Source organism: Azospirillum sp. UENF 111221 (assembly GCF_058780625.1).
This window is the reverse complement of sequence record NZ_JBSNCH010000002.1, coordinates 57,672-112,329: the sequence shown is the minus strand read 5'-3', so window position 1 is coordinate 112,329 and position 54,658 is coordinate 57,672. Positions and strand designations below refer to the sequence as shown.

General features: G+C 67.7%; 57 protein-coding genes and 1 pseudogene (2 of these 58 only partly in view). 34 read left to right on the top strand and 24 right to left on the bottom strand.

Features of this window, described 5'->3' with window-relative positions; translation table 11 throughout:
• On the bottom strand, window positions 1-537 hold the 5' portion of the coding sequence (locus ACWPN3_RS05025; protein ID WP_492243752.1) for a GNAT family N-acetyltransferase. 342 nt of this gene lie to the left of the window's left edge; only the first 537 of its 879 coding nucleotides appear in the window; its start codon is at window positions 535-537; its stop codon lies off the left edge, out of view.
• A gap of 578 nt (window positions 538-1,115) precedes the next feature.
• Between ACWPN3_RS05025 and ACWPN3_RS05020 the strand changes: the two genes are divergently transcribed.
• Both ACWPN3_RS05020 and ACWPN3_RS05015 read left to right on the top strand, forming a co-directional pair.
• Window positions 1,116-2,405 carry an O-antigen ligase family protein gene (locus tag ACWPN3_RS05020; protein ID WP_492243753.1) on the top strand — a complete coding sequence of 430 codons (1,290 nt, stop codon included), beginning with the start codon at window positions 1,116-1,118 and terminating at the stop codon, window positions 2,403-2,405.
• Window positions 2,402-3,340 carry a glycosyltransferase family 9 protein gene (locus ACWPN3_RS05015; RefSeq protein ID WP_109448751.1) on the top strand — a complete coding sequence of 313 codons (939 nt, stop codon included), beginning with the start codon at window positions 2,402-2,404 and terminating at the stop codon, window positions 3,338-3,340. The genes ACWPN3_RS05020 and ACWPN3_RS05015 overlap by 4 nt, the downstream gene beginning before the upstream one ends.
• Before the next feature lie 13 nt (window positions 3,341-3,353).
• Here the strand turns inward: ACWPN3_RS05015 and ACWPN3_RS05010 are convergent, their stop codons facing one another.
• Window positions 3,354-4,973, bottom strand: coding sequence for a hypothetical protein (locus ACWPN3_RS05010; RefSeq protein WP_492243754.1), 1,620 nt, complete (start codon window positions 4,971-4,973; stop codon window positions 3,354-3,356).
• Between the two features lie 243 nt (window positions 4,974-5,216).
• Here ACWPN3_RS05010 and ACWPN3_RS05005 point away from each other — a divergent pair, with 243 nt between their 5' ends.
• Together ACWPN3_RS05005 and ACWPN3_RS05000 are read left to right on the top strand one after the other, a co-directional pair.
• Entirely contained in the window at window positions 5,217-5,720 is a 504-nt protein-coding gene (locus ACWPN3_RS05005; protein ID WP_199237646.1) for a DUF2934 domain-containing protein, read from the top strand.
• 80 nt (window positions 5,721-5,800) lie between these two features.
• Entirely contained in the window at window positions 5,801-6,145 is a 345-nt protein-coding gene (locus ACWPN3_RS05000; RefSeq protein WP_109448755.1) for a four-helix bundle copper-binding protein, read from the top strand.
• Between the two features lie 14 nt (window positions 6,146-6,159).
• On the opposite strand, the gene ACWPN3_RS04995 is transcribed toward ACWPN3_RS05000, so the two are convergent.
• From ACWPN3_RS04995 to ACWPN3_RS04985, 3 genes are read right to left on the bottom strand one after another with little or no spacing between them, the layout of a single operon-like run.
• Entirely contained in the window at window positions 6,160-7,704 is a 1,545-nt protein-coding gene (locus ACWPN3_RS04995; RefSeq protein ID WP_109448758.1) for a DHA2 family efflux MFS transporter permease subunit, read from the bottom strand.
• Between the two features lie 33 nt (window positions 7,705-7,737).
• Complete coding sequence (locus ACWPN3_RS04990; protein WP_492243755.1) at window positions 7,738-8,862, bottom strand: HlyD family secretion protein; 1,125 nt, start codon at window positions 8,860-8,862, stop codon at window positions 7,738-7,740.
• 33 nt (window positions 8,863-8,895) lie between these two features.
• Window positions 8,896-9,321, bottom strand: coding sequence for a MarR family winged helix-turn-helix transcriptional regulator (locus ACWPN3_RS04985; protein ID WP_492243756.1), 426 nt, complete (start codon window positions 9,319-9,321; stop codon window positions 8,896-8,898).
• A 305-nt stretch (window positions 9,322-9,626) separates the two neighbouring features.
• Here ACWPN3_RS04985 and ilvD point away from each other — a divergent pair, with 305 nt between their 5' ends.
• Both ilvD and ACWPN3_RS04975 read left to right on the top strand, forming a co-directional pair.
• On the top strand, window positions 9,627-11,492 hold the full coding sequence (gene ilvD / locus ACWPN3_RS04980; protein ID WP_492243757.1) for a dihydroxy-acid dehydratase: 1,866 nt from the start codon (window positions 9,627-9,629) through the stop codon (window positions 11,490-11,492).
• 237 nt (window positions 11,493-11,729) lie between these two features.
• Window positions 11,730-14,807, top strand: a complete 3,078-nt coding sequence (locus tag ACWPN3_RS04975; protein ID WP_492243758.1) for an ATP-binding protein — start codon at window positions 11,730-11,732, stop codon at window positions 14,805-14,807.
• Window positions 14,808-14,846: 39 nt separating this feature from the next.
• Here the strand turns inward: ACWPN3_RS04975 and ACWPN3_RS04970 are convergent, their stop codons facing one another.
• Window positions 14,847-15,134, bottom strand: coding sequence for a ribbon-helix-helix domain-containing protein (locus ACWPN3_RS04970; protein WP_492243759.1), 288 nt, complete (start codon window positions 15,132-15,134; stop codon window positions 14,847-14,849).
• A 156-nt stretch (window positions 15,135-15,290) separates the two neighbouring features.
• Between ACWPN3_RS04970 and ACWPN3_RS04965 the strand changes: the two genes are divergently transcribed.
• The 5 genes from ACWPN3_RS04965 to ACWPN3_RS04945 all read left to right on the top strand — a co-directional run bounded on the left by ACWPN3_RS04965 (window position 15,291) and on the right by ACWPN3_RS04945 (window position 18,902).
• The gene (locus ACWPN3_RS04965) at window positions 15,291-15,488 is read left to right on the top strand and encodes a hypothetical protein (RefSeq protein WP_109048258.1); all 198 of its coding nucleotides are present in this window, start codon (window positions 15,291-15,293) and stop codon (window positions 15,486-15,488) included.
• Between the two features lie 117 nt (window positions 15,489-15,605).
• Window positions 15,606-16,877: a YcaO-like family protein gene (locus ACWPN3_RS04960; RefSeq protein ID WP_492243760.1), complete on the top strand. Its 1,272-nt coding sequence runs from the start codon at window positions 15,606-15,608 to the stop codon at window positions 16,875-16,877.
• Window positions 16,874-17,626 (top strand): TfuA-like protein, encoded by a 753-nt coding sequence (locus tag ACWPN3_RS04955; protein WP_109448771.1) that lies wholly within the window; start codon window positions 16,874-16,876, stop codon window positions 17,624-17,626. The genes ACWPN3_RS04960 and ACWPN3_RS04955 overlap by 4 nt, the downstream gene beginning before the upstream one ends.
• 77 nt (window positions 17,627-17,703) lie before the next feature.
• The gene (locus ACWPN3_RS04950; RefSeq protein ID WP_109448773.1) at window positions 17,704-18,414 is read left to right on the top strand and encodes a Crp/Fnr family transcriptional regulator; all 711 of its coding nucleotides are present in this window, start codon (window positions 17,704-17,706) and stop codon (window positions 18,412-18,414) included.
• Window positions 18,415-18,521: 107 nt separating this feature from the next.
• A complete protein-coding gene (locus ACWPN3_RS04945; protein WP_109448775.1) occupies window positions 18,522-18,902 on the top strand; it encodes a ribbon-helix-helix domain-containing protein in 381 nt (126 codons plus the stop codon).
• Between the two features lie 108 nt (window positions 18,903-19,010).
• Here ACWPN3_RS04945 and ACWPN3_RS04940 read toward each other — a convergent pair whose 3' ends face one another.
• The 5 genes from ACWPN3_RS04940 to ACWPN3_RS04920 form a co-directional block, all read right to left on the bottom strand.
• Complete coding sequence (locus tag ACWPN3_RS04940) at window positions 19,011-19,799, bottom strand: 3-hydroxybutyrate dehydrogenase (RefSeq protein WP_109448777.1); 789 nt, start codon at window positions 19,797-19,799, stop codon at window positions 19,011-19,013.
• 6 nt (window positions 19,800-19,805) lie between these two features.
• Window positions 19,806-20,459, bottom strand: a complete 654-nt coding sequence (locus ACWPN3_RS04935; protein ID WP_098735836.1) for a 3-oxoacid CoA-transferase subunit B — start codon at window positions 20,457-20,459, stop codon at window positions 19,806-19,808.
• 17 nt (window positions 20,460-20,476) lie between these two features.
• Window positions 20,477-21,136: a CoA transferase subunit A gene (locus ACWPN3_RS04930; RefSeq protein ID WP_492243761.1), complete on the bottom strand. Its 660-nt coding sequence runs from the start codon at window positions 21,134-21,136 to the stop codon at window positions 20,477-20,479.
• Between the two features lie 2 nt (window positions 21,137-21,138).
• Complete coding sequence (locus tag ACWPN3_RS04925; RefSeq protein WP_109448782.1) at window positions 21,139-22,530, bottom strand: GntP family permease; 1,392 nt, start codon at window positions 22,528-22,530, stop codon at window positions 21,139-21,141.
• A 64-nt stretch (window positions 22,531-22,594) separates the two neighbouring features.
• On the bottom strand, window positions 22,595-23,029 hold the full coding sequence (locus tag ACWPN3_RS04920) for an SRPBCC family protein (RefSeq protein ID WP_492261151.1): 435 nt from the start codon (window positions 23,027-23,029) through the stop codon (window positions 22,595-22,597).
• A 354-nt stretch (window positions 23,030-23,383) separates the two neighbouring features.
• Between ACWPN3_RS04920 and ACWPN3_RS04915 the strand changes: the two genes are divergently transcribed.
• Entirely contained in the window at window positions 23,384-23,584 is a 201-nt protein-coding gene (locus ACWPN3_RS04915) for a heavy-metal-associated domain-containing protein (RefSeq protein WP_109448786.1), read from the top strand.
• Window positions 23,585-23,679: 95 nt separating this feature from the next.
• On the opposite strand, the gene hemP is transcribed toward ACWPN3_RS04915, so the two are convergent.
• The 5 genes from hemP to ftsE form a co-directional block, all read right to left on the bottom strand.
• The gene (hemP, locus tag ACWPN3_RS04910) at window positions 23,680-23,844 is read right to left on the bottom strand and encodes a hemin uptake protein HemP (protein WP_098735831.1); all 165 of its coding nucleotides are present in this window, start codon (window positions 23,842-23,844) and stop codon (window positions 23,680-23,682) included.
• 136 nt (window positions 23,845-23,980) lie between these two features.
• A complete protein-coding gene (locus tag ACWPN3_RS04905) occupies window positions 23,981-24,622 on the bottom strand; it encodes a YdcF family protein (protein WP_492244003.1) in 642 nt (213 codons plus the stop codon).
• A gap of 64 nt (window positions 24,623-24,686) precedes the next feature.
• Window positions 24,687-25,220 (bottom strand): cell division protein FtsX, encoded by a 534-nt coding sequence (locus ACWPN3_RS04900; protein WP_492243763.1) that lies wholly within the window; start codon window positions 25,218-25,220, stop codon window positions 24,687-24,689.
• Complete coding sequence (locus ACWPN3_RS04895; protein ID WP_492243764.1) at window positions 25,208-25,579, bottom strand: hypothetical protein; 372 nt, start codon at window positions 25,577-25,579, stop codon at window positions 25,208-25,210. Before ACWPN3_RS04895 ends, ACWPN3_RS04900 begins: the two co-directional genes overlap by 13 nt.
• A gap of 4 nt (window positions 25,580-25,583) precedes the next feature.
• Window positions 25,584-26,333, bottom strand: a complete 750-nt coding sequence (ftsE, locus tag ACWPN3_RS04890) for a cell division ATP-binding protein FtsE (RefSeq protein ID WP_109448790.1) — start codon at window positions 26,331-26,333, stop codon at window positions 25,584-25,586.
• 189 nt (window positions 26,334-26,522) lie between these two features.
• Here ftsE and ACWPN3_RS04885 point away from each other — a divergent pair, with 189 nt between their 5' ends.
• From ACWPN3_RS04885 to ACWPN3_RS04865, 5 genes are all read left to right on the top strand, one after another.
• Window positions 26,523-27,305 (top strand): lysophospholipid acyltransferase family protein, encoded by a 783-nt coding sequence (locus tag ACWPN3_RS04885; RefSeq protein ID WP_109448792.1) that lies wholly within the window; start codon window positions 26,523-26,525, stop codon window positions 27,303-27,305.
• Between the two features lie 126 nt (window positions 27,306-27,431).
• Complete coding sequence (locus ACWPN3_RS04880) at window positions 27,432-28,688, top strand: hypothetical protein (protein WP_492261150.1); 1,257 nt, start codon at window positions 27,432-27,434, stop codon at window positions 28,686-28,688.
• On the top strand, window positions 28,655-29,314 hold the full coding sequence (locus tag ACWPN3_RS04875) for a DUF2491 family protein (RefSeq protein WP_492261149.1): 660 nt from the start codon (window positions 28,655-28,657) through the stop codon (window positions 29,312-29,314). The genes ACWPN3_RS04880 and ACWPN3_RS04875 overlap by 34 nt, the downstream gene beginning before the upstream one ends.
• Window positions 29,315-29,342: 28 nt before the next feature.
• Complete coding sequence (locus tag ACWPN3_RS04870) at window positions 29,343-29,768, top strand: DUF350 domain-containing protein (RefSeq protein ID WP_109448796.1); 426 nt, start codon at window positions 29,343-29,345, stop codon at window positions 29,766-29,768.
• A 160-nt stretch (window positions 29,769-29,928) separates the two neighbouring features.
• A complete protein-coding gene (locus ACWPN3_RS04865) occupies window positions 29,929-30,699 on the top strand; it encodes a hypothetical protein (RefSeq protein ID WP_492243767.1) in 771 nt (256 codons plus the stop codon).
• 183 nt (window positions 30,700-30,882) lie between these two features.
• Here the strand turns inward: ACWPN3_RS04865 and ACWPN3_RS04860 are convergent, their stop codons facing one another.
• Entirely contained in the window at window positions 30,883-31,584 is a 702-nt protein-coding gene (locus ACWPN3_RS04860) for a hypothetical protein (protein WP_492243768.1), read from the bottom strand.
• A 467-nt stretch (window positions 31,585-32,051) separates the two neighbouring features.
• Here ACWPN3_RS04860 and ACWPN3_RS04855 point away from each other — a divergent pair, with 467 nt between their 5' ends.
• From ACWPN3_RS04855 to ACWPN3_RS04840, 4 genes are all read left to right on the top strand, one after another.
• On the top strand, window positions 32,052-32,285 hold the full coding sequence (locus ACWPN3_RS04855) for a hypothetical protein (RefSeq protein ID WP_109096885.1): 234 nt from the start codon (window positions 32,052-32,054) through the stop codon (window positions 32,283-32,285).
• Between the two features lie 772 nt (window positions 32,286-33,057).
• Window positions 33,058-33,303 carry a hypothetical protein gene (locus tag ACWPN3_RS04850; protein WP_109096884.1) on the top strand — a complete coding sequence of 82 codons (246 nt, stop codon included), beginning with the start codon at window positions 33,058-33,060 and terminating at the stop codon, window positions 33,301-33,303.
• Between the two features lie 242 nt (window positions 33,304-33,545).
• Entirely contained in the window at window positions 33,546-34,313 is a 768-nt protein-coding gene (locus ACWPN3_RS04845) for an IS5 family transposase (RefSeq protein WP_492243769.1), read from the top strand.
• A gap of 339 nt (window positions 34,314-34,652) precedes the next feature.
• Entirely contained in the window at window positions 34,653-36,089 is a 1,437-nt protein-coding gene (locus ACWPN3_RS04840; RefSeq protein WP_492243770.1) for a methyl-accepting chemotaxis protein, read from the top strand.
• A gap of 24 nt (window positions 36,090-36,113) precedes the next feature.
• On the opposite strand, the gene ACWPN3_RS04835 is transcribed toward ACWPN3_RS04840, so the two are convergent.
• A complete protein-coding gene (locus ACWPN3_RS04835) occupies window positions 36,114-37,526 on the bottom strand; it encodes a replication initiation protein (protein ID WP_109449286.1) in 1,413 nt (470 codons plus the stop codon).
• 722 nt (window positions 37,527-38,248) lie between these two features.
• Window positions 38,249-39,001, bottom strand: a complete 753-nt coding sequence (locus ACWPN3_RS04830) for a sulfite exporter TauE/SafE family protein (protein ID WP_109490618.1) — start codon at window positions 38,999-39,001, stop codon at window positions 38,249-38,251.
• A 128-nt stretch (window positions 39,002-39,129) separates the two neighbouring features.
• Here ACWPN3_RS04830 and ACWPN3_RS04825 point away from each other — a divergent pair, with 128 nt between their 5' ends.
• The 4 genes and pseudogenes from ACWPN3_RS04825 to ACWPN3_RS04810 all read left to right on the top strand — a co-directional run bounded on the left by ACWPN3_RS04825 (window position 39,130) and on the right by ACWPN3_RS04810 (window position 42,367).
• A complete protein-coding gene (locus ACWPN3_RS04825) occupies window positions 39,130-40,017 on the top strand; it encodes a LysR substrate-binding domain-containing protein (protein ID WP_492243771.1) in 888 nt (295 codons plus the stop codon).
• Between the two features lie 108 nt (window positions 40,018-40,125).
• Window positions 40,126-41,376 (top strand): MFS transporter, encoded by a 1,251-nt coding sequence (locus ACWPN3_RS04820; protein WP_492243772.1) that lies wholly within the window; start codon window positions 40,126-40,128, stop codon window positions 41,374-41,376.
• A gap of 36 nt (window positions 41,377-41,412) precedes the next feature.
• Window positions 41,413-41,688 (top strand): annotated as a pseudogene (locus tag ACWPN3_RS04815) (aldo/keto reductase); the annotation flags it as partial.
• 58 nt (window positions 41,689-41,746) lie between these two features.
• Window positions 41,747-42,367 carry an aldo/keto reductase gene (locus ACWPN3_RS04810; protein ID WP_492261148.1) on the top strand — a complete coding sequence of 207 codons (621 nt, stop codon included), beginning with the start codon at window positions 41,747-41,749 and terminating at the stop codon, window positions 42,365-42,367.
• Window positions 42,368-42,389: 22 nt separating this feature from the next.
• On the opposite strand, the gene ACWPN3_RS04805 is transcribed toward ACWPN3_RS04810, so the two are convergent.
• Both ACWPN3_RS04805 and ACWPN3_RS04800 read right to left on the bottom strand, forming a co-directional pair.
• Window positions 42,390-43,769 (bottom strand): chloride channel protein, encoded by a 1,380-nt coding sequence (locus ACWPN3_RS04805; RefSeq protein WP_492243774.1) that lies wholly within the window; start codon window positions 43,767-43,769, stop codon window positions 42,390-42,392.
• A gap of 150 nt (window positions 43,770-43,919) precedes the next feature.
• On the bottom strand, window positions 43,920-44,114 hold the full coding sequence (locus ACWPN3_RS04800; RefSeq protein WP_109449296.1) for a hypothetical protein: 195 nt from the start codon (window positions 44,112-44,114) through the stop codon (window positions 43,920-43,922).
• 523 nt (window positions 44,115-44,637) lie between these two features.
• Between ACWPN3_RS04800 and ACWPN3_RS04795 the strand changes: the two genes are divergently transcribed.
• Window positions 44,638-45,395, top strand: a protein-coding gene (locus ACWPN3_RS04795; RefSeq protein WP_492241372.1) for an IS5 family transposase whose coding sequence is annotated in 2 segments (ribosomal slippage) — window positions 44,638-44,962 and window positions 44,962-45,395 — 759 coding nt in all. Because the reading frame shifts where the segments join, the coding sequence is not laid out codon by codon here.
• A gap of 28 nt (window positions 45,396-45,423) precedes the next feature.
• On the opposite strand, the gene ACWPN3_RS04790 is transcribed toward ACWPN3_RS04795, so the two are convergent.
• Together ACWPN3_RS04790 and ACWPN3_RS04785 are read right to left on the bottom strand one after the other, a co-directional pair.
• Window positions 45,424-45,966: a D-glycero-alpha-D-manno-heptose-1,7-bisphosphate 7-phosphatase gene (locus ACWPN3_RS04790; protein ID WP_492243510.1), complete on the bottom strand. Its 543-nt coding sequence runs from the start codon at window positions 45,964-45,966 to the stop codon at window positions 45,424-45,426.
• A 153-nt stretch (window positions 45,967-46,119) separates the two neighbouring features.
• A complete protein-coding gene (locus ACWPN3_RS04785) occupies window positions 46,120-46,608 on the bottom strand; it encodes a response regulator transcription factor (RefSeq protein ID WP_109095254.1) in 489 nt (162 codons plus the stop codon).
• A gap of 192 nt (window positions 46,609-46,800) precedes the next feature.
• On the opposite strand from ACWPN3_RS04785, the gene ACWPN3_RS04780 reads away from it, so the two are divergent.
• Window positions 46,801-48,006, top strand: a complete 1,206-nt coding sequence (locus ACWPN3_RS04780) for a helix-turn-helix transcriptional regulator (protein WP_492243511.1) — start codon at window positions 46,801-46,803, stop codon at window positions 48,004-48,006.
• Window positions 48,007-48,296: 290 nt separating this feature from the next.
• Here the strand turns inward: ACWPN3_RS04780 and aqpZ are convergent, their stop codons facing one another.
• Window positions 48,297-49,037 (bottom strand): aquaporin Z, encoded by a 741-nt coding sequence (gene aqpZ, locus ACWPN3_RS04775; RefSeq protein WP_109095256.1) that lies wholly within the window; start codon window positions 49,035-49,037, stop codon window positions 48,297-48,299.
• Window positions 49,038-49,403: 366 nt separating this feature from the next.
• Here aqpZ and ACWPN3_RS04770 point away from each other — a divergent pair, with 366 nt between their 5' ends.
• The 7 genes from ACWPN3_RS04770 to ACWPN3_RS04740 all read left to right on the top strand — a co-directional run.
• Window positions 49,404-51,101 (top strand): sensor domain-containing diguanylate cyclase, encoded by a 1,698-nt coding sequence (locus ACWPN3_RS04770; RefSeq protein ID WP_492243512.1) that lies wholly within the window; start codon window positions 49,404-49,406, stop codon window positions 51,099-51,101.
• Window positions 51,102-51,392: 291 nt separating this feature from the next.
• Window positions 51,393-51,767 carry a minor capsid protein gene (locus ACWPN3_RS04765; protein WP_109095257.1) on the top strand — a complete coding sequence of 125 codons (375 nt, stop codon included), beginning with the start codon at window positions 51,393-51,395 and terminating at the stop codon, window positions 51,765-51,767.
• Window positions 51,768-51,783: 16 nt separating this feature from the next.
• On the top strand, window positions 51,784-52,305 hold the full coding sequence (locus ACWPN3_RS04760) for a hypothetical protein (RefSeq protein WP_109095258.1): 522 nt from the start codon (window positions 51,784-51,786) through the stop codon (window positions 52,303-52,305).
• Window positions 52,306-52,389: 84 nt separating this feature from the next.
• Window positions 52,390-52,746 (top strand): hypothetical protein, encoded by a 357-nt coding sequence (locus tag ACWPN3_RS04755; protein ID WP_492243513.1) that lies wholly within the window; start codon window positions 52,390-52,392, stop codon window positions 52,744-52,746.
• 59 nt (window positions 52,747-52,805) lie between these two features.
• Complete coding sequence (locus ACWPN3_RS04750) at window positions 52,806-53,066, top strand: hypothetical protein (protein ID WP_492243514.1); 261 nt, start codon at window positions 52,806-52,808, stop codon at window positions 53,064-53,066.
• Window positions 53,067-53,081: 15 nt separating this feature from the next.
• Entirely contained in the window at window positions 53,082-54,398 is a 1,317-nt protein-coding gene (locus ACWPN3_RS04745) for a hypothetical protein (RefSeq protein ID WP_492261147.1), read from the top strand.
• Between the two features lie 3 nt (window positions 54,399-54,401).
• Window positions 54,402-54,658, top strand: the 5' portion of a protein-coding gene (locus ACWPN3_RS04740) for a phage tail protein (RefSeq protein ID WP_492243516.1). The gene runs 133 nt beyond the window's last position; 257 of the gene's 390 nt are visible here — the first part of the coding sequence; it begins with the start codon at window positions 54,402-54,404; the stop codon falls past the right edge of the window.

Here is a 54,658-nt window from a genome sequence, read left to right as displayed (position 1 = left end):
AACCCAGTTGGCGAGGAAGCCGGGGCGGGGCGCCGGGAACAGCGCGGCATCCAACGCCGTCAACCGGTCGAAGGGCACCGTCCGGGCGTCCACCAGCCTCGTCCCGCCGCCCCCATCCCCCGGCAGAACGCCGCCGAAACGGATGTTGCGGTGGGACAGGGCGAAGCCGGATTTGCGGTAATTGTCCTGTTGGGCGACGACGCCGTCGAGCCCGACGGTGCAGCCCTCCAGATGGCGCAGCCCCGCCTGCCACAGCGTCCAGCCATAGCCGCGCCCGCGCGCCTCCGGCCGCACGATATAGAAGCCGAGGAAGCCGAAATTCCCCGGATAGCGGACCACCGACAGCGAAGCGACCGGCTGGCCGTCCAGCAGCCCGACCAGGAAGCCGGCCGGATCGACGGCATGGAAGGCGCCGGCATCGTGCAGGCCGGGGTTCCACCCTTCCAGCCGCGCCCAGTCGACCGCCAGATCCAGGTCGGCCCGGCTCATTACACGGACCCGATAGCCGTCGGTCCCCTGCGCCCCGCTGCGTTCCATCTCCGCCCCCTTCGCCCCTATGGAACAGAGCGTAACGCAATCCACGGCGTGCTGGGAGCCACCCAGCGACACGACCAAGATCCCCTCTCCCCCGGGGAGAGGGGGCAACCCCGATTTTCATCCACCCTTTCCCCAAGCCGCGACAACCATGATAGGACTATCATCCTTGCTACTGCCGGCCAGGAGCCGCCATGCCGCGCCGGACGCCGTTCACCCGATCTGCGTTTCCCGCCAATGCCTTCACCCTTGGTGAGACAGTGGAACACACCCGGATTTCTGTTCCACGCTGTTTCAAACCGTCAGCCCGCCCCGCGTCCCCCGGTACTGCCCCCGCTCCGCATGAAAGAGGTGAACACGATCCGAATTCCTGTTCCACGCTGTTTCAAACCGTCAGCCCGGCCGCACCCTCCGGCACCGCCCCGACGGCGGATGAAACAATGGAACAGCCCCCGGATCCCTGTTCCACGCCGTTACACGCCTCCCATAGGGCGCCCGGCCGCCACCGACCGCGCGCCGTTGCTTTCGGGGCGGGAGTGCGGTTAAGTCGCCGCCGGTTTCCGCTGATCCGCGTCAAGGTCATGCCCGTCAAGTCCCTGGACGCCACCGCGTCGCGCCCCGCTCCCCCAGTTCCCCGCCCGTCTCCCGCCGGCCGCGGGGTCGATGCCGTGCTGCACGGTGTGGCCGGGGCCGCCGCCCTGGTGCTGGGGCCGCTGGCAGCACTCGCCCCGCGCGGGCTGCCGGTCTGGGCCATCCTCGTGCTGGTGCTGTCGCTCGCCGGTTTGGCCCGGCGCGGGGCCTTCGGGCGCATCCTGCGCCTCACGCCGCCGGTCGCCGCCGTCGGCGCCTTCCTTCTCCTGGCCCTGGCCTCCACCCTGTGGAGCCCGTCGGACCGCGCGCTCGCGACGGTGCTGGAGATCGGCTACATCGCGCTCGGTGCGCTGGCCGGCGGCGCCTGGATCGCCGGGCTGCCGGCGGCCGACGCGCGGCGGCTGGCCGGGCTGTTCCTGGCCGGCGGGCTGGCCGGCGGGCTGCTGTTCGCGGTGGAGGCGGCGCTGGACTTCCCGCTGAACCGCTGGTGGAACAGCGTGCCCGACGACCAGCTGCCCAACCTGCTGAACGGCAATGTGCCGAAGCGGACGGCGGCGCTGCTCTGCCTGCTGGTCTGGCCCGCCGCCCTGGCGGTGGACCGCTTCGGGCGCAAGGCGCTGGCCCTGCTGGTGCCGGTCGGCTATGCGCTGGCCTGCCTGCCGCTGACCAGCCGGTCGGCCATGCTGGGCATCGCCGCCGGGCTGGTCACGCTCGCCGCCGCCCGCGCCTCCGCCAAATGGACCCGCCGGCTGTTCAGCACCGCGGTCACTGCCGCCTTCCTGCTGGTGCTGCCCGCCGCCCTGCTGTTCTCCGGCCCGCTCGACCTCGACCATTCCGGCCTGCTGTTCCGCTCCGCCCAGCACCGGGTGGAGATCTGGGGCCATGCGGCGGAGCGCGCGCTGCGCACGCCGGTGTTCGGCCAGGGCATCGACGCCTCGCGCTCCCTGCCGCCGGAAGGGGCGGTGTCGGAATTCTCGCCGATCGGCGACAGCCTGCTGCCGCTGCATCCCCACAACGCCTTCCTCCAGCTCTGGCTGGAGACCGGGGCGGTCGGGGCGGCGCTGGCGCTGGCGGCGATGCTGCTGCTGCTGGCCGCCACCGCCCGGCTGGAGCGCCGCGACCAGCCCTTCGCGCTGGCGCTGTTCGCCACGGCGATGGCGATGGGCAGCACCGCCTACGGCATCTGGCAACCCTGGTGGATGGCAGGCTTCCTGTCCGCGGCGCTGATGCTGCGGCTGGCGACCCGCATCGGGGCCCCTATCGGGAACAAGACACGATGAGCAAGCGCCCGCTCCGCATCCTGGTCATCAAGCTGGGCGCCTTCGGCGACTTCTTCCTGGCCCAGACCGCCTTCGCCGCCATCCGCCGCCACCATGCCGGCGACCGGCTGACCCTGCTGACCCTGCCCTCGCTCGCCCCGCTCGCCCGGATGAGCGGGCTGTTCGACGAGGTGCTGGAGGACCCGCGCGACCGTTCGCTGTCGGCCTATCTGGCGATCCGCCGGGCCTTGCGCGCCCAGCGCTTCGACCGCGTCTACGATCTCCAGGCGCAGACGCGCACCGACCTCTATCACCGGCTGCTGTTCCCCGGCCCCTGGCCGGAATGGTCGGGCACCGCCCGCGGCGCCTCGCATCCCGACCGCTACGAAGGCCGGCGCAAGGTGCCGGTGCGCGACCGCTATGTCCGCCAGCTCGCTCCCTTCGGCATCGTCCCGGACGAGACGCCGGACCTGTCCTGGCTCGATGCCGACATCGCCAAGTTCGGTCTGCCGGAGCGCTTCGCCCTGCTGGTCCCCGGCTCCTCCCCCGGACGGCCGGACAAGCGCTGGCCGGCCCGCCGCTATGCCGAGGTGGCGGCGGCGCTGGCCGAGCGCGGCATCGTGCCGGCGGTGATCGGCACCGGCATCGAGCGCGACCTCGCCCGCGTGATCGCCGAGACCTGCCCGCAGGCGGTCGACCTCACCGACCGCACCAGCGTGCCGGAGCTGGGCGGGCTGGCGCGCCGGGCCTGGGGGGCGGTCGGCAACGACACCGGCCCGACCCACCTGATCGCCGCCGTCGGCTGCCCCACCGTCGTGGTGTTCTCCGACGCCTCCAACCCGATCCACAGCACCGGCCCGCGCGTGCTGATCCACCACCGTCCCGACTTCAACGACATCGACAGCGCCGGCGTGGTCGAGGCACTCGACCGCGCGCGGACCCTGGGAGGTTCCTAACGGCAGAAGGGACTTAATGACAGAAGGGAAACGGCGCCACCTTGGGCATGTAGACCGGGATCCACTCGCAATGGGTCGCCGGGTTCGGCAGCTTGCGGGTTTCGATGACCGGCCAGGCATGGGCCGCGACCACCACCAGCGCCACGCCCGCCAGGATCCAGCGCCGCGGCCTCGCCCGCTCCAGCAACCCCGGCATCCGCGCCAGCACCCAGGCGGCGGACAGGATCGCCAGCGGGTCGGTGTAGGCGGCATAGGCGCGCTGGAAGCCGCGCAGCGAGAACAGCGACTCCAGCCCCCAGGCGACCAGCAGCAGGAACAGCGCCTGCACCGCCGCCAGCCGCTCTCCCCGCCGCCACAGCACCACCGCACCGGCCAGCGCGAACCACTCGACGACGATGGTCTGCGGGATGTTGTCGGGGTGCAGGACGATGGTGCGGATCGCCAGCGTCCGGCCGATGCCGGCCAGCAGCAGCCCGAGCGTCCCCTGCCCGACCACATTCCCCTGGCCCTGAAGCTCCGCCCCGTGCCGCCAGGAGGAGAAGACGAACATATGCTCGACGAAGTTCGCCACGGCGATGGCGTTCTGCTCGTTCCAGCGGATGTCGAGCGCCAGCAGCCCGGCCGCCAGCCCCAGCAGCACCGCCGCCGCCCCGGCCACCACGCGGGCCACCGGCACCCGGTGGACCGCCGCATGGACCAGGATGCCGACCAGCACCCAGCCGGCGACGATGCTCTGATAGCCGCCGCCCGACAGCCCGCCGCCAACGGGAGTATACGGATAGACCGCCCGCCCCCAGCCGGCCAGCCCGGCCTGGATCAGCCCGAAGGCCGGCACCGCCGCGGCCACCGCCATCAGCCCGACCAGCGCGGCAACGCCCCAGCCCTTTTCCGGCACGGCCTCCGCCGGCCGCCCGAACAGGATCGCCGCCACCGGCAGCCCCATCGCCAGGAAGACCGCCTGCACCTTGGTCACCATGGCCAGCCCGACCAGCAACCCGCCCAGCGCCAGTTGCAGCAGCGATGCGCCGCCGCACGGCTTGCCGTCCGCCGGCCGCACCGCCCGCAGGACCAGCAGCAGCCCCAGCACGACGAAACCGGCCGACAGCAGGTCGGTGCGCATCTGCCGCCCCTGCGCCGTCAGCCCGACGCCGAAGGCCAGCAGGATGCCGGCCAGCAGCGCCACCCGCCGGTCCTCCACCAGCCCGCGCAGCAGCGTGGCATAGCTGACGGCGAAGGCGGCGGTCAGCAGGATCGACAGCGCCCGCCCGGCCTGGACCAGCGACTGCCAAACGGCTTCGGTCGCCGCGACGTCGCTGCCCGGCGGCAGGGCCGACAGGCTGGCGACCGGCAGCAGCCCAACCGCATGCAGCAGCCGGTACCAGACGTCGATCACCAGGAAATAGCCGTAGCCGGGATGGTCGAAATACTCCTGCGAGAGCCCGTCGCCGAACAGCAGCCCGTGATAGGCCAGCACCAGATCCTGATCGGAATGCACCCAATAGGGCAGACGGAACCCGACCAGCAGGACCGACAGCGCCATCGCCGCCGCCAGCCCGGCGCACAGCAGCCACCAAGGCGCCGCCGCGACGCGGTCGAGCAGGGAGGGACGGGCGGCGGAGGGTGCAGGCATCATGATTGGCACGGCTCACGGTTCAGGTCGGCCGCCTTGTGGCACGGAACAGGCCGGTTGGGAACCATCTCCCGTTTCCCCTGGGAACCAGACGCTTGCTCCGGTGTTGCCCTCATGGAACGGCGGAGTCGGGAGTCTCCGCCTCTTTCGTGGTGCCTCGCACGAGTGGCTTTGCAACGTTGGCGGGTCGCTGCCACAAAATACGGTATGGCAGACCCGCCGGGCAGACGATTGCCGGACAGACACATGGGGAACTCGATGGCCGATACCGACGATATCCAGGAGCGTATCCGACGCCGTGCCCACGAGTTGTGGGAGAGCGAGGGCCGTCCGCACGGCCGCGACTCCGACCATTGGACCCAGGCCGAGGCGGAGGTTCGCGGCGCCGGTGCGCTGGAGCCGACCGGCAAGGTCGCCGGCTCGCGCAAGAAGCCTTCCAGCTCCAAGGCCGCCGGCAAGAGCACCCGTGCCGCCGCCGAATCCCTGTCGGAAGTCGCGAGCGCCCCGGCGGAGAGCGCCAAATCCGAAGCGGCCAAGCCGGCGAAGGCCAAGCCGGCCGCTGCCTCCAAAGCGACTGCCTCGAAGCCGAAGGCCGATGCCGCTCCGGCCGAGCAGGCCGCCTCCGTCAAGGCTCCGGCAAAAACCACCGCCAAGGCGGCGCCCACCAAGTCCACAACCGCAAAGACTCCGGCTGCAAAGCCCCCGCGCAGCTCGAAGAAGGACGGCGGCAAGAGCGCCACCGCCGGCTGATCCAGCCTCCCTTGCCGGAACCCAGCGGCCCCGGAGCCGGTTGTCAGGTAATCCCTGCACTCTTCTCCGGAGGAACCGTCATGGCCGGCACGCCGTCGATGGACGACTGCATCCGCAACTGCACCGATTGCCACACGGTCTGCCTGGAAACCGTATCGCACTGCCTGACCAAGGGCGGTGCGCATGCGGAGGCCGGGCATGTCCGCCTGCTGCTGGACTGCGTCGACATCTGCCGCACCAGCGCGGATTTCATGATCCGCGGCTCCCGCTTCCACCATCTAACCTGCGGCGCCTGCGCCGAGATCTGTGCGGCCTGCGCCGACCAGTGCGACCGCATGGCCGACGACGCCATGATGAAGCGCTGCGCCGAGATGTGCCGCCGCTGCGCCGAAAGCTGCCGGGCGATGTCGAGCATGGCCGCCTGACCGGAGCGGCGCCCCTACTCCATCACCGCCGCTTCCTCCGGCGCCGGGGCTCCCGCCTTCGGCCGCCGGAGCAGCAGCAGCATCGGGATGACCAGCAGGGCGACATACATCATCAGCTTGAAGTCGTCGATGTAGGCGATCATCGCCGCCTGCTGCGTGACCTGGGCATTCAGCATCGCCAGCGCCTCGGGCGTGGCGGTCACCTGCTCCGTCATCATCTGGGAGAAGGGCGTCAGGTGAGCGGCGAGGCTGGCGTGGTTGATCTGGGTGTTCTGCGACAGCAGGGTCATCACCACCGAGATGCCGACGCTGCTGCCCAGGTTGCGGACCAGGCTGAACAGGCTGGCGGCATCGGTGCGCAGCCGCGGCTCCAGCGTGGCGAAGGCGATGGTGCTGAGCGGCACGAACACCAGCCCCAGGCCCAGCCCCTGCACCACGCCGCTGATGATGATCGGCTCGCGGTCCATCACGATGGTGAAGCCGGTCATGGACCACAGCGACCAGCTGGTCAGCAGCACGCCGGCCAGGATCAGCAGCCGCGCATCCACCCGGCGCACCAGCCGCCCCACCATCAGCATCGAGATCATCGTGCCGACGCCGCGCGGCGCCAGCACCAGCCCGGTGGTGACCGTCGGGTAGCCCAGCAGGTTCTGCAGCATCGGCGGCAGCAGCGCCATGGTCGCCAGCAGGATGACACCGATCACAAAGATCAGGACCAGCCCGGTGACGAAATTGCGGTCGCGCAAGAGCGCCGGGTCGATGAAGGGCTCGGTCTTCGTGTTGCCATGGGCGGTGGCGATGTGGATGGCGAAAACCCAGAAGGCGCAGGCGGCCAGGGCCGTCTCGATCCAGATCTCGGTCGCACCGAACCAGTCCAGCTGCTCGCCGCGGTCCAGCAGCATCTGGAAGGCGCCGACCGCCAGCCCCAGCATGGCGAAGCCGAAGAAATCGAAGCTGCGGATGCGCCCCTTGGTCTCGTGCAGGAAGACCGCCATGCCGGCGAAGGCCAGCAGCCCGACCGGCAGGTTGATGTAGAAGACCCAGCGCCAGCTGAAGCTGTCGGTCAGCCAGCCGCCCAGCGTCGGGCCGGCGATGGGACCGACCATGATACCGGCCCCCCAGAGCGCCATCGCCTGCCCGTGCCGCTCCTTCGGGTTGATGTCGAGCAGCACCGACTGCGACAGCGGCACCAATGCCGCGCCGAAGACGCCCTGCACCAGCCGGAAGGCCACCATCTGCGTCAGGCTGCCGGCCAGCCCGCACAGCACCGACGCCGCCGTGAAGCCCGCCACCGCGATCAGGAACAGGCGCTTGCGCCCGAACCGGTCCGCCATCCAGCCGGTGGCCGGTGTCGCGATGGCCGCCGCGACGATGTAGGAGGTCAGCACCCAGGTGATGGTGTCCTGCGCCGCCCCCAGGCTGCCCTGCATGCTGGGAAGCGCGACGTTGGCGATGGTGGTGTCCAGCACCTGCATGATGGTGGCGAGCATGATCGACACGGTGATCATGCCGCGATGCTTCACCTCATGCGGGGCTACGGAGGATTGGCTGGCGGCCATGGGATGCCTGCGGATGATGGATGCGTGGTTGCCTTACCGGATCGCCGCGACCGCGTTTCCGATGGCGCCCGGCAACGGCCGGCTGTGGTGGGTGTCGACCTCCACCTCGGCGCTGAGGCCGGTGCGCAGCGGCACGGGCTCGCCCTCCGGCCGGTCGATGCGGAGGCGGACCGGCACCCGCTGCACCACCTTCACCCAGTTGCCGGTGGCGTTCTGGGCGGGCAGGACCGAGAATTCCGATCCGGTGCCGGCGCCGATGCTCTCGACATGGGCGGTCAGGGTGCGGCCGGAATAGGCATCCAGCACCACCGTCGCGGTCTGGCCGACCGCCATGTGGGTCAGGTCGGTTTCCTTGAAATTGGCCTCGACCCAGCTCGACCCGCTCATCACCAAGCTGACCGCCGACAGCCCGACCGAGGCATATTGCCCGACCAGAAGCCGGTCGGTCTGGCTCACCACGCCGTCGGCCGGCGCCGCCACCACCGTGTGGTCTAGGTCGCGCTGCGCCGATGCCTTCTTCGCCAGCGCCTCCAGCACCGTCGGATGGCGGTCGGTGGGGATTTCGGGATCGCCGCCAAGGGCGGCGCGGGCGCTGATCACCGCCTGCTTCTCCGTGTTCAGATCCTGCTGGGCCGCCATCAGGTCGTGGCGCACCGAATCGTAGGTGGCCCGCGCGGCGACGCCGGTCTTCAGCAGATCCTGCTGGCGCTGGAACTCGCGCTGCTCGAAGGAGACCTTCTCCTCCGCCGCGGCCTGCTTGGCCTGCGCCTCGCCCAGGTCGGCGCGCAGCTGTTCCACCTTCAGCCGGGCAGAGGCGAGTGCCGCATCGGCCTGCTGCAAGGCCAGCCGGTAGGGCTCGTCATCGATGCGGAACAGCAGGTCGCCGCGATGGACCTGCTGGTTCTCATGCACCGCCACCTCGACGATGCGGCCGGAGATATCCGGGCTGATCGTCACCTTGTCCTGCTGGACATAGGCATTGTCGGTCGAGACATAACGTCCGCCCACAACATATTCATAGCCGCCGCCGACCGCCACCAGCAGCGGCAGGGCGGCCATCAGCAGCCAGCGGCGCCAGCGCGTCCGTCGGATGGGCTTGGCTGCCGGATTCTGAGCATCCGGGCGGGTATCGGTATCGCGGTCGGTCACGGCGGTCATGGCGGTCGGGTCCCGAAGAAAAAGGCGGGGTCGTCAGGCTTTGGCGGCGATCTTTTCAGCGGCGGTCTTCGCGGGCGGTTCCGCCCGGCGGTCGGAAAGGTTGGCGCGCATGTGGGCCAGCATCCCGACCAGCATGGCTTCGGCATCGGGCGGCAGGCCGGTGAGCGCCTCCGCATAGAGCCCGGCGGCGAGCGCCCGGCCCTGCTCCAGCACCGCATGCGCCTTCGGCGTCAGGTGCGGCAGCCGGGCGCGCCGGTCGGTCGGATCGGTGCGGCGTTCGATCCAGCCGCCCTCCTCCATGCGGTCGATCTGCCGGCAGAGCGTGATCGGCTCGATCTCCAGCAGGTCGGCCAGCGCCGCCTGCTTGATCCCCTCGTTCCGCGCCAGCGTGGCGATCACCGACCATTGTGCGCGGGTCAGGCCGAGATGGCGGGCGCGCTGGTCGAAACGGACGCGCATCAAGCGCGCCGTGTCGGTCAAAACGGCGCCCAGACTCGTCGAATGGGCATTTGCGGAGCGGGGATCGGCAGGGGAGGACATCGGCGGATCGTAAGCTTGCTTATTGGTTCCTCAAAACTAATAAGCAAGCTTATCATCGGCAATCCTCGCGGCGTGCATGGCAGGGCCACGTCCGCGTCGCGCCTCCAGCGCCCTGGACGAGATCGCGCCTCTGGCGCGCGCGACAGGAGATTGCTAAGGTGCCCACCCGTTTCGTTCCATTCCTTTCGCCAATTCGCCAAAATCGACCAGCTGAGGACCGATCCATGCCGCACTACCGTTCCCGCACCTCCACCCATGGCCGCAACATGGCGGGCGCGCGCGGCCTGTGGCGGGCAACCGGCATGAAGGACGGCGATTTCGGCAAGCCGATCATCGCCATCGCCAACTCCTTCACCCAGTTCGTCCCCGGCCACGTCCATCTGAAGGATCTGGGCCAGCTGGTGGCGCGCGAGATCGAGAAGGCCGGCGGCGTGGCGAAGGAGTTCAACACCATCGCCGTGGACGACGGCATCGCCATGGGCCATGGCGGCATGCTGTACAGCCTGCCCTCGCGCGAGCTGATTGCCGACGCGGTGGAATACATGGCGAACGCCCATTGCGCCGACGCGCTGGTCTGCATCTCCAACTGCGACAAGATCACGCCCGGCATGCTGATGGCCGCGATGCGCCTGAACATCCCGGCGGTCTTCGTCTCCGGCGGCCCGATGGAGGCCGGCAAGGTCAAGTGGCGCGGCAAGATCAAGTCGGTCGACCTGATCGACGCCATGGTCGCCGCCGCCGATCCGACCGTCTCGGATGAAGAGGCGGCGGAAATGGAGCGCGGCTCCTGCCCGACCTGCGGCTCCTGCTCCGGCATGTTCACCGCCAACTCGATGAACTGCCTGACCGAGGCGCTGGGCCTGTCGCTGCCCGGCAACGGCACCATCCTGGCGACCCACGCCGACCGCAAGGAGCTGTTCCTCGCCGCCGGCCGCATGGCGGTCGATCTCTGCCGCCGCTGGTACCAGGAGGAGGACGCCACCGCCCTGCCGCGCGGCATCGCCACCAAAGAAGCGTTCGAGAACGCGATGACGCTCGACATCGCCATGGGCGGCTCGACCAACACAGTCCTGCACATCCTGGCGGCGGCGCAGGAGGGCGGCATCGATTTCACCATGGAGGACATCGACAGGCTGTCGCGCCGCGTCCCCAATGTCTGCAAGGTCGCTCCCGCCGTGGCCAACGTCCACATCGAGGACGTCCACCGCGCCGGCGGCATCTTCGGCATCCTTGGCGAGTTGGACCGCGCCGGTCTGCTGAACCGCGATACCCCGACCGTCCATGCGCCGTCGCTCGGCGAGGCGCTGGACCGCTGGGATGTGATGCGCACCCAGGACCAGTCCGTCCACACCCTGTATCGGGCCGCCCCCGGCGGCATCCCGACCGTCGTGCCCTTCAGCCAGGAACGCCGCTGGCCTGAGTTGGACCTCGACCGTGAGAAGGGCGTGATCCGCAAGGCCGAGAACGCCTTCAGCCAGGATGGCGGCCTCGCCGTGCTGTACGGCAACATCGCGGAGAACGGCTGCATCGTGAAGACGGCGGGCGTCGACGCCTCCAACCTCGTCTTCGCCGGTCCGGCCCGCGTCTTCGAAAGCCAGGACGATGCCGTCGCCGGCATCCTGGGCGACGTGGTCAAGGCTGGCGAGGTGGTGGTCATCCGCTACGAGGGCCCGCGCGGCGGTCCCGGCATGCAGGAAATGCTGTACCCGACCAGCTATCTGAAGTCGAAGGGGCTGGGCAAGGCCTGCGCGCTGGTGACCGACGGCCGTTTCTCCGGCGGGACGTCCGGCCTGTCGATCGGCCACGTCTCTCCGGAAGCAGCCCAGGGCGGCGCCATCGGGCTGGTGCAGGATGGCGACCGCATCGAGATCGACATTCCCAACCGCATCATCCGTCTCGCCGTCGACGACCAGGAGATGCAGCGCCGCCGCGACGCGATGAACGCCAAGGGCATGGATGCCTGGAAGCCCGTCAACCGCGACCGTCTGGTTTCCCCGGCTCTCCGCGCCTACGCCGCCCTGACCACCAGTGCCGACCGCGGCGCCGTGCGTGACGTGACCCAGGTGGAGAATATCGCCGTCCGCCGCTGACATGGTTTAGGCAACGGGCGCCGGCAGCGCCGCAATCAGGCACAACGAACATTCATCACAAGTAACAATCAAAGCGCCGCGCAAGTCGCGGCGCTTTCTTTTTGCCAGGAATTACATACACAGATATGTTACTTTCCGTTGGCGGGAAAATCTTCGGGTGTCGCATCGCTCGGATGTTCGCAAAATTCGAAATGCATGCTCTAATATGCCAACGCGAATTCCGCGAGGGGGGCGGACGTGGCGGACACCATGTTGGGCGCAGCGACGGACGAAGGCCGTCCCTGGCAGGAGGCATCTCGCCTGCCGGGCGATAAGCCGCGCGAACGCAAGGTCGTCACGGCGATGTTCGTCGACATCGTCCGTTCCTCCGCCATGGTGGCAGGCCGCGATCCCGAGGATGCGGACGATCTGCTCCTTTCGATCCTGAACCGTGTGACGGAGGCTGTGCCGCGTTTCGAAGGCACGGTGACCCAGATGCTGGGTGACGGCTTCCTGGCGACCTTCGGCGCCCCCGGCGCCAAGGAGGACCATGCACTGCGCGCCTGCCTTGCCGCCCAGGACATCCTCAGCGCCACCCGCGACGAACAGGGACGGCCTCTCTTCCACATCCGCATCGGCATCAGTTCGGGTGACGTCGTCGCCCATGTGGTGACCAATGGGCTGTGGACCGACTATCGCGCGGTCGGCGAGTGCGTGCATATGGCCGCCAAGCTGCAGCAGCGCGCGGCTTCCGACACCGCACAGCTCAGCCGGGACACGCTGGACCTGATCCCGGTCGGGGTGGCCGCGCGCCCGATGGGAAGCTTGCGCCTGTCCGACGAGGTGGAGCCGATGCCGGCGTTCCTGCTCGACGGGGCGCGTGCCGTCCGCCGCACCGCCACCGACCTGCTGTCCGCCACCGACGCCCCGCATGTCGGCCGGGAAGAGGAGGTGGCGACCCTGTTCGCCATCGCCGATTCGGTGGAGGCCGGGGCTCCCGCCCAGCTTCTGCTCCAGGGAGAGGCCGGAATCGGCAAGTCCCGCCTCGTCGGCGAGTTCCTGCGCGACCCGCGCAGCCGGCGCTGGACCCTGCTGCAATGGCCGCAGATGCCGATCCGCCGGCTGGCCGATCCCGACGACCTCGAGGCGGTGGCGCTGAGCCTGGCCGAACAGGTGGCCGGCTGCGCCAGCGAGGAAGGCATCGGCTGGGTCTGCGAAGCGGCACGCCGCCGGTCCGGCTCGCTGGCCGGCGATGCCGTGCACGCGCTGTTCGGCCGATCCGGGCTGGATCCGCTGTGGAGCGGCCTGGACGCGGCGCAGCGCCTGTCCCTGGGCATCGAAGGTCTGGTGGGGGCGACGCTGGAACTGGCAGCACCGCTCGGAACCGGCGGTGGAAGCGACTCGGGGGATGGGACGGCGAGTGGAGCAGTGGGACGACCGCTGCTGGTGCTGGTGGAGGACGCCCATTGGGCCCGGCCGGTGATGGTGCGGCTGCTGGACCGGCTGGCCCAGGCGCTGCCGGGGTCGAGGGCTCGCCTGCTGCTGCTCGCCACACGACGGCCTCCCCCGCTGGGACCGGAGTCGGAAGAACGGGGCTGGAGCGGCCGTCCGGGCGGGCGCCGTATCGATCTGGGCATGCTGTCGCCGGATCAGGTGCAAAGGTTCCTGGCACACTGGCTCGGCCCCGACTGGTCGCTGGTGGAGCTGAAGGCCCAGGTCGCCAGCCGCTGCCAGGGCGTTCCGCTCTATCTGGAGGAGGTTCTGCGCACGCTTGAGGCGTCGAACGCCATCGAGGGCACGCCGGGTGCCTACCGGCTGATCGATCCTCTGGTGGTCCACAAGCTGCCGCGCACGCTTCATGCCCTGCTGGCCGAGCGCATGGACATGATGACGCTGGAGCGGCGCCGGCTGCTGATGAATGCAGCCGTGATCGGCACCACCTTCGACGTCGGGCTGCTCCAGGCGCTGACCGGACTGTCCACGCCGGTCCTGTCCGACTCCCTGGCCTATCTGGAGCGCGCCGGCTTCGTGCTGCGCACCCGTCTGCTGCCCAACCTGGAATATTCCTTCAAGCATGCGCTGATCCAGGAAGTCGCCTACGCCACCCTGACCAAGTCCGACCGCCGGGCGCTGCATGCCCGCGTGCTGGAGGCGTTGCGCCACCGCCGCGACCACGACCTGCCGAACCGCCTGGACCTGCTGGCCCACCATGCCTTCATGGCGGAGAACTGGCCGGCCGCGCACCTGTTTGGCCGGCGGGCGGGCGAAAGGGCCGAGGGCCGCTCCAAACTGGAGGACTCCAGCCGGCATTACGCCAACGCCCTGGCCGCGGTGCGGCATCTGCCGGATCATCCAAGGAACACGGCGCGTCAAATCGATCTGCTGATCGCACTTCCGCGGTCGCTGCTGCCGCGCGGATCGATGGGGGTGGACGACCACCTGCAACGGGCCATCGCCATGGCGCGGGAGTCGGGCGACCGCGTCCGCTACGCCCGAGCCTGCTCGATGCTGGCGTCGTTCCTGTGGACTTTCGGCGATCTGGATCAGGGGCTGGCACTTTGCCGGGACGGCTTGTCCGCACTGGACGAGCGGGACGACCGCCGCACCCGCGTCCAGCTTCTGTTCCGGCTGGGCGGCCTGCAAACAGACAAGGGACTTTTCGTCGACGCCCTGGAAACGTTCGAGCTTGGCGCCACCATGCTCACCACATCCCGCCCGCACGACCGCTATGGACTGGCAACCGTCGCACAGGTGCATATGGGCAGCATCGCGGCACGCTGTCTTGCCCAACTGGGACGGGCCGAAGAGGCGGTGGAGGCCGGTCGCCGGTCGGTCGAGATCGCCGAGGAAAGCAATCACCTTTTCTCGAGATTGTTTGCCCTGACGCATCTGGGATGGACGCAGATCATCTGCGGGCACTTGAAAGACAGCGTCCCAGCATTCGAAACCGCATTGTCCATCGGACACGCAATCCATGCTCCGCTGCTGCTGCCGCTGGTCATGGGCGGCATCGGGTATGCGTCGGTCCTGACGGGAGACCGGGAGGCCGGCTTCGCGATGTTCGATCGCAGCTTCGCGCTTTTCCTCCAGCAGGGCGGCGGCAATGGGCGGCTTCACCCGCTTGGGCGCGTTCCTCAGGTCATGATCTGGTATGCCCAGGCGCTCGCTTCCACGGGAAGGCTGGATGAAGCCATGCAAGCCGCACGCAACGGGTTGGAAATTGCCCGCAACACCTCTCAAACGTCACTGGTGGCGCATGCGGGGGGACTGCTGACGACATTCAGCAGTCAAGGTGGGAGAAACGTTCGAACGGAAAAAATGAGACTGGACGCCTAATGAAACCTCAATGAAATCGAAAATTCCTGAGATAATTTTCTAGATCTGGTCTTTTCTCCGAAAATAATCCAACACAAAACTGCGAATTTCGCTGCTCAGCGCAACGCTTTCACAGCGGCGGGCATCAAGTTTTGCGCAGAGTTGCTTGGTCAGAAGCCCCTCGGATTGGGCAATTGCATCCAAGCTATCCCACACTGCATTTTCAAGACGCACGCGCCTTTGGCCGTTTCCAACCGGAACGACACGGACCGACATCGCGGGCCAATCCATCAACCCGGATAAATGGCTGGACCGATCCTCACGACGCTTGCTGACGGTGTTCAGCATTGTATGGAACTCCTTGGCCGTCGCCGTCACGGATACATCCGACTGGCAGTGCCGTGTTATCCCAATGCCAGTGCTCGCAAAGTGAAAAACTTCACAGCGTAAATCAGTTCGAATTCGAAGAAATAGGCACATCACCTCACACCAAGGAGATGCACGATGTCGCTCAACCTGTCCCAGTCCTCGATGATCCGTGGCGCTGATGGCCGTCTGTACAATGTTTCGGCCCAGGGCGTGACCGAGATCGCCGAAATTCAGGCCTCCACGGCCCGCAACCTCGTCCGCTCCGGTGACCGCAGCACCTTCGATGCCGCCGATCATGAAGCCGGTCGCTACAGCATCACCCCGGGCGCCTGATCGGAATCCCGGTACCGGTTTTTGGACCGTGGCCACCAGCACCGATGAGGTGCTGACCGGCCACGGACCCGGGAACAGGACGCCTCTTCGATTTTCCTCCGCCCCGGATCAGTTGCGATGCCCTTCGATCTGCTCGATATCAAAGCCTCCGTTTCGGATGCGGTGAAGGCCCATACGGTCGGCACCCACCGGGTCGTGGCACCCGAACAGACCCTGGCGCGGGTCGCCCCGTTCCTGCCGATCATGGGGATCACCCGGGTCGCAAACGTCACCGGACTGGATGCCGTCGGCATTCCGGTGGTGATGGTGACGCGGCCGAATTCGCGCTCCATCTCGGTGTCGCAGGGCAAGGGAGTGACGCTCGCCGCCGCCAAGGCGTCGGGGGTCATGGAATCGATCGAGAGCTATCACGCCGAACGCATTACCCTGCCGCTGAAGTTCGCCAGCTTCGAAGAGCTGCGCTGGACCCATCCGGTGGTGGATGTCGACCGCCTGCCCCGGCTGTCGACCGGAAGTTTCAATCCCCACAGCCCCATCCTGTGGATCGAGGGTCAGGACCTGCTGAGCGGCGGCCCGAAATGGGTGCCGTTCGAAATGGTCCACCTGAATTTCACCGTGCCGATGGCCCCCGGCCACGGTGCCTTCCTGGCCGGCTCCAACGGTCTGGCATCCGGCAACCACAAGGTCGAGGCGATCAGCCACGCGGTCACCGAACTGGTGGAGCGCGATGCGACCACCCTGTGGCACCTGCAGGAGCCCGCTGCCCAGGTCGCGACCCGCATCGACCTGGACAGCATCGACGATCCGGTCTGCCGCTCGCTGATCGACCGCTTCGAGGCGGCCGGCGTCGCCGTCGGCGTGTGGGAGACCACAAGCGACGTCGGCTTGCCCGCCTTCCTCTGCCGCATCGTCGAACGGGAGGAGCTGCCCCAGCATTCCATCCGCCCGGCCATCGGCATGGGCTGCCACGTGGCGCGCGAGATCGCCCTGTCCCGCGCCCTGACCGAGGCGGCGCAGAGCCGCCTGACCTTCATCGCCGGTGCCCGCGACGACATGCCCCGTGCCGAGTATGAGCGCCACCTCGACCCCGCCCACCATGCCCGCTGGAAGGCGATGATCGTGGAGGGCGTCGGCAGGCGATCCTTCCACCACTGCCCGACCGGCGCCGCGCCCACCATCGAGGCCGATCTCGCCCATCAGCTTGACAGGCTGCGCACCGTCGGCATCGAGGAGGCGGTGGCGGTCGACCTGACCAAGCCGGAATTCGGCATCCCGGTCGTGCGTGTCGTCGTGCCCGGGCTGGAGGGTGCCGACGAATCCCCCGATTACCTGCTGGGCGAACGCGGCCTGCGCGCTCTCGGCAGCCAAGCCATGGAGAAGGCGGCATGAGCGGCATCTATGTCTTCCTGGGCCCCACCCTGCCGCGCGAGGATGCGGCGCTGGAGCTGGACGCCACCTACCTGCCGCCGGTCGCCCAGGGCGACGTTCTGCGGCTGTGCGCCGAAAAGCCAGCGGCCATCGGCATCATCGACGGCTTTTTCGAAAGCGTGCCGTCGGTCTGGCACAAGGAAATCCTCTACGCCATCCACGCCGGCATCCCGGTGTTCGGCGCCTCCAGCATGGGCGCCCTGCGCGCGGCGGAACTGTATCCCTTCGGCATGACCGGCGTCGGCGCCATCTTCGAGGCCTTCCGCGACGGCCGGCTGGAGGACGACGACGAGGTGGCGGTGATCCACGGCCCGGCCGAGCTGGGCTACACCTCCCTGTCGGAGGCGATGGTCAACATCCGCCGCACCCTGTCCGACGCGGTCGCCGACCGGGTGCTGACCGCCGGGACGGCCCTGCGCCTGGAGTCCATCGCCAAGGAACTGCCCTACCGCGAGCGCGGCTATGGCCGGATGCTGCGGCTGGGCGGCGACATCGCCCTGCCGGCTTCCGAACTGGCGGCTTTTCGCGGCTGGCTGCCGCTGGGTCGTTTCGACCAGAAGCGCGAGGACGCCAAGGCGATGCTGCGCGCCATGGCACGCCGGCTGGGCCGCGCGACGAGCGATGATGCGACCACCGAAGCCCGTTTCCATTTTGAACACACCGTCCTGTGGGAACGCGCCCTGCGCGATGCGGCGCCGCTCGCGATGTAAGCGCGTTTTGGCTAGACTGATCGCGCCGGGGTGGCGATGACCGCCAGCCCGGCTCGAAACTGTGTCTGGACGAACGGATGAACGCGCCTGTGGATGTCGCATCGGTGCTGAGGCGCAACCGGCTGCTCGGGGAACTCGATCCCGAGCAGATGGCCGAGATGGTGGCTCTGGGCCGCATGGCACGCTTCGATGCCGACCAGATCATCTTCGACAAGGGCGACCCGGGCGACAGCCTGTTCGCCGTGCTGAAGGGCCAGATCGCCATCCGCACCTCATCGGCGGATGGCAAGACCATGCTGCTGAACATCCTGGAAGCCGGCGATGTCCTGGGCGAGATCGGGCTGATCGACGGCCGGGAACGGACCGCCGCCGCGGTCGCCCTGCGGCCGGTCGAGCTGTTCCGGATCGACCGCGCCGACTTCATCCCCTTCCTGGAGCGTCACCCGCGTCTCTGCACCCGCATGATGATCGTCCTTTGCGACCGGCTGCGCTGGGTGTCGGAGAACATCGAGGACGCCGTGTTCCACGATGTTCCACGCAGGCTCGCGCGCCGGCTGCTGCTGCTGTCGGACAGTTACGGGCAGCCAACCCCCGCCGGTCTGCGGCTGACTTTGCCCCTGTCCCAGGAAGCATTGGCAAACATGCTGGGCGTCACCCGTGAAATGGTGAACAAGTGTCTTGGCGCCCTGCGCAGGACCGGAACAGTGACATATGCCAAAGGTTTTATCGTCATCAACGATGTGGCTTTGCTCAAGGACATGGCCGGAGATCCGGAACGCACCCCCTAGGGGGAATCCTTACATGCCTAAAGTTTTGTTCCCAAAACCGGTTGTGGTCGCGTTATAGTGTTCATGCGTTGGGGGCAATCGCACGGGTAGCACGAGGGCATACGAACATGTCGAGCGTTGGGGACAGCAAATCTCGCATCGATCAATCCACAGGTGCCGCTTCTCTGGCCTCTCGCACGCTGAAATTGTCTGGACGTGACGTTTCGATCCGGCTTGAGCCTTCCTATTGGGAAGGGCTGGAGGAGATCTGCCGGCGGGAAGTTATGACGGTGGACGAGTTGTGCGACGACGTGCGTGACCGCATGGAGCAGCAGGCCCGCCATTCATCACGGTCGGGCGTTTCCCTTGCAAATGCCCTGCGCGTGTTCGTTGTCGGCTATTTCCGGCAGGCGGCGACCGAACGCGGTCACGCCCGCGCCGGCCATGGACAGGGCCGCCCCTTCATCGCGACGCCCTTCGACACGGTTCCGGCCACCAGCGAAACCTGAAACCGGAAAAAAAGCAGCCCCGGAAACGGACCTTTCGATCCGCTCCCGGGACGCTTCGGTGCGCGTCCAGCCCAAGCCGCTTTGGAACCGCTTGGGCCGACGCACCATTTACTGGGCGGTCCAGCCACCATCCATGGTCAGAGCCGCGCCGCGCATGTTGCCGGCGGCCTCGGAGCACAGGAACACCGCCAGTTCGCCCAGTTGTTCCGGCGTGACGAAGGATTTGGACGGCTGCTTCTCGCTGAGCAGTTCGCGTCCAGCCTCCTCCACCGACAGGCCGCGCGTGGCGGCCAGCGCGTCGATCTGCTTCTGCACCAGCGGCGTCAGCACCCAGCCCGGGCAGATGGCATTGCAGGTGATGTTGGTCTCCGCCAGTTCCAGCGCCGTCACCTTGGTCAGGCCGATCACGCCATGCTTGGCGGCGACATAGGCAGACTTGTTGACCGAAGCCACCAGCCCATGGACCGAGGCGATGTTGATGACCCGGCCCCAGCCGCGCGCCTTCATGCCCGGCAGAGCGGCGCGGGTGCCGTGGAAGACGGCCGACAGGTTGATGGCGATCACCGCGTCCCAGCGCTCCACCGGGAAGGTGTCGACCGACGACACATGCTGGATGCCGGCATTGTTGACCAGCACGTCCAGCCGGCCATAGGCCGCCTCGGTGGCGGCGACCATCGCCTCGATCTCCTCCGGCTTCGACATGTCGGCGCCGTTGTGGGCGACGCGCACGCCGAACTCCTTGGACAGCGACTGGCACAGCTCGGCGATGTAGCCGGCATCGCCGAAGCCGTTCAGCATCAGGTCGGCGCCCTGGCCCGCCAGTTGCCGTGCGATCCCAAGGCCGATCCCGCTGGTGGACCCAGTGACGAGCGCAGCCTTCCCCTTCAGATTGGTCATTCTTCTTTATCCTTCGATCGGCATGGAACGGAGGTCCGGGGCGATGATCAGTTCGCACCCGGTGTTGGCGATCACCTGCTCCACCGTGACACCGGGGGCGGTTTCCTTCAAGACGAGGCCGGCGTCGGTCGGTTCGATGACGGCGAGGTCGGTCACCACCAGATCGACCCGGCGGACCGAGGTCAGCGGCAGGGCGCAGCGTTCGACGATCTTCGCCTCGCCCTTGGCGCTGTGCTGCATGGCGACGATCACCCGGCGGGCGCCGGTGACGAGGTCCATCGCGCCGCCCATGCCCGGCACCATCTTGCCCGGCACCATCCAGTTGGCCAGCCGCCCTTCGCGGTCCACCTGCAGGCCGCCCAGCACGGTGACGTCCAGATGGCCGCCGCGGATCAACCCGAAGGAGAAGGCACTGTCGAAGGACGCCGCCCCCGGCAGGGCCGAGATGGGCGAGCCGCCGGCATCGGTCAGGTCGTGGTTTTCCGCCCCGGTGATCGGGCCGGACATGCCGACGATGCCGTTCTCCGACTGGAAGAACACATGGCGGCCAGGGGGGACATAGCGGGCGACCAGGGTCGGCAGGCCGATGCCCAGGTTGACGAGGTCGCCATCCATCAGTTCCAGCGCAACGCGCTTGGCGATCAGGGTCTTTTCATCCATGGCTCTCTACTCCCCGATCAGCGCGGCGTTGCGGCGACGATGTAATCGACCAGCACCGACGGCGTCATCACCGCGTCGGGCGGGATGCAGCCGACCGGCAGGATGTCCTCGGCCTCGGCGATCACGGTGGCGCCGGCCATCGCCATCAACGGGTTGAAATTGCGGGCGGTCAGCGCGTAGGTCAGGTTGCCGTACAGGTCGGCCTGCTTGGCGGCGACCAGCGCGAAATCGGCCTTGATCGGCATTTCCAGCAGGTAGGTGACGCCGTCGATCTCGACCGTGCGCTTGCCCTCCTCCACGATGGTGCCGACGCCGGTGGCGGTCAGAACGCCGCCCAGCCCGACGCCGCCGGCGCGGATGCGCTCGGCCAGCGTGCCTTGCGGCACCAGTTCCACCTCGATGGCCCCGGCGATCATCTGCTTCTGCGTCTCGGGGTTCAGGCCGATGTGGCTTGTCACGACGCGACGGACCAGCTTCTCCACCACCAGCTTGCCCAGGCCGTTGTTGGGCCGGGCGGTGTCGTTGGCGATGATGGTCAGTTCGCGCTTGCCCTGGCGGATCAGTTCGTCCACCAGCCGGTTGGGGCCGCCGACGGCCATGAAGCCGCCGATCAGCAGGGACGCCCCATCGGGAATGCGCGCGACGGCGTCCTCCAGGGAAATGAGCTTGTTCTTCATGATCAGACGATCCCGGTCAGGTAGTAGACGGCGATCACGAAGAAGACCGCCAGCGTCTTGATGCAGGTGACGGCGAAGATGTCGCCGTAGGATTGCCGGTGCGTCAAGCCGGTGACGCCCAGCAGGGTGATGACGGCGCCGTTGTGCGGCAAGGTGTCCATGCCGCCGCTGGCCATGGAGGCGACGCGGTGCAGCACCTCCATCGGGATGCCGGCGGCGTTGGCGGCGGTGATGAACTGGTCGGCCATGGCCGCCAGCGCGATGCTCATGCCGCCCGACGCCGATCCGGTGATGCCGGCCAGCGCGGTGACGGTCACCGCCTCGTTCACCAGCGGGTTGGGAATGGCGGCCAGCGCGTCACGGATCACCAGGAAGCCCGGCAGTGCCGCGATCACCGCTCCGAAGCCGTATTCGGACGCCGTGTTCATCGAGGCCAGCAGCGAACCGCCGATGGCGGCCTTGGTGCCTTCGGCGAAGCGCTGGGACACCGGCTTCCAGGCGAAGGCCAGCACCATCAGGATGCCGCAGAGCAGAGCCCCTTCCACCGCCCAGATGCCGGCGACCGAGGACACTTGCGTCACCAGCGGCTTGGCGCCGGGGGTCAGCGCCACTTCGCTGGTGGCGCCGTAGACGCTGGGGATCGCCATGGTGAACAGCTTGTTCAGCACGCCGACGGCGACCAGCGGCGACAGCGCCAGGATCGGGTTCGGCAGCGCCTCGGACGCCACGGCTTCCGGCTCGTTGGTGTGGCCGCTGCCATAGCCCTCGCCGCGCGCGATGGCCGAACGGACGCGCCATTCCAGATACAGCAGGCCCAGCGTCAGGATGAAGACCGAACCGATCAGGCCCAGCCAGGGAGCGGCATAGGCGTCGGTCTTGAAGAAGGTGGTGGGGATGATGTTCTGGATCTGCGGCGTACCCGGCAGCGCGTCCATGGTGACGGTGAAGGCACCGAGCGCGATCACGCCGGGGATCAGGCGCTTGGGGATGTCGCCCTGCCGGAACATCTCGGCCGCGAAGGGATAGACGGCGAAGACCACGACGAACAGCGACACGCCACCGTAGGTCAGCAGCAGGCAGACCAGCACGATGGAGGTCACCGCGCGCTCGCGCCCCACCAGCTTGATCACGGCCGAGACGATCGACTTGGAGAAGCCGGACAGCTCGATCACCTTGCCGAACACCGCGCCCAGCAGGAAGACCGGGAAGTACAGCTTCACGAAGCCGACCATCTTGTCCATGAACAGGCCGGTGAAGATCGGCGGCACCGCGGACGGGTCGGTCAGCAGCACGGCCCCCAGCGCCGCCACCGGCGCGAAGAGGATGACGCTGAAGCCCCGGTAGGCGACCAGCATGAGGAACGCGAGCGCTCCCAGGCAGATCAGGAAACTCATTTGGACGGTGCTCCCTCGGTTATTCTTTTCCGACGCTTGGCGTCTGGAGTGTCGTTTTCGGAATTCACGGATGAAGCAGAGTACGGAGCCGGGCCATGCCGGCGTCGTAGAGGTCGCGGACGAACCGTTCGGCTTCCGCCTCCGTCCCCTCTTGCGGGTGGGAGGCGTAGGAATGGAAGGTGGCGGTCCAGTGAAGCACGGCCTGCCCCTCCCCATCGGCCCGCAGGCGGATTTGCGCCAGCAGGTCGGCGACCGGATACGGTCCCTCGATCACCGCATAGGTGTAGGCGTCATCGACCCGGCTGACATGTTCCAGCCGGTGGACGACCGGCGAGCCGTCGTAAAGCCGCAGGCGCCTGAGCGCGCCCTTTTCCGTCCCGTCCACGGTCATGGAAACCGCGCCGGGATACCATTCACCGACAGCGCCATCCCACCGCACCAGCGGCCACACGTGGCGCGCCGGGACAGGCAGAAGGGTTGTGGCGGTGACAAGCGGCATCGCGGCGCTCTTTCCTGGCAAACCCCGGGACGGGGGTGCATGCATCCGTATCAGCAAGGGTTATGCCAGGGCGGCCTTGACAGGATGTCGCAGGCGAAACCTTTGGAATAGCGGATTTTTTGCAGTGCACACTAAAATCGCCAGGGACCGGCCTCTCTCTTTTTCGAGACTATTGACTGAGGAATCGTCTCGTTTTCAAGATTTTGTCTTATTTTCGAGACATGGCTTCAAGCGTGACGATCGGGAGATCGGGTGGTTGAGCGGAGCTGCGGAATGCCGCTTGACCTTCCCGTTGCTGGAAGGTGCAGCCTTTCCAGATCATCCGCACACCTTAACTCCCAAGGGAGAAGATCCATGCTGACGTTGAAGGTTTCCGGAATGACCTGCGGCCATTGCGCCCAGACCGTGACCAAGGCCTTAGAGGCTCTCCCTACCGTGGAACGCGCCCTGGTCGACCTGAAGGCCGGCGAGGTCGCGATCGAAGGCGGCGCCGAAGAATCCGCCATCCGGCAAGCCATCGAGGATGCCGGCTATGAGGTACAGGGCCGGGCGTGAAAGGTCATCACAAATAAGAAAATGGGCGCCGGACCAAAGTGGTCGGGCGCCCATTCTCGGCGGCGTTTTTCCCGGAAGGTTCTTTGAAGGTCGTTTTATTTGGTCAGGATCAGCTTGTTGGCGCGGGTCACACGCAGGCGGTAGCTCTGCCCGGCGTGCTGGATCACGATCTCGCGGCTGCCCGACATCAGGCGGCCGGATTCGACCACCGGCAGGGATGCGGCGAAGGAAGCGGGAACGGAGACGGCGCTGTCGTGCATGGCGAGTCTTTCTTGCTGGACGGACGTTGCGGTTGGCGATGTCCGGGCGTGAACCCTGGACAGGACCCTAACTCGGCCCGAAGCCAATTGCAAGTCATTCTCATTCGCTTTTGAAAATTGACATCCTCTCCCGCGATCAGTCCCGAACCGCGCGGCGTACCGCCCAGCGCAGCCCCACCACCAGCAGCTTGTTGTATTCGTTGACCAGCAGGTTGGCGGTGCCGGGCCACATCCACCAGTCGTCGAGATGGACGGTGGGGGCGACGACGGGATGGGGAACCAGTTCCACATCCGGCATCGCCATCGACAGCTCCAGCAGGCTGCGGCGCATGTGATAGTTGGCCGTCACCAGCCGCAACGACCGGAATCCCTGGTCTCGCATCCAGTCGGCCGTCTCATAGGCATTGCCGATGGTGCTGTCGGCGGAATAGCCCAGCGTGATGCAGCACTCCAGTTCGGTCGGGGAACGGCGGGACAGCTTCAGCAGTTCCTGCACATCCACCCCGTCATAGACGCCGGAGACGAACAGCTTCCTCGCGCGGCCGGCGGCGAGCAGTTCAAGCCCGGTGCCCAGCCGGTGGCTGCCGCCGGTCAGCACGACGATGGCGTCGGTCGGCCGGTCGGCCTCGGCACCGCCGGGGGACGACCGCGGCACGTCGGCCGCATACCAGAACAGCCCGCCCAGCCAGACGGCCGCCAGCACCAGCATGCCGACGATCACATGCGCAATCGCCCGCGCCATCATTCCGCCGCCGCGCCGCCGGTGACCGTGGCTCATCATGGTGCCGACCAACCCCCGGTCCTAGCCATGGCCCCACTCATGGCGCGGATCATGACCCTAATCATGGCATGGACTCCAGCGTGCGCAGCACGGTCCAGCGCGCGGTGACCAGCGCCAGAAGGGCCAGCCCCGCCGGCACCAGCAGCAGGGCCCCCCATTGCCAGGGCTGCAACGCCAGATCGGGCAGCAGGCTGGCCCGCAGCCCCTGGGAGGCGCGGTGCAACCCATACATCGTGCCGCCGGCCAGCAGCAGCCCGAGCCCGCCGCCGCGCAGGCTGCGGCCCACCACATGCCGTTCGAACTGGCGCGAGACATAGCGGTCGGTGGCGCCCATCAAATGCAGCAGTTCCACCACCGGCCGGTGGAGGGCAAGGCCGGTGCGCACGGCGAAGACCACGGTCATCACCGCCGCCGCCCCGATCAGCACCACGACACCCAGCGCCGCCAGCCGGATCGCCCCGGCGAAGGAGCGCAGATCGGCCAGCCACACCGCATGGTCGTCCAGCGTCGCCCCCGGCGCGGCGGAGGTCAGGCGCAGGCGGAGTGCCGCGACATCGACCGGCCCGTCGGCGGCGACGTCGATCAGCCGCGGCATCGGCAGCAGCGGATCCGCCGCCCCCGCTCCCAGCCAGGGCTCCAGCAGCCGGGCGATCTCCCCCCGCCCAGCAGGGTCGCCGTTCGGATGCCGGGGAAGGAGCGCAGGACGGTCAGCGCCGCCTCCGCCCGCTCGTCCAACGGGGCGACGGGGGCGCCCGGCATCGGCGCCACCTGCACGGTCAGGCCGCCGGCCAGCCCGCTGTCCCAGCGCTGGGCCATGTCCGACACCAGCATGGCGCCGGCCAGCGCCAGCGCCGCCAGGAACGCCATCAGCGCGGTGATCCAGCCGAGGAAGCGCGAGGAGGGGTCGACCGCCAGCGGCAGGTCGGAACGGGGCCGCACCGGACGAAGCGCCATGCCGCTACTCCCACCTTGAGTCGATGGGCCTCGAATCGATTGGCCCCGGGTCATTGGCCCGCGCATCCTTCGTGCGGGCCTCGACGCGGCCGCGCGCCGGCAGCACCATCAGCCGGCCGTTGTCGAGATGAAGGCGCGGGTGGTCGAACCGGCGGATCAGCGCCTCGTTGTGGGTGGCGATCACCACGGTGGTCCCCAGCTTGTAGAGTTCCTCGAACAGGTAGAGCAGCCGCATGCCGATGCCGTCGTCGACGTTGCCGGTCGGCTCGTCGGCCAGGAGCAGCCGCGGCCGGTTGATCACCGACCGCGCGATGGCGACCCGTTGCTTCTGCCCGCCCGACAGGGTGGAGGGCGTGGCGTGCAGATGGTTGCCCAGACCGACCCAGCGCAGGATCTCGCTGCAATGGGCGACCACGTCGGTCTCCGGCGTGCCGGCCATGCGCAGCGGCAGCGCCACATTGTCCAGCGCCGACAGGTGGTCGAGCAATGCGAAATCCTGGAACACCACGCCGATCTGGCGGCGCAGTTCCGGCAGGTCGCGGCGGGTCACCACCGCCATGTCGCGGCCGAACAGGGTGACCAGCCCGCGCGACGGCCGGTGGGCCAGATACATCAGCTTCAGCAGCGACGATTTGCCCGCCCCGCTGGCACCGGTCAGGAAATGGAACGAGCCCGGCTGAAGGGTGAAGCTGATGTCCCGCAGCACCTCCGCCTCGGTGCCGTAACGCAGGCCGACATTCTCGAAACGGATCACGGTTCCACCACAGCTTGTCACCCTTTCGCGCAGCCCCCCTCCATGCCGGGGACAATGCACCCGGCCGGGAGCGGAGTCCACCCTGCCCGGCAAAAGGCCCTCCCCTCCCCGCCGTCCTCTCTCCGCCGTCCTCTCCCTGACCGCGCGGAATACTTGAGAAGTCGGCGAAGACCTGACAAGTTGCCGGCCATGATCTGGATCCGGTCCCTCGCCTTCAACATCGCGTTCCACCTCTGGACCGCGCTGATGTGCTTCGCCCTGCTGTGGATGCTGCTGCTGCCGCGTCCGCAGATGGTCGCGGTGGTGAAATGGTATCTCGGCACGGTCGGCTGGCTGGAGCGCACGCTCGTCGGCATCCGCTACGAGGTGCGCGGGCGGGAGAACCTGCCCGACGGCCCCTTCCTGCTGGCGGCCAAGCACCAGTCGGCATGGGAGACCATGAAGCTTCACCTGCTGGTGAAGGACCCCGCGATCATCCTGAAGCGCGAGCTGATGTGGATCCCGATCTGGGGCTGGTACGCCGCCAAGGCGAAGATGATCCCGGTCGACCGCGGCGCCGGCGGGGCGGCGATCAAGTCGCTGATCCGCAACTCCCGCCCGGTGCGGGACGAGGGGCGCCCCATCGTGATCTTCCCCCAGGGCACCCGCGTGGCGCCGGGCACCTATCGCCCCTACCGCATCGGCGTCGGCATGCTCTATGACAGCCTCCGCATTCCCATCGTGCCGATGGCGCTCAATGCCGGCCTTTATTGGCCGCGCCACAGCTTCCTGAAGCACCCCGGCACGGTGGTGGTGGAGTTCCTGCCGCCGATCATGCCCGGCCAGCCGCGCGCCGAAGCGATGCGCGACCTGGAGGAGCGGCTGGAGGCCGCGAGCGACCGCCTCGTCACCGCGGCCGGCGGACCGCCCACCCTGCGCCCGCCGCCACCTGAGCCGGCACAGGGCAAGCGGACGGCGGCCGCCGTCTCCTGACGGAAGGCATAGGGGCCGGTCCCCACGGTTAATCCCTTGAGCGCCGCCGCGTATCTGCCTACCCTCGCGCAACGAATCGCCGGGAGGGCCGGTTGAACCGGCCCCGGATGACGCGCGAGAGGATGGATGACGCAGACCGCGAAGCCCCCCAGGCCTACCCGGTACCAGGATCGCTGGACGGAGCGATGGCGCGCAGCCGCCGTCGCCCTGCTGATGATGGTACAGCCGCTGGCGGCCCCCGTCGGCACCATCCTGACCGCTCCCGCGGGCCCTGCCCCGCTTGCAATCGCCGTCACCGCAGCAGCCGTCACGCTGGCGCCGGGCGATGCCGAGGCCCGCGCCAGGTCCAGCAGCCGGTCGTCCAGCAGCCGGTCGTCCGGCGGCTATTCGCGCCCATCGCGCACCCCGTCCGTCGGCAGCAGCGGCGGCAGCGGCGGATACTCCCGCCCCTCCACCTCGCGGACGCCGTCCACCGGAAGCGGCGGCGGCTGGTTCTCCGGCGGGTCTTCGAGTTCGAGCGGCGGCTATGCCCGGCCGGGCAACAGCGCCCCGTCGGTCGCCGCCCCGCCGACCTCGGCAGGTGACCGGACCTTCAGCCAGCAGGGCTCGGCCGATGCGCTGAACCGCTACCGCACCAAGCAGGAGGCCGACCGCACCCCGCCGGCCCAGCCGGGCGCGCCGCCGCCCGCCGCCTCCACCCAGGGGCGGACCGGCGGGTCCAACAGTTCCAGCAGCTCCGGCGGGTCCAGCTGGGGCTGGGGCTGGGGCGGCTCCTCTAACCGCACGCCGTCGACGCGCCCGGCGCCGGCCAATCCCTATGGCGGCTATGGCTGGAGCCCGCCGCCCTACACCGTCAGCGCCCCGCGCCGCTTCGGCGTCTGGGACGGGCTGTTCCTGTGGTTCATGCTCGACACGCTGACCCGGCCGGGCCATGCCGCCTTCTTCCACAACAACGCCGACGACCCCGGCTACCGCGAATGGCGCCAGGAGGCCGACCGGCTGGCCCGCGACAATGCGGAGCTGCGCGGCAAGCTGGACCAGCTCGACCAGTCGGTGGCGGCCCAGGCCGGCACCCCGCGCCAGGCCGGCCAGCTGCCGCCCGACGTGCCGGCGGATTCTGGCGCGCGCCGATTTCGGCCAGTTCGGCCAGTTCGGTGGACAGCGCCAGCGCCGCGCAGGCGTCGCGCAGCTCCGGGCACGGCTTCTGGTGGTGGGGCCTGCTGCTGCTGGGAGCGGCGGTGCTGTTCCTGCTGTGGCGGGCGCGGCGGCGGATGGATGCGCCATCCAAACCGAATGCAGTCGCCGGCAGCCCTGTTTCCAAGGGCTCCGGCTCCAAGGGAGGATTCGACGTGCCCCTGTTCGGAACGCTCGGCAACTATGTGAACCAGAAGCTCGGCGGCAAGGCCTACAGCCCGTCGCTGTTCCGGCTGGGCATGACGGTCACCATCGACCCCACCCCCTTCCTGCTGGCGGAGAGCGCCACCAAGGTCAAGGCGCCGGACACCGGCACCGACCGGCTGGTGTCGATCGAGGCGGTGGGAACCGTCACCTCCGGCCCGGCCACCGTCTACCGCCTGCATCTGCCGGGAGGGGGTTTCTTCCAGATCCATCTCGGCCCCGACGGGCAGCCGGACGAGTGCCGCTATTTCACCCCCATCGACAGCGTCACCCCGTCCGACGAGGGCGAGTGGGGCTTCTGGCTGGATGATGCGGAGGGGATGATCGGCTGGCCGGAGTTCCAGACCAAGGACGGCAAGCTCTATCCCCGCGTCTGGCAGCCGGGCGCCAGCCGCATCCAGCCCTTCACCCTCAGCGAGGCGCGCCAGACCCTGCGCGGGACCGAGACGGTGACCAGCCAGGCGATGCTGTACGGCGCCCCGACGAACGCCGGGGACCCGGCGCCCGCCACCGAATATATCCTGGTGGAGGCGGTGGAGCGCGCCGGCCGCGCGTCGGTCGAGATCGCCGCCGGCATCGACGTGAACCCCGCCTCCCTCTCCCTGTCCTAACCCCCCACACGACAAGAGTGCCGGCCCCATGGAAAGCACCTTCGGTTCCATCCTGACCGCGCTCGGCACCGGCCTTCCGGTGCTGCTGGTCCAGCTCGCCGTCACGCTGGCGCTTCTGGCGGTCGGCGTCGCCGTCTACACCCGCATCACCCCCTTCGACGAGCGCCGGCTGGTGGCGGAAGGCAATGCCGCCGGCGGCCTGACGCTGGGCGGGTCCATCGTGGCGCTCGCCATTCCGCTGGCGGCGACGCTGGCGACCAGCAGCTTCCTGCTGGACATCGTGCTGTGGGGCGTGGTGGCGGTGATCCTCCAGCTGGTCGCCTTCGCCGTGGCGACCCTGCTGATCCGCGACCTGCGCGGCCAGATCGAATCGGGCAACGTCGCGTCGGCGGCGACGCTGGTCGGCGTCCAGCTCGGGGTGGCGGTGATCAACGCCGCCGCCATGGCGGGATGAGCCGGGCCGGGTAAACGGGGCGGGATAGAGAAAATCGCCCCCGAGAGGTAAGGACGGGGGTCTGGTTCCCGGATCGCCCCCACCCCATCTGTGCAGGCGAAGCGTCCGCGGCCTTGGTCCGGGGGCGCCTCCAACAACCCTCCTTCGACAGGAATCAGCCATGCTTGCCTTCATCCGCAACCTTATGGGTGTCAAGACCGACCAGGCCGTCCAGGGCGCCATGGAGGCGCTGGTCCGCTGGGATCCGAAGTCCGCGACCGAGGCGGAGCTGCGGACCATGGAGCAGCATCTCGACGGGCTTGGCCGGCAGGTGGCGGAAGCCCGCGCCATCCATGACCGCGAGCAGCGCGAGGCCGACGAGATCAAGGCCCTGTCGACCCAGCGCATGGCCGCCGCCGAGCATCTGCAGCGCCAGATCGACGCCGAGACCGATCCGTCGCGCAAGGCCGCCCTGGAAAAGAGCCTGGAGACCGTCATCGCCATGCTGGAGGAGATGGCCCCCGACATCGAGCGCGAGGTCCGCGACGCCGTCGAGGCGCGCGAGTTCCTGGAGATGCTGGAGAAGAACTATGCCGACGCCGGCGCCAAGTTGAAGGCCGCCCGCGCCGAGCTGACCCGCGCCCAGCGCGACATGGGCCGCGCCGACCAGCAGCGCGCCATGGCCGAGCGTCAGGCCGAAGCCGCCCGCCAGGCCGCCGGCCTCGCCGGCGCCACCAGCGGCCTGACCGTCGCGCTGAAGGCGATGCAGGACACGGCGGCCAAGGATCTGGCCGCGGCGGAGGCCGCCAACGCCAAGGCCAAGCTGCTGCGCCCGTCGGCCCCGGAGAAGGAAGACCCCAACATCGCCGCCGCGCTGGCCGCCGCGTCGGGCAAGACGGCGCCGACCAGCCTGTCCGACCGTCTGGCGGCGCTGAAGGCCAAGCAGGGCTGAGGGTTCGGGGGATGGGATGACGAGGTCGGCGGGGGAGGATTCCGCCGATCCTTACCTCCTGGGGGCCATCCCGGGCGGCATCGGGGGGGCATCAGAGGGGATGGAACAGCGTGAAACGGTTTCCGGCTGCTGTTCCATGTTCACCGGCCCGCCTCACGGCCGGTCGCCTCACGACCGGCCGCCTCACAGACGGTCGAAGGCGGCCTTTCCGCCCTTGCGCTCCAGCGCCGAGCCGAGGGTGGGATAGGGATCGTCGGGGTTGAGGGTGTAGGGATAGACGCCTTTCGGCCCCGTCGCTTCCGGGCGGGCGAGGATGGCGGCGACGGCGCGCGGATCGGGCGGGGTGCGTTCGCGGAAGGCGCCGGGAATGCTGTCGTCGTCGAGGTCGGCAATCAGGTCGGCGGCAAGGTCGGCAGCAGGCATGGCCGACGGGTCTTCCGACGGCTGAGATGTTTGCGGCTGATGCGCCGGCCGTTGCGCCGGCTGGTCGGCGAGCCCGTCGAGGATGCCGAGCCGGTCGGCCAGCCAGCGCACCGTGGACGGATCGCCGGAGGAGACCAGCCGTTCGATCTGCTCGACGACCAGACTGCGCAGCGAGGACAGCCGCAGGTCGGCCTCGCGTCTCAGTGCCTGCCGCTCCCACCACACCCTGTGACGGAAATCCTTGGAACCGTAATAGGCCCGCCAGAGTGTCGTCCGGCTGCATCCCATGGCGCGGGCGACATAGAGGAAGCTGCTGCCGCGGGCCAGCATGCCGGCGGCCATGATCCATTGCTCCTCATGGAACTGCGAACCGGGGACCAGCGAGCCATCCGAGGGCACCGGCGGCTCTTCGGCCCAGCGGGGGAAATTGTCGTTCTGGAAGGTACGGCTGTCGAGGGCCATGGCGTCGCTCCGCAGGCTGGTGGACGGTTTGCGGAGAGGTTATAGGATTTTGATCCTTTATGGTGGATTTTGTGCAAAACCGGGAGCACGGCAGGGAAGCCGGCTCCGCCCTTCGCGGGGATGACGCCGAAAGAAGTGCCGGCCGATCGGCAAATCGGCGAAGCGCCTCCAGGCCAGCGCTCCTCTATCCCGCAACTTAAGAGGCGGTTTCCAGAACTCTCATTCGATGATCACCGTTCCAGAAACCTGCTGATCTGCCGTCGATTTCCTGTGCCTTTGGCACAGATAAGGCAAAGGCCGTCTTCGCCGCGACGAGGTGAGCGAGTTCGGGGGAAGGCGGTGTTCAGCACAGTACAACTGAAAGTTATGAGAAAATATTTATCGATAAATTGCATGTCTGGAAAACGGTTTTCTCCGAAGTGACGAAAATGATTTTGCAGTGTTGATCTTCCAGAAGGGAAGAAATCATGGACTATGAACTTAGTTGCTATATCACTTTGTCGTCAGCTCCCGAGCATGGGGAGGCAAGAGAGAAGTTGATTAAAGCCGTGCATACGTTCGAAGCCGATCTGAAGCAAGCGGGCATCGGCTATGCTCTTGACCTTCAAAACATCCGGCAAGCTCGTACCGTGATCCATAGCGTGCACGCTGGCACGGAAATGCGTCGAGCCGCCGCCGAGCCGAATGAGGACGCGCCCTAACACTACTTTGGCAGTTCCACCGTGATGTGGCCGGATTGACAGGCGCCTTGTGGTAATGAGGCGCGACGGCGCTTTTTCGCTCCTTGACGCGGTAGGTGTTGGGCCAGAACTGGCCGATGATGGGAAGTCGTGAACCATCGGTGTCGATCGGCTTGGGAACAGGCCCTCTGCCAGTCGCTCGCACTGTTTCTTTCCGGGCCATGGCCCTTCCGCCGACCGTGCGATCATAGAATCCCCGCCCACGGCCGTGCACGATATGGACGGTTCAGAAAAGACCGTCGACGATACACTAAGACACAAGAACAGACGGCCGATGTCCGGATTACCGTCGCCGCCGATGCAGATGCTTCCGAGCACAGCCGAAATGTGCGCTTGGTATTTTCCAGAAAAAGACCATAATACGCGACGCTGCAATTTTTCCCGAACAATGACCGGAGTGGGCATGCGCCTAAAGAAAGCAGCTCAGGCGTCGCGTGGGCATTTCGTCGATCCCTGGATGCGTGTCGCTCATATGACCGGACAGTTGGCGGCGACAGCCGGCACCGCCTGGTCATCGAACCCGCACCCGACGGACAGCGCCCTCGCGCAGAGCTGGCTTGCCGGCTGGCGCGCCTATGACCATGACGCGGCGTCCGCTCCCCTCCTGGTCCAGCTTCCACACCCGCAGCCGGGCTCCCCGCTTCGGGGTTCCCGGTTCCCGGCATCGCCCCGCTCCGCGACGCTGCCTTCCGCAGCGCTGCCGATGCCAATGCCATCACGACAGGATGATTACATGACCACCGAACTGATCGACCGGCTTCCCGGCATGGCCGACGCCGACCTCTCCACCCTCGTCACCAATGCCGAGCGGCTGGTGCGGGCGGGAACACCCAAGCAGCAGAAGTCGGCCCAGGCGGCGATGCCCGCCATCCAGGCGGAGGTCGCCGCGCGACAGGCGAAACTGGCGGCAAACCCGCCCAAGCGCGCCCCGCGCGCCAGCCGGAAGGCCGCTGCGCTGGCGGCCCCAACTGCGCCCTGACCCCAGCGTGCTGGCCAAGCGCCTTGCTGCCCGCTGTACGCCGAGCCATTCTCGCGCATATTCATCAGATCGTGCCGATCCGATGCCCCTGTTGTCGGTGCTGGCTCGTCCCGCACAGGCGCCAGTAGAACTGCCAAAGTGGTGCTAAGAGACCGGTTCCAGAACCTCCATCCGATGATCACCCTCTGGAAACCCGCTGATCTGCTGTCGGTTTCCTGTGCCTTTGGCACAGAGAGGCAGACATGGGGCCAACAATTGCCGATTTGGTGGCGAGGATCATCGACCGGATCGAGGATCGGCCTATCGGTGCCGGGCGTCCGCCAATGCCCCCCGTCGAGATCATCGAAACGCTCCGCTTCTTCCTGCGTGAGGGCGTCCAGTGGCGTGAGCTTCGAGCGGCGGACGGGCGTGCCTCGGGCTCGACCCTGCGCCGCCACCTGGACGAGTGGCACACGACGGCGTTGCTCCGTCGTGTCCATGCCGTTCTTATCCGCATGGCGCGCTCCGGCCCCGACGTCGCCGCTTGGAACGTCGTGGTGGACAGATGCTCGGTACGGGCCAAGCACGGTGGTGACCTAACCGGGCCGAGCCCGACCGACCGCGGCAAGTCCGGAACCAAGTACCACGTCGTGGTCTCCACTGACGGCCTACCGCTGGTGGTCGTCCCTTCGCCCGCCAACGTGCATGACACCAAGCTCTTCCCGGACTTGCTGCGCTTGGCCCAGGTCGTCTGCACCGCCATCGGCAGGCTCTACGCCGATGCAGGCTACGACAGCGCCGACAATCGCTGGCTCTGCCTGCGTGACGGAGTTCAGCCGCACATCCGCAAGATCGGCGAGCCCCACGGCTCTGGGCTCGGCAAGGCCCGATGCATCGTTGAGCACGGCTGCGCTTGGCTGCTGGCCAACAAACGCCTGGATCGACGACAAGATCGGTTGGGGCGCATCATCCTCGCGCTACTCACGGCGGCGGCTATCTTCATCATCGCTAACCGCATCAGTGCATTCTGAAAACCGCCCCTAAAATTATATTCCGTATTTCATGCTTCAACCAAATTCGTCCGGGTATTTTTTAAATGCCCATCATTATGATTATTTCCCAAGTCGATCAATAAAAGTCGGCATTCGCCATCGCAACAATACATGAAATCCAAGCCGGTAATCCGCCTGCGATAAGATTAAAATCGGGAAGCCATGTTTCAATCCCGTAATTGTCTTTTCTGCATAATTCCGGACTCTCCCTGATAGACAGTTTTTTTGCTTTCAATAGGATCCGAAACATACCGGCGCATTCATGTGGGGGAAACGATGTTCGGACGGGGAAAGCAAACTCTTGCGCTGAAGCGCAGGATGGCGGCGCTCGATGCGCTGCGCGCCAAGGTGATGGTGGCGGATGCCGATCTGACCATCGTCCACGTCAACCCCGCGGTGGTCGGGCTGCTGCGCCAGGCGGAGGGCGATCTGCGCAAGGAGTTGCCGCGCCTGGACGTCAATCGTCTGGTCGGCAGCAACATCGACGTCTTCCACAAGAATCCCAGCCATCAACGCGGCATGCTGGCGGCGCTGACCAAGCCGCACAGCGCCACCATCAAGGTCGGCGGGCACCAGTTCGACCTGCTGGTCACGCCGCTGACCGAGGACGGCCAGCGCATCGGTTTCGTCGTCGAATGGGCCGACGCCAAGGAGCGGCTGGAGAACCTCGACTATGCCGCGCAGATGGCGGCGATCAGCCGCTCGCAGGCGGTGATCGAGTTCACCACCGAAGGCGTCATCACCAAGGCCAACGATAATTTCCTGACGGTGATGGGCTATCGCCTGGACGAGGTCGTCGGCAAACACCACGGCATGTTCGTCGAGTCCGCCCATCGCGACACCGCGGACTATGCCCGCTTCTGGGAAACGCTGCGGCGGGGCGAATTCCAGGCGGCGCAGTACAAGCGGATCGCCAAATCCGGCAAGCCGGTGTGGATCGAGGGCGCCTACAACCCGATTCTCGACGAGAAGGGACGGGTGGTCAAAGTGGTCAAGTTCGCCGTCGACGTGACCGCGCAGGTCCAGTTGCTGAACAACCTGAAGATCATGATCGACAAGAATTTCGGCGAGGTCGATCAGGCGCTTCACCTGTCGATGGGAGAGGCGGACTCGGCCAACCACGCCGCGGGTTCGACCTCGGCCAGCGTCCAGGCGGTGGCCGCGAGTGCCGAGGAACTGGTTGCCTCCATTGGCGAGATTTCCCAAAGCATGACCCGCGCCCGCGCGGCGACGGACGGCGCCTTCGACCGCACGGTGACGGTGGCGGAAAGCACCGACCGGCTGGCGACGGCGGCCCAGGCGATGAACGGCATCGTCGGGATGATCAACAGCATCGCCGGCCAGATCAACCTGCTGGCGCTGAACGCCACCATCGAAGCGGCCCGCGCCGGAGAGGCGGGCAAGGGGTTCGCCGTCGTGGCGAGCGAGGTGAAGAACCTCGCCAACCAGGCCGGCAAGGCGACCGAGCAGATCTCCGCCGAGATCGAAGGCATCCAGTCGACCTCGACCGAAGTCGCCACCGCCTTGAGCGCCATCCGCGAGGCGGTCGCGGCGGTGCGGGAGCATGTCACCGGCACGGCGTCGGCGGTGGAGGAGCAGAGCGCCGTCACCCAGACGATGTCGTCCAACATGCAGAGCGCATCCGCCGCCGTGGCGACGGTGACCTCGAACATCACCGCCATCTCCAGCGCGGTCAGCCAAGTGGCCGGCGCGGTCGGACGGACCAAGGAGGCGGCGCACGTCCTCGTACGCTGACGCGAAGGCGCGGCGGGCCGATCCTTACGTCTCGGGGGAGACCGCCTTCGCCACTTTGGCCTTGCGCGCCGCCACCTCGAAGGCGACGTCCTCGATCAGCCCGCCGGTCAGCGAGGACAGGGCCGACTTCAGGCTCGGCCAGTGATTCATGCGGGCGGTGTCGGCAACGGCGGCGTTCCTGGCCATCAGGACGAGGCGGCGGCCACCCTGGGGGGCCTCCTCCACCCGGTCCGGCTCCAGCTCGGCCAGCAGCGGCGCGGGCACCTTGCCCTTCAAGGCGTGCAAGACGGCAGCCCACAGGGCGGTCACGTCGTCGGCGTCGGGCAGCGGGCCCAAGTCGGCGAGGCCGGCCTCCACCGGATCGGCAGGAGCCACGGTGTCGACCTTGCCGATGCGGCGCGCCCGGCGGCCGGCGCTGTGGCGTTCGCGCTCCAGATAGGTCTCGGCCGCCTCCTCCTCGTCCTTGGCGAGGAATTCCAGCGTCACCGCCTCGATCTTGCGGCCTTTCCGCTTCATCTTGTCTTCCGGCATGCTGACGCGGAAGGGGGCGAGCTGGTTCACCTCGGCGATGGCGCGGTCGATGGTGCGGGTGCGCAGGATGCCGAAATCCTTGTAGGCGCCCTCCGGCACGTTCATCAGCTTGCGCAGCGTGTCGATGTCGAGCTCCAGCGACGGATAGTCCATCTGGTAGCGCTGCATGCCGATCTCGTAGAGCTTCAGCGCGTAGGTGCTGGTGACCTTGACCATCGCCGGACCGGACAGCTTGGCCCACAGCTGCGACGAGCGCTGGATTTCCAGGAAGGCGTCGGTGAACTGGAAATGGATGTCGGCGGCGTCGCTGTCCTCCTCCTCCTCCGGCCGGACATAGCTGGAGAGGATGCGCAGTTCGGCGCGCGACCGCCGGCCGCGAAAGGGGCCGATGACCACCAGGCTGGAATCGAAGATTTCCTTCAGCGCGTCGAAGATGCGCTCGTTCCCCTTGTGGTTGCCGCGCACCACGCGCTTGGGCATGCGGTAGAGCTTGTTGGCGAAATTCTGGCTGCCGGCGAGATGGATCATGAAGTTCAGCATCTTCTGCGCCGGCAGCGACAGCCGCGTGCCGTTGGCGGGGTAGCTGTAGACCGCCTCCGCCGCCTTGATCAGATGCTTGTAGCCGTCGCGCTCGAAGGTGGCGCTGGCGACGCGGGCGGTCAGGCCGGCGACCGGGGCCGCGGAGTCGGCGCTGACCGCCGGCAGCGTGGCCGCCGCGCCGTCGCCGTCGATCACAGCACCGCCGGCCAGATCCTGCGGGCCCAGCACCACCAGCCCCGGTCCGCCCTTCGCCGATTCCGCAATCCTGTCGGCAGTCATCGGGGCCGCCATGGGCGCAGCCGCATCCGACGGGACGGACTCCTCCGCCACCGTGCTGCGCGCCTTCCTGCGCCCCGTCCCCGCCATAGCCGTCCTCCGCCAGAATCGGGGGAGGCTAAATCAATCCTTACCAGAAAAACAAGTAAGGAAAGGGTCGCGCCGCAGAATCCTTTTCATCCTTACACCCTGGGGGCGGAACCCTTACGCCCCGGGGGGTGTGCAAATCGCCCCCGCCCGGTAAGGCTGTTTCCCCCACCCTGTAAGGAAGATTCGCACCGACTCGCGGACTCCTCTGGAGATTCGCGCCGACGAATCCTCTTAAAAGGGAAAGGGAGTCGCAAAGCCTTGCCAAGTGCCGGATCCGCAACGGCTTCCCCAAGGCGTCAACAGCGCGAATCTGGCCCCAAGGGGTCTGTCGACATGGCCGCAGGTGCCGAATCGCACCGACTCGATTCGCAAAGACGCCCTTGAGAGAGCGGCGCCATCCTTACTCCCTGGGGGAGCAACGCCATTTTTGCTGTCCAGGGCTCTGTGGGCAAGCACAATCCTTACGGCTTGGGGGCGTTGATAACCGGATCCAGGCCCCCGAGAGGTAAGGATCAGGCCATTCATGAGAGCCCTTCGTCCGATTCTGGGCTGTGCAAGGAGCCACGGACGCTTGGACGCCCCCAGGATGTAAGGAAGCCCGCCCCCAAGCCGTAAGGATCGGGGAACGGGCCTGTCTTGCGCACCGGGCCGGAGTGTAGCCCCCAGGGAGTAAGGATAGGAAAGAAGGAACAGGATAAAGCTTTGTTATATAATTTTTTTTCTCAATGGGCCGCCAGCAGCAGAAGCCCCTGGCCGAGATAGACGCTGGCGGTTCCCATCACCAGATAGCGGCTCCATAGGCGGAACTGGGCGTCGCTCATGCGGTCGAGGACGCGGCGGGAGAGATTCGTGCCGATCAGCGCCATGGCGATCGACATCAGGATCACCGTCGATTCCACCGTCTCGTCGCCGCTGCCCGCCACCAGCGGGGCGAAATAGACGATCTTCACCAGATGGCCGACCGATTGGATGGCGGCCTTGGTGGCGACCACGCTCTGCCGGGTCATGGCGCTGCGGATGAAGAAGGTGTCGAGCAGGGGGCCGGAGATGCCGGCGAGCAACTGGATGCCCATGCAGAGGAAGCCGCCCAGCACGCCATGCAGCGGCTTCTGCGCGTTCAGCGCCCAGCGGGCGGGGATGGCCAGCGCCAGGAAGGGCGTCAGCCCCAGGATCAGCAGCGACACCGCCCGGTCCGGCACGGCGCCGGCCAGGGCGAACAGCAGGCCGGCGACGGAGCCGCCCAGCGCGAAGCGCAGGATGACCGGCCAGACGACATGGCGCCGCCACAGCCAGGCCCGCCAGCCGTTGGAGGCGAACTGCGTCACGCCATGCAGCAGCATGGCCGACGGCACCGGCAGCAGGATCAGCAGCAGGCCCATCAGCACCATGCCGCCGGCCATGCCGAACAGGCCCGACAGAAACGAGGTCACGAGAACGGTGAGGCCAAGCCCCACCATCAGCGGAAGCGTCAGCATGAATCGCCCAATCTCAGAAAGGATGGCCGGAAACTCTCACGCGCATGGTTGCGCCGCAAACGGCATTGTTCGATGCTCAGCCCCAGGAAAAGTTGGGGTGGGATCGGAGTGACCTTGGGGATGGACGCATGCGCCGCCTGCCCTCGCTGAACGGGCTGCGCGCCTTCGAGGCGGCGGCCCGCCATCGCAGCTTCACCGCGGCGGCGGCGGAGCTGCATGTCTCGCAGGCGGCGGTCAGCCGGATGGTGAAGCTGCTGGAGGACCGTCTGGGCTTCGCCCTGTTCGACCGCCGGGCCAACGCGCTGGAGCTGACCGAGCGCGGCCGGGCGTTGCAGCCGGCGCTGACCGAGGCGTTCGACGGCATCGCCCGGCGGGTCGAGCAGGTGGCGGCGATGCGGGCCGGGCCGGTGCTGACGGTGGGGATGGGGGCGACGGTGGCGGTGCGCTGGCTGATCCCGCGCCTGTCGGGCTTCCATCTTGCCCATCCGGAGATCGAGGTGCGGATCGCCACCGGCGGGGCGGGGGCGCCGATGAACGACGACTGGACCTGCGCCGTCCTGCTCGGCGACGGCCAGTGGCCCGGCTATGAGGCGGAGCGGCTGTTCTCCTCCAGCCTGGAGCCGGTCTGCGCGCCGCGGCTGGCGGCGGCGTTGTGCGGGCCGGCGGATCTGGCCGGCGCCACGCTGCTGCACGTCTCCCATTGGGGGGAGGACTGGCCGCGCTGGCTGGAGGCCGCCGGGGTGGCGGATCCGATGCCGGCCTCGGGAACGCGGGGGCTGTCCTTCGGCAGCTATGCCATGACCTTGCAGGCGGCCATCGACGGCGTCGGGGTGGCGCTGGCGCCGCGGCTCTACAGCGCGGACGACATCGCCGCCGGGCGCCTCGCGGCACCCTTCGCGCTGGCGGTGCCGATGGTCCATTCCTGGTATCTGGTCTATCGCGCCTCGCGCCGCGAGGATGGCGGCTTCGGCGCCTTCCGCGACTGGCTCTACCGGCTGCGCGCGGAGATCGAATGAGGCCGCGCATGGCCGGGCGGCGCAATTGAGCGATGCGCCGGCCGCGGGTGCCGACATAGGCTGTGCGCTGTTCTGTCACAGTTTCGACCAGACCAGTTTCGACCAGCCATGACCGCACAGGACCGCGCGATGCCGCCCACCGCCGCCCCACATCCTGCTCCCTTGCCCGCTGAAGACTCCGCCCACCCTGCCCTCTCCCGCTCGCTCGTCCTGCTGATGGCGCTGGCCTGCGGCGTGGTGGTCGCCAACATCTATTATGCCCAGCCGCTGGTCGGGCTGATCGGCCCGGCGGTCGGGCTGTCGCCGGAGACCGCCAGCCTCGTCGTCACCCTGACCCAGGTCGGCTATGGCGCCGGGCTGATCCTGCTGGTGCCGCTGGGCGATCTGCTGGAGAACCGCCGGCTGGTGGTGGTCACCCTGTGCAGCACGGTGGCGGCCCTGCTGGTGGCGGCCGTCGCCCCCACCGCGTCCCTGTTCCTGGCGGCGTCCTTCCTGATCGGCGTCACCTCGGTCGCCGTGCAGATGCTGGTGCCGCTGGCCGCCCACATGGCGCCGGAGGCCTCGCGCGGGCAGGTGGTCGGCAATGTGATGAGCGGGCTGCTGCTCGGCATCCTGCTGGCCCGCCCGGTGTCGAGCCTGATCGCCGACAGCCTGGGCTGGCGGGCGGTGTTCGGCCTGTCGGCGGTGGTGATGGTCGGCTTCGCCGTGCTGATGCGGCGGGTGCTGCCGCAGCGGCGGCCGACGGGCCGGTCGAGCTATGGCGCGCTGCTCGGCTCGCTGGGGCGGCTGCTGGTGCGCACACCGGTGCTGCAACGGCGGACCGTCTACCAGACCATGATGTTCGCCGCCTTCAGCCTCTATTGGACCTCGGTGCCGCTGCTGCTGGCGGGGGCGCCCTTCCATCTCAGCCAGCGCGGCATCGCGCTGTTCGCCCTGTCGGGGGCGGCGGGTGCCTTGGTGGCGCCGATCGCCGGGCGGATCGCCGACCGCGGCTGGACCCGGCCGGCCACCGGCTTCGCGCTGGCGATGGCGGCGCTGTCCTTCTTCGTGGCGCGTGCGGGAGAGGGGTCGATTGCGCTGCTGGTGCTGGCCGGGCTGCTGCTCGACATGGGCGTGCAGATGAACATGGTGCTGGGGCAGCGCGCCATCTATTCGCTGGGGGCGGAGACTCGCAGCCGGATGAACGCCATCTATATGGCGATCTTCTTCCTGGGCGGGGCCGCCGGCTCGGCGCTGGCCGGCTATGCCTTCGCCGTCGGCGGCTGGGAACCGGTGACCTGGATCGGCTTCGCCTTTCCCGCCATCGGCCTGCTGTTCTACCTGACCGAATTCCGAGGGGCGGCCCACCGCCTGACCTGAAATCGCCTGACCGTGATCTTCAAAGGAGACGATGCAATGGATCAACGCCAGCTTGGCCGTAGCGGCCTGACGGTGTCCCCGCTCTGCTTCGGCGGCAACGTGTTCGGCTGGACCGCCGACGAGGCGACCTCCTTCCGGCTGCTCGACGCCTTCGTCGAGGCCGGCTTCAATTTCGTCGACACCGCCGACGTCTATTCGGCCTGGGCCCCCGGCAACCGGGGCGGCGAGTCCGAGACCATCATCGGCAACTGGATGAAGAGCCGCGGCAACCGCGACCGCATCGTGCTGGCGACCAAGGTCGGGTCGGAGATGGGGCCGGGGAAGAAGGGGCTGTCGCCCGCCTGGATCCGGACGGCGGTGGAGGAACTCGTTGAAGCGGCTCCAGACCGACCGGATCGACCTCTACCAGTCGCACTGGGACGATCCCGAAACCCCGTTCGAGGACACGCTCGGCGCCTACAAGGAGCTGATCGACCAGGGCAAGGTCCGGGCCATCGGCGCCTCCAACCTGACCGCACCCCGCCTGCGCGAGGCGCTGGAGGTCAGCGCCCGCACCGGCCTGCCCCGCTACGAGACGCTCCAGCCGGAATACAACCTCTACAGCCGCGAGGGCTACGAGGCGGAGCTGGAGGGGATTTGCCGGGAGAACGGGCTGGGCGTCATCAACTACTATTCGCTGGCCGCCGGCTTCCTGACCGGCAAGTACCGCTCGGCAGACGATGTGGGCAAGAGTGCGCGCGGCAACGGGGTGGTGTCGAAATACCTGAACGAGCGCGGCCGGGCGATCCTGGCGGCGCTGGACGAGGTCGCCGGCCGGCATGGGGCGACGCCGTCACAGGTGGCGATTGCCTGGCTGATCGCGCGGCCCGGCCTGACCGCCCCCATCGCCAGCGCGTCGAAGCCGGAGCAGATGGGCGACCTGATCGCCGCCGCCCGGCTGCGGCTGGAGGCCGACGACATCGCGCAGCTGGACCGGGCCAGCGCTTATTGAGGGCGCTTATCGAGGCGTCAGGTCACGGCGACGGGATCGCCGCCGCCTTGGGCGGGGCCGGCTTGCCGGCCTCGTCGGTGCGCAGCACCGCCAGGAAGGCGTCCGCCATCGCGTGGTAGACCGAGTGCGGGCAGACCAGCCGGGACAGGGTGGTGGCGAGTGCGGCGCTCAGCATCAGCGGCAGCAGCATGTCGGGCGACGCGCTCATCTCCGTGACGATGACGACGGCGGTGAGCGGCGCCTGCACCACGCCGGCGAAATAGGAGACCATCGACAGCAGCACCACCGCCTCCAGCGAGCTGTCCGGCAGCAGCCCGCCGATGATGGAGCCGATGCCCGCCCCCACCGACAGCGACGGCGAGAAGATGCCGCCGGGGATGCCGCAGATGCCCGACAGGGCGGTCGCCAGCAGCTTGGCCGGGGCGTAGTACCAGGGCAGCGTCTCCACCCCGTCGAGCACGGCGCGGGCCTGCTCGTAGCCGGTGCCGAAGGTCAGTCCGCCGGTGACGGTGCCGATGACCGCCAGGGCGAGGCCGCAGCCGAGTGCGACGTACACCGGGTGGCGGCCAATCCGTCCGCCCACCCCGCAGCGGATCCAGCGCGACAGCCACAGCAGCAGGCTGCTGAAGCCGCCGCCGGCCAGCCCGCCGACGAGGCCGGTCGCCAGCACCGCCTTCCAGTCCTGCCAGCTGGCCGAGGCGGCGGTGTGGCCGAAATAGGCGTAGTTGCCGAGCAATGCCACGGCGACCAGGCCGGCCGCCACCACCGCCACCAGCACGAGGCCGCTGGTCCGCCGCTCGAAGCTGCGGGCCATCTCCTCGATGGCGAAGACGATGCCGGCCAGCGGCGTGTTGAAGGCGGCGGCGACGCCGGCCGCCCCGCCGGCCAGGATCAGACCGGGTTCCCGCCCCAGCCCGGCGAGGGAGCCGGCCATCAGCATGATCGAGGCGCCGACCTGCACCGTCGGCCCCTCGCGCCCGATGGAGGCGCCGCAGGCCAGCCCGACCAGGGTCAGCAGGATCTTGCCCACGGCGATGCGCGGCGACAGCAGCCGGCGCTTGGCCGCCGGATCCTGGACATGGCGGGCGGCGATGGCCTGGGGAATGCCGCTGCCCTGCGATCCCGGCACCACCCGCAGCGCCACCCAGGCCGAGAAGGCCAGACCCAGCGGGGTCAGCAGGAAGGGCAGCCAGGGCGATGCCGCCTCCGCCAGCCGGAACAGCTGCTGGGCGTAATCGGCGGCGCGGGCGAACAGCACGGCGACCAGACCGACCACGCCGGCACCGGACCAGAACAGCAGGCGCCGACGCCAGTTCCTGGGCGACATCCAGACATGGCGGGGGCGGCGCAGCCCCTGGGGAAGCCGGGGGGGCAGCCGATGTGGCAGACGGTTGGAAGGCATTGGACGGGCCGGAAGCGGGGGAACAGACGGGTGAAACGGCGGAACGCCGAATTTAGGTCCGTCCTTCTCCGCAGAACCAGCGGCAGTCATGCAGATCTGGGGTCACGCTCCGGGGTCAGCTGGGTCCGGGGGCACGCGTGAGGATCGGGGTCAGCGGCGGACGACGGTGACCGGCTGGGACCTCGAAGCGGAGCGGTTGCCGCGCGAGGCGATGGCGGCGCCTTGCAGGGTCTGCTGGCTGCGGCGCTTCTGCGCCTGCTCGACCTCGCGGCGGAAGTTGGGGCCGAGAGCCTCGTAGGCGGCCTTCAGCTCCGGGTCGTTCATCCAGATTTCGCGGCGATCCATGGTTTCCTCTTATATTGGCCGGCTGCCGGCCGAATGCCGGGCAGATCTGAGGCATGCCGCTCCTGAAGACGCTGTGCAGAAACGGCGTCGCGGGCGGGTCATCCGGCGTATTTATCAGGATGACGCCCGCGTTCCTTTTCTGAAGGCTGGGGCGGCATGACGACTGACAGGTTGGGGCGGTGAGTCTCTACTTCAAGATACGCCCGGTGTCGGATCGGGCGACTTTTCGAAAGCCATAACGCCCTGTCAGACCCAAGGTTCCAGCCGGTGTCTTATCGGCCGCAGGTGATAGGACCGGGGGGAGAGAATTTCGCTTGTGAGGCGGGTTCCCCCTCTCCCCCCGGGGAGAGGGTCGGGGTGAGGGGGATGCACAAGGTGGATTCGGTGGGGAATTGGGGACTGCGCGGTTCTTGAAAATCCTCGCCACGCGTCCCCCTCACCCTAGGCCCAATCGACATTCATGGTTCCCATCGGGACTGAGTTGTGATTCATGGGTTTCCGCTATTTTGAGGCGGAGCTGTCGATGGGGATCAAACGCTACGAACTGACGGATTCCCAATGGGCACGGATTTCAGGATTGCTGCCCGGCAAGGTTGGCGATCCCGGCCGCTCGGGTGGCGATAATCGTCTGTTCGTCAATGGCTGCCTGTGGGTTCTCCGTTCCGGCGCCCACTGGTGCGATCTGCCTGAACGATATGGCAAGTGGAAGACGGTCCACCGCCGTTTCAGCCGCTGGTGCCACGCCGGGGTCTGGGAGCGGGTGTTCGAGGCGCTGACTGCCGACCGGGATAACCAGTACCTGATGATCGATAGCACGATCGTGCGTGCGCATCAGCAGGCGGCGAGCGGAAAAGGGGGGCCAAGGATCAGGCGCTGGGGCGTTCCCGAGGAGGATTGACCACCAAGATCCACATGCTGGCCGATGCGCTCGGCCGACCTCTGCGCTTGATTGTCACCGCCGGACAGGTCGGCGACATCACTCAGGCCGAAGCCTTGTTGGAAGGGCAGTCCGGCGCCGCTGTCCTCGCCGACAAAGCCTATGACAGCAATGCCTTGCGGGAGACGATTGCCGCCATGAATGCCAAAGCCGTCATCCCCTCCAACCGCTCTCGCAAGCTCATCATTCCTCATGATGCCGAAGCCTACAGACATCGAAACCGCATCGAGCGATGTTTCAACCGCCTCAAGCACTTCAGGCGATTCGCCACTCGCTACGACCGCAGGAAAATACACTTCAATGGCTTTCTCAGCCTCGCAAGCATCTCAATTTGGCTGAGGTGATTGTCGATCCGACCTAGCCGTTAAGCTCTCACGTCATCCTTGCCAGGATCCCGGCCACGACGGCGTCGAGGTCGCCGCCGCGGTAGAGCGTTCCCTCGATGCCCGCCCGCTGCGCCGCCTGCACGTCGGTGTCGCGGTCGCCGATCAGGAAACTGCCCCTCGGCTCCACCGGCCATTCGGCCATCGCCTGCAACAGCATCCCCGGCTCCGGCTTGCGGCAGGCGCAGTCGGTGCGGTAAGGCGGCTCGCCATGATCGGGATGGTGCGGGCAGTGATAGAAGGCGTCGACATGGGCGCCGACGGCGCGCAACTCCTGCTGCATCCAACGATGCAGGGTGCGCACATGCTCCTCGCTGTACAGGCCGCGGGCGACCCCGGCCTGGTTGGTGACGACGAAGACCAGAAAGCCGGCGTCGTTCAGCCGCTTCACCGCCTCCCTGGCTCCCGGCATCCAGGTGATCTGGTCGGGACGGTGGGCGAAGCCGATGTCTTCGTTCAGCACGCCGTCGCGGTCGAAGAAGGCAGCTTTGCGGCGTCCGGCATTCCGGGCTTGGGGTGATGTGTCGGGCATGATGGCGGTGGCGGGGCTCTTAAGGGGCGGTCGGGTTGAGAAGCCGCTTGGGCAGCATCGTTGTCAACCCGGATGCCACTTTCCCAAACAAGATGCTTTGAAAATAAAATGACATGTCTTCATGAAAATATGTAGTGAGAACATGCCATTACCTTATTCCCGTTCGATGCGACGGACGCAGCCGAGCAGCAATTCCTCCAGATTGAGCGGCGGCATATCGATGTGGATGGCTTCAAAGCCGCGGTTCCGCGCCCGGACCATCAGGTCGTGATTGGTCTCGGCGATGGACAGCAGGACTGGGCGGACGGCACCGCGCATCGCGGTCAGCCGGTCGAAGACGGATGGCCACGGACCTTCGGCTTCCCGCCGCTCCGGTCCGGTCTCCCCCAGCACGATCAGGTCGGGACCGATGGCACCGGACAAGGCGGCAGGGGACCGCGCCAGCAGAGCCAGTCCTTCCTCCATTGTTCGGCCCGCCACCACCCCCCAACCCAGCGTCTCCAGGTAAAGCCGCAGCCCCTCGCGCAGCAATGGATTGCGGTCGGCAACCAGAGCCCAGCGTACCCGGCTTCCGGTCGTCCAGTGCTGCGGCGATGGGCCGGCATGATCCATTCGGCCGTCATCGATCATGGACGCGGTCATGGGGGCGTGCTCCGGTTCGAAGGCTCCTGTCTGCGGCAGGGACTCTTCCTGTGACTTTTGAGGAAAATTCCCGGGATCGCATCCTCCACATGACGGACGAGGCGCTTGGACTATGGTCATATGCAACCGATGGCGCTTGAATGAGAAATGTTGCCTACGGGAAATTGATTGCTAACGGAGGATTTCCCTATAGTGGACAGCGCTGACCAGTTGATCGAGGCCATCTACGACGCCGTGACCTTTCCGGAGCGCTGGGGAGGGGTTTTGGAGCGGCTCTGCGCCTTGACCGATGCGACGCACGGCTTCCTGTTTACCGCCGCCCCCCGCCATGACAGCCTGACCGCGGCATTGTGGGCCCGCCACAACATCACCGACAGGCAGCTGGCCGACTACACCACGCATTTCCGCCACCGTGACGTCTGGGCGAACGCCGCGGCGGCGCGCGGTCTGCTGAACCGCTGCGTCGTCCGCCGCGGCGAGGAGCTGGTGCCGGATGCGGTTCTGCGGCGCTCGGCCTTCTTCAACGAGCTGCTGCGGGATCACGGCATGGGCCGGCTGTGCGCACTCACCCTGTCCGACGGCGGCGAGCTTTCGTCGGTGCAGCCGGTGCTGAGCCTCCATCGGCCCGCCGATGCCCTCCCCTTTTCCGACGAGACGGTCTGCCTCCTTCAGGACTGTGCCCCGCATCTCCAGCGGGCGATGCGGCTGCGCGTCCGGTTGCTGGCAGGCCGGGACGGCCGGGAGGAGGCCTGCTGGAGCGGCCGTGCCATCGACCGGCTGCCGATGGGGGTTGTCCTGCTCGACGCCGCCGGGCGGATCGCCGGCCTGAACCGGGCCGGGCAGGCGATGATCGATGCGCGGGACGGGCTGCGGCTTGTGCAGGGGCGGTTGCAGGCTGAACAGGGGGGCGAGGCGCGCCGGCTTGCCCATCTGCTGGAGGTTGCGGTGTCGGCCGGCGGAAAGGGGGCATCGGCGCACCGGGGGGAAGCGGCCGACCTGCGGGTGTCGCGCCCCTCCGGCCGGGCGCCCTATCTGCTGAGCGTTCTGCCTCTGTCGCCCGAGGCTGCGGGACCGTTCGACGATGCGGATGGCGGGGGCAGTGGTGGGGGCGGCGGTGCGCACATCCGGGCCGTGGTCTACATCGTCGATCCGGCCGCGGTGGCGCCTGGGTTGGGAAGGCGGCTGTGCGCCCTGTTCGGTCTGACGGCGGTGGAGGCCGGCCTCGTCGTCGATTTGCTGGGCGACCTGACCCCGGCCGAGATCGGCGAGCGTCGCGGCGTGGCGATCAGCACGGTGCGCAGCCAGCTGCGCAGCGTCTTCGCCAAGACCGGAACCACCCGCCAGAGCGAGCTGATGAATCTGGTGAACCGCTGCCTGATGCTGCCGGAAGGGCCGTGATTGCCGCAGCCGTGACGGTCAAGGCAGCGCCGACACCATCAGGAGGCCGAGATAGATGCCGATGAACAGGCCCAGCACGATGCCGTAATCGGCTTCCGTCATCGGGTTGGAGTCAGGGTCGAACTGCCGCATGAATACGCCTTCTGCGCCGTTGGTCCTGCCTGAATAACAGTGGACGGCGGCGGATCGTTGCGACATCGGCGTGGTATGGGGGGACGTGGTACGGGGGCGCGCCATCCGGGACCGGTTCTCTTGCGAACCGGTCCCGGATGGCGACAGGGGCACCCGCTTCAGGTGGAGCTTTCCGCCTGCCCGGTGATGGCGGGCTTCGCCGGCATCTCCTCGGCAAGGGCGCGGTAGGCCAGCCCGCCCGCGAGGCCGCCGGCCAGCGGGGCAAGCCAGAACAGCCAGAGCTGCTGCAACGCCCATCCGCCGACCACCAGGGCCGGACCGGTGCTGCGCGCCGGGTTCACCGAGGTGTTGGTGACCGGGATGCTGATCAGATGGATCAGCACGAGCGCCATGCCGATGGCCAGCGGCGCGAAGCCGGCCGGCGCCCGCCGGTCGGTGGATCCCAGGATCACCAGCACGAAGAAGAAGGTCAGCACCAGCTCGATCGCCAGGGCCGAGGTGACGCTGTACTGGCCGGGCGAATGCGCCTCGTACCCGTTGGCGGCGAGGCCGTTGACGGCCAGGCTGTAGTCGGCCTTCCCGGTGGCGATGACATAGAGGACCAGGGCTGCCGCGAAGGCGCCGACCAGCTGGGCCAGCACATAGGGCAGGATGTCCTTGGCCGGGAACCGCCCGCCGGCCCACAGCCCGACCGTGACCGCCGGGTTCAGATGACAGCCGGAGATGTGGCCGATGGAATAGGCCATGGTCAGGACGGTGAGGCCGAAGGCAAGCGACACGCCGAGCAATCCGATCCCGACCTGCGGAAAGGCGGCGGCGAGGACGGCACTGCCGCATCCGCCGAAGACCAGCCAGAATGTTCCGAGAAACTCAGCGGAGCTGCGCCTAATCATACTCATGCCAACCTCCCACTGCTGTCAGGGTTGCCGAAGGCCGGCGGATGCCGGTGCGCAGACGAGGATAAATCCACTTCCGCGGGAGGGAGTTCGCGCGTTCGGGCAGGGGGATGTGGCAGAAGAACAGGGGGGTGGAACAACCGGATCGGGATGTCGCCCACAGGGCCCGGCGCCCTGCCGAACCTTTGTCCCGTGAAGCCCTTGAATGGACGGGGCACGCCTCCTTGCCGGAATGCAAGCCGGTCCTTTCCCCCACTTTGCGACAACGCTTTGTTTAAGCTTGATTCCCTATAGAGTTGATTGCCAGGATATGCAGCATGTTCTCTGGCCGTTCGACCGATCCTGGGCGATCGATGGGGGGAGTTCGCAATGGCGGAGCAGGGTGAGCGCGACATGGACGGCGGGGCGTCCGCCGATCCCAGGCCGGGCGCTTTCCCCTTATGGCCGGCCGACGGCAGCATGTGCGGCATTGATGGAGCCGGCGTGCTGGACGCGCTGTTCTCCACCAACGCCGCCCCCATCCTGCTGATCGATCCCGGACGCGACGGCGCCATCGTCGATGCCAACCCGCGGGCCGCCGTCTTTTACGGCCACAGCCGCGACCGGCTGCGCAGCCTTCATGTCTGGGACATCAACCAGCTCGGGCGGGCGATCCTGCCGGCGATGCGCGAGATCGCGTCCTGGGAGGGCGGCCATTATCCGCAGCGTTTCCACCATCGCCTGGCCGACGGGTCGGTGCGCGATGTGCAGGTCTATGCCGGCCCCATCCACCTCGGCGGGCGCAAGCTTCTGCTGTGCATCATCCACGACATCACCGCCGTGATCGAGGCCGAGCAGTTCAACCGCCTGCTGCTGGAGAACGTGCAGGTCGGGGTGTGCGGCATCGACCGCTCGGGTGCCGTCACCTTCGTCAATCCCACCGCCACCAGCGCCTTCGGCTTCCGCCACGAAAGCGAGCTGATTCGCAGCCACATCGGACGCTTCCTGTTCCCTGCCTTCCCACCCGGCACCGCCACTGGAGGCGTCAGGCCCCATCCGGTGTTCCGGGTTGCGGAGGCCGGAGAGCCGGTGCGCGACATCGAGACGGTGCTGTACCGCGGCGACGGCACGTCCTTTCCCGTACGGCTGACCGCCAGCCCGATCCGCAAGAATGACGGGATCGTCGGGGTGGTCATCAGCTTCTTCGACCTGACGGAGGAGCGCGAGCGGGAAGCCCAGGCGAGCGATCTCGCCAATGCCCTTCCGGGTGCGGTGTTCCAGGCCGAACTCCATCCCGGCGGAGGCTTGCGCGCGACCTACTTCAGCACCGCCGCAGCCTCCCTGTTCGGCGTGCGGCCGGATGCCGACCTGACCGCCGCGCGGACCCTGGCGCCTGTGATGGCGATGAAGGGGTGGGCGCGGGTCCGGCACGGCCTGCGGCAGGCTGGCCGGGCGGGCCGGGTCTGGGAAGGCGAGATGGAGATCGCCGGCGGACGCTGGGTGCTGGGCCGCGCCCAGCCGCGCCGCCGGAGCGACGGCACCGTGCTGTTCAACGGAGTGCTGCTGGACATCACCGACCGCAAGGGGCTTGAGGCGGAGCTGCAGCAGGCGGCCATGCACGATCCGCTGACCGGTGTGTGGAACCGCCGGCGGTTCCAGCAGGCGGTGGGCGAAGCCGCGGCCAGGCTCGAGCGGTACGGGCGCCCCTATATCCTGGCGTTGATGGACATCGACCATTTCAAGCGCTTCAACGACACGCATGGGCATCAGGCAGGCGACGATGCCCTGCGCATGGTCGCCGCCACCCTGTCGGACCGGCTGCGCCGCTCGGACGCGTTGGCGCGCTGGGGGGGCGAGGAATTCGCCCTGCTGCTGACCGAGACCGATCTGCCCTCCGCCCTGGGCGTTCTGGAAGCCCTGCGGCAGAGGGTGAGCGCGCAGCGGATGGCGTGCGGCGGGGCGGTCACCATCAGCATCGGCGTCGGCCAGGCCAGGGCCGGCGAGGATATCGACAGTCTGCTCCAGCGCGTCGATGCCGCGCTGTACAAGGCGAAGGCCGCCGGCAGGAACCGCATCGAACAAGCCTGAGCGGCAGGATCGGGATCGATCTGCCTTGCCGGGGCATGCCGTGGACCGGACGGATCGGGCTTCGCTGACCGTTCGAGGGGCAAGACCATCCGTGCCCTCGGCCACGCCCCGGATTCCGGGTCAAGCCCTTGTTCCCGAATGCTTTTCCAAAAAGATGTAGCGCCTGCCCACGGGGTAAGATAATCATCCGTTTAAAGGAATTATGTCCTTTTAACGGATGAAGGTCCACTGGGACGAATGCCCTCCCCGTCATTCGCCGCCCCTCGACCGTCTTATCGGAGTCCCGACGCCATGCTGCTGCACGCATTGCTCAAACACGTCGAAGCCGAGGGGCTGGGAACCGAAGGAGGGTCCCTGTTCCTGGGCCGGGCGCCGCAGGACACCGCTGCGGGATCGGTCTTCCTGCCGCGGGGCGGAACCCGCCGCGACTATGCGCAAGGCCTTCGCCGGCTTTCCTTCCAGGTCCGCACCCACGATCCCGACTATCTCGCCGGGGAGGCCCGCGCCCTGGCGATCGCCGACGCACTGACCCTGCGGGCGGCTCCGGCCGGGGGCTGTTTCGTCATCTCGTGCCTGCCCCAGCACGAGCCGCTGATGCCCCATGACGAGACGGCAAGCACCTTCACCTTCATCGTCAACTACCGCGCCGACTGGCGTGTCGCCTGATTAGGAGACTATACCCATGGCCATCACCACCGAAGACATCGCCCTCGGTATCTGCGACGTCACCTTCGACGGCATCGATCTCGGCTCGACCAAGGGCGGCGTCGAAGTGACCGTCAAGACCACGAACTATCAGGTCAAGGCCGACCAGATGGGTGAGACCCCGCTCAAGGATGTCATCACCGGCACCGAGGTGTCGGTCAAGGTGCCGATGCTGGAAACCAACCTGACCAAGCTGCTGGCGGTGATGCCGCAGGCGGTCGGCGTCGGCGCGGCCGGTGCCGAGGTCGGGGTCGAGATCCGCTCCGGCGTCAACATCGACCTGCTGGCCATCGCCGCCCCGCTGAAGCTGCACCCCACCGCCCTGCCCGCCTCCACCACCAAGGACGATTTCGTTGCCTTCAAGGCAGCACCGCTGCCCAACTTCACCTTCAAGTACGAGAACGGCGGCGAGCGCGTCTACGAGGTCACCTTCAGCTGCTATCCGGACGGCACCGCCGGCAACCGCATCGCCGCCTTCGGCGCCCCCGTCGCCGCCTGACCGCGATGGTTCACGGCCGCGGGGGCTTTCGTCCCTGCGGCCGCCCTCGCGGACCTTGCCCGCCACCAGCGACCGGGAGCCTCCATGCCCCAGCCCACCATTTTGAACCTCGATGAGTTCCGCGTTTCCCGCAGCGTCGTCATCGGCGGGCGCGAGCGCATCCTGAAGAACATGACCGTCGAACAGTTCCTGCAGGCCGGGGACATCGAGCGGAAGCTCGAGGAGGCCGGCAGCGAGCGGGCGCAGATCCCGATCCTGGTCGATGTGATCGCCGGCCATCTCGAAGACACCCCGCGCGAGGAGATCCTCGGCCTCGATCTCGGGCAGCTCCTGGTCCTGCTGGCCTTCATCCGCGGAATCGATCCGGCGGAGCCGCCGCCGGGGAAACGCCAGCCGGGGGAGCCGCGGGCGGGCAAGCGGGGGAGCCGTCGGGCCCGCTGACGCGGCTCGACTTCGCCTACTGCTTCGCCCGCGTCAGCCGCTTCTATGGCATCGACCCGTTGCGCCTGCTGGCGCTGCCGGTGCGGATGTTCTGGACCCTGTTCAACGAGATCGACCGGCTGCGCGCGGAGGAGATGGCCGACTGGCTGCCGGTGCATCTGACGGCGGCCGGCATCGGCGCCCGCGAACTGCACGACCGGCTGCGCCAGCGGGTCGGCACGCCGCTCGCCTTCGCCGACCTGCCTGATGGCGGCCGGGCGGATGGGGAGCCGGGCCTGACCGAAAAGGCCAGAACCAGACTGCGTGCCCGCTTCGGCTAACAGAAAGGGAAAACCATGGCTGAAAACGCCGCCGGCCCGACTGTAAAACTGGTTATCGAAAACCAGGATTTCACCATTTCCATCAAACGCCTGGATGGTAGCATCACCAATCTTGCGGTGCAGACCAATTCCCAGCTGGATAGCTTGCATCAGCAAATCAGCGAGCTTCATAAGGCCGCTGAGGATCTGATCACACCGCATGAAATGGCCAGCCGCTTCGCGGCACCCTACAGTGCGGCGGGAATGCTTGCCCAGAATCAGACCGGCGGAAAGGCTGAAGCGGGCGCTCCGCCGGACGCAGCGGCGCAGAAGACCGACGAGGCCGCCAAGAAGTACAATCAGGTGATGGGCGCTGCCTTGCGTCCCCTTGGCGAACGTGTGCAGGCCAGCTTCGGCGACGGCTTGCAAACCTTGCTCAGCGGTTGGAGCGAAGGCGTGCTGAGCGTCGTGACCGGCAAGCAGCAAATCGGTCCCGCCTTTCAGAAGCTGTTCACCACCATGCGGAACAAGCTGCGGGATTTCCTCGTGAAGTCGGTTGCGGAGCAGACCGGCGCCGGGCTGCTCAACGTGCTGGGCTTCAAGACCAGCATCCCCGAAAACGGCAAATCCGCCGCGAAGGCCGGCGATCCGTCGGCATCCGCCCAAACGGACAAGAAGGACGAAGCCAAAGCATCCTCCGACACGTCCGCGAATGGAAATGGGGCAGCTGGTGGCGGATCGGCCGGCACCGGCAACGGACTTTTCAATTTCATCGACTCTCTCTTCACCTCAGACAGCCTGCTCGGCACCCTCTGGTCGAAGGTATCCTCCCTCTTCACGTCGGATGGGCTGCTCGGCGGCCTGATGTCCAGCATCTCCGGTCTCTTCTCCTCGCTGCTCAAACCCGAAGGGCCGCTGGGCGGCATCCTGTCGGGCATCGCCGGCTTCTTTTCGGCGCTCTTCCACACCGGCGGCATCGTCGGTGAAACCGGCCGGGCGGGGCGGATGGTGTCCCCCGGCCTGTTCGCCGACGCTCCCCGCTTCCACACCGGCGGTCTGGTGGCGGGCGAGGTTCCGATCATCGCCCGCAAGGGCGAGGCTGTCTTCACGCCGGAACAAATGACGAACGCAGACCGTCTGATCCAGGCGGCGCAGGATGGCGGTCCTGCGGTCACCCAGTCGGTGACGGTGAATGTCGCCGGCGGCTCCACCGGCGACCGTGAGCAGGACAAGGCGTTCGCCGAGCGGATCGGCGCGTCGGTCAAGGAGCAGCTGCGCGCGATGATGGGCAACGAGCTGCGCCAGCAGATGCGGCCCGGCGGCATGCTGAACAACATGAGCTACGGAGGCTGAGCGATGGCCGGCGAACCCACGAGCCAGACCGCCACGAGCCAGAACGGTGTCCCGGTCTTCCTGCCGCCCTGTCCGCCGGTGACGGGCAGCACCATCGAGCCGGAGGTGAAGGTGCTGACCGCCGGTTTCGGCGACGGCTACACCCAGCGGGCGCCTGACGGCATCCACAACATCCGCGACCAGTATTCGCTGGGCTGGGAGTATCTCGACACCGATCAGGCGCAGGCGATCGAGGAGTTCCTGCGGGCCCGGCGGGGTGC

Coding starts and splice junctions, on each gene's coding strand:
- ACWPN3_RS05020 (WP_492243753.1), top strand. CDS start 1,116: ATGCCCGTCAAGTCCCTGGACGCCACCGCGTCGCGCCCCGCTCCCCCA.
- ACWPN3_RS05015 (WP_109448751.1), top strand. CDS start 2,402: ATGAGCAAGCGCCCGCTCCGCATCCTGGTCATCAAGCTGGGCGCCTTC.
- ACWPN3_RS05010 (WP_492243754.1), bottom strand. CDS start 4,973: ATGATGCCTGCACCCTCCGCCGCCCGTCCCTCCCTGCTCGACCGCGTC.
- ACWPN3_RS05005 (WP_199237646.1), top strand. CDS start 5,217: ATGGGGAACTCGATGGCCGATACCGACGATATCCAGGAGCGTATCCGA.
- ACWPN3_RS05000 (WP_109448755.1), top strand. CDS start 5,801: ATGGCCGGCACGCCGTCGATGGACGACTGCATCCGCAACTGCACCGAT.
- ACWPN3_RS04995 (WP_109448758.1), bottom strand. CDS start 7,704: ATGGCCGCCAGCCAATCCTCCGTAGCCCCGCATGAGGTGAAGCATCGC.
- ACWPN3_RS04990 (WP_492243755.1), bottom strand. CDS start 8,862: ATGACCGCCGTGACCGACCGCGATACCGATACCCGCCCGGATGCTCAG.
- ACWPN3_RS04985 (WP_492243756.1), bottom strand. CDS start 9,321: ATGCGCGTCCGTTTCGACCAGCGCGCCCGCCATCTCGGCCTGACCCGC.
- ilvD (WP_492243757.1), top strand. CDS start 9,627: ATGCCGCACTACCGTTCCCGCACCTCCACCCATGGCCGCAACATGGCG.
- ACWPN3_RS04970 (WP_492243759.1), bottom strand. CDS start 15,134: ATGCTGAACACCGTCAGCAAGCGTCGTGAGGATCGGTCCAGCCATTTA.
- ACWPN3_RS04965 (WP_109048258.1), top strand. CDS start 15,291: ATGTCGCTCAACCTGTCCCAGTCCTCGATGATCCGTGGCGCTGATGGC.
- ACWPN3_RS04960 (WP_492243760.1), top strand. CDS start 15,606: ATGCCCTTCGATCTGCTCGATATCAAAGCCTCCGTTTCGGATGCGGTG.
- ACWPN3_RS04955 (WP_109448771.1), top strand. CDS start 16,874: ATGAGCGGCATCTATGTCTTCCTGGGCCCCACCCTGCCGCGCGAGGAT.
- ACWPN3_RS04950 (WP_109448773.1), top strand. CDS start 17,704: ATGAACGCGCCTGTGGATGTCGCATCGGTGCTGAGGCGCAACCGGCTG.
- ACWPN3_RS04945 (WP_109448775.1), top strand. CDS start 18,522: ATGTCGAGCGTTGGGGACAGCAAATCTCGCATCGATCAATCCACAGGT.
- ACWPN3_RS04940 (WP_109448777.1), bottom strand. CDS start 19,799: ATGACCAATCTGAAGGGGAAGGCTGCGCTCGTCACTGGGTCCACCAGC.
- ACWPN3_RS04935 (WP_098735836.1), bottom strand. CDS start 20,459: ATGGATGAAAAGACCCTGATCGCCAAGCGCGTTGCGCTGGAACTGATG.
- ACWPN3_RS04930 (WP_492243761.1), bottom strand. CDS start 21,136: ATGAAGAACAAGCTCATTTCCCTGGAGGACGCCGTCGCGCGCATTCCC.
- ACWPN3_RS04925 (WP_109448782.1), bottom strand. CDS start 22,530: ATGAGTTTCCTGATCTGCCTGGGAGCGCTCGCGTTCCTCATGCTGGTC.
- ACWPN3_RS04920 (WP_492261151.1), bottom strand. CDS start 23,029: ATGCCGCTTGTCACCGCCACAACCCTTCTGCCTGTCCCGGCGCGCCAC.
- ACWPN3_RS04915 (WP_109448786.1), top strand. CDS start 23,384: ATGCTGACGTTGAAGGTTTCCGGAATGACCTGCGGCCATTGCGCCCAG.
- hemP (WP_098735831.1), bottom strand. CDS start 23,844: ATGCACGACAGCGCCGTCTCCGTTCCCGCTTCCTTCGCCGCATCCCTG.
- ACWPN3_RS04905 (WP_492244003.1), bottom strand. CDS start 24,622: ATGAGCCACGGTCACCGGCGGCGCGGCGGCGGAATGATGGCGCGGGCG.
- ACWPN3_RS04900 (WP_492243763.1), bottom strand. CDS start 25,220: ATGCCGCGGCTGATCGACGTCGCCGCCGACGGGCCGGTCGATGTCGCG.
- ACWPN3_RS04895 (WP_492243764.1), bottom strand. CDS start 25,579: ATGGCGCTTCGTCCGGTGCGGCCCCGTTCCGACCTGCCGCTGGCGGTC.
- ACWPN3_RS04885 (WP_109448792.1), top strand. CDS start 26,523: ATGATCTGGATCCGGTCCCTCGCCTTCAACATCGCGTTCCACCTCTGG.
- ACWPN3_RS04880 (WP_492261150.1), top strand. CDS start 27,432: ATGACGCAGACCGCGAAGCCCCCCAGGCCTACCCGGTACCAGGATCGC.
- ACWPN3_RS04870 (WP_109448796.1), top strand. CDS start 29,343: ATGGAAAGCACCTTCGGTTCCATCCTGACCGCGCTCGGCACCGGCCTT.
- ACWPN3_RS04865 (WP_492243767.1), top strand. CDS start 29,929: ATGCTTGCCTTCATCCGCAACCTTATGGGTGTCAAGACCGACCAGGCC.
- ACWPN3_RS04860 (WP_492243768.1), bottom strand. CDS start 31,584: ATGGCCCTCGACAGCCGTACCTTCCAGAACGACAATTTCCCCCGCTGG.
- ACWPN3_RS04855 (WP_109096885.1), top strand. CDS start 32,052: ATGGACTATGAACTTAGTTGCTATATCACTTTGTCGTCAGCTCCCGAG.
- ACWPN3_RS04850 (WP_109096884.1), top strand. CDS start 33,058: ATGACCACCGAACTGATCGACCGGCTTCCCGGCATGGCCGACGCCGAC.
- ACWPN3_RS04845 (WP_492243769.1), top strand. CDS start 33,546: ATGGGGCCAACAATTGCCGATTTGGTGGCGAGGATCATCGACCGGATC.
- ACWPN3_RS04840 (WP_492243770.1), top strand. CDS start 34,653: ATGGCGGCGCTCGATGCGCTGCGCGCCAAGGTGATGGTGGCGGATGCC.
- ACWPN3_RS04835 (WP_109449286.1), bottom strand. CDS start 37,526: ATGGCGGGGACGGGGCGCAGGAAGGCGCGCAGCACGGTGGCGGAGGAG.
- ACWPN3_RS04830 (WP_109490618.1), bottom strand. CDS start 39,001: ATGCTGACGCTTCCGCTGATGGTGGGGCTTGGCCTCACCGTTCTCGTG.
- ACWPN3_RS04825 (WP_492243771.1), top strand. CDS start 39,130: ATGCGCCGCCTGCCCTCGCTGAACGGGCTGCGCGCCTTCGAGGCGGCG.
- ACWPN3_RS04820 (WP_492243772.1), top strand. CDS start 40,126: ATGACCGCACAGGACCGCGCGATGCCGCCCACCGCCGCCCCACATCCT.
- ACWPN3_RS04805 (WP_492243774.1), bottom strand. CDS start 43,769: ATGCCTTCCAACCGTCTGCCACATCGGCTGCCCCCCCGGCTTCCCCAG.
- ACWPN3_RS04800 (WP_109449296.1), bottom strand. CDS start 44,114: ATGGATCGCCGCGAAATCTGGATGAACGACCCGGAGCTGAAGGCCGCC.
- ACWPN3_RS04790 (WP_492243510.1), bottom strand. CDS start 45,966: ATGCCCGACACATCACCCCAAGCCCGGAATGCCGGACGCCGCAAAGCT.
- ACWPN3_RS04785 (WP_109095254.1), bottom strand. CDS start 46,608: ATGACCGCGTCCATGATCGATGACGGCCGAATGGATCATGCCGGCCCA.
- aqpZ (WP_109095256.1), bottom strand. CDS start 49,037: ATGAGTATGATTAGGCGCAGCTCCGCTGAGTTTCTCGGAACATTCTGG.
- ACWPN3_RS04770 (WP_492243512.1), top strand. CDS start 49,404: ATGGCGGAGCAGGGTGAGCGCGACATGGACGGCGGGGCGTCCGCCGAT.
- ACWPN3_RS04765 (WP_109095257.1), top strand. CDS start 51,393: ATGCTGCTGCACGCATTGCTCAAACACGTCGAAGCCGAGGGGCTGGGA.
- ACWPN3_RS04760 (WP_109095258.1), top strand. CDS start 51,784: ATGGCCATCACCACCGAAGACATCGCCCTCGGTATCTGCGACGTCACC.
- ACWPN3_RS04755 (WP_492243513.1), top strand. CDS start 52,390: ATGCCCCAGCCCACCATTTTGAACCTCGATGAGTTCCGCGTTTCCCGC.
- ACWPN3_RS04745 (WP_492261147.1), top strand. CDS start 53,082: ATGGCTGAAAACGCCGCCGGCCCGACTGTAAAACTGGTTATCGAAAAC.